Genomic DNA, 57,671 nt, shown 5'->3' on the forward strand with positions numbered 1-57,671 from the left:
GTTGCGCATTGGCTTGAGACGCAAGATAGGACACTGCGCCGCATTACGCTTATCACCACGCAGCTCGACCGTACTCAAGGTTGGAATAGCCTCAATGCGCTCGAAAAGACATTGGACAGTCCGGTTTACCTTCTCAATGCCTCGCTAAAGCAGCGCTTTGATCTGCAAGTCACCCCATCGTTTGTTCAAGCAAAGGGGCTCGCGTTTGAAATAGAAGAAATTCCAGCAAAGGAGCTTGTTCATGAAAAAGCTCAATAATACGTATCGTCTGTTGCGGACTCTCGTTGTCATGTTTGTCCTGGGCGCATCTATTTCTGCTAAAGCCGAACTGACCTGCCCAGACGCGGGTTTATTGTCCGGTAAGTTGCTGACGGATGTTTGCTGGTCATGCATTTTTCCTATCCGGGTTGCAGGTCTTCCACTTGGCTCTGGCAGTGTCCCAAGCGGCGCATCAAACAAGTCGTTTTGCTTATGTGAAGACAACTTAGGTGTGCCAAGGCCAGGTATTGTTACCAGCATGTGGGAGCCAGCGCGTCTGATTGAACTGGTCAGAACGCCGGGTTGTTCGCCTTCACTGGGAGGGATTCGCTTACCGTTAGGTGATAGGCGATTGCAAGGTGGTCATGGTGAAGGTGAATACGATACCGGTGATCTTGCTTTCTATCATTACCATTATTACGCCTTTCCGCTTTTGGTCATGCTCGATTTGTTCATGGATGGCAATTGCAATGCCGATGGTTACATGGATTTTGACTTGATGTATTTGTCGGAATTGGACCCAACATGGCTGAACGATGAACTGGCCTTTTTTACTCAGCCTGAAGCTGCTGCTGTTGCTAATCCATTGGCTATCTCTGCTTGTACCGCTGACGCTGCTTCATCAACGCTTGGTAAACCCATCGATCAGTTGTTTTGGTGTGCTGGCAGTTGGGGCCATCTCTATCCGTTATCTGGCCACACCTTAGCCTTTGGTTCATTAGCAGAAAACACCAGCCATTTAGCGGCGCGTGCAATCGCGGCTCAACACAGGCGTGGTCTTGCAAGACGAACAATGGGGAGCAGTGCGCTATGCCGACCTGTTATCGAACCCATGCTGCCGAAATCCCAATACAAGATGAGTATGTTCTTCCCTGTACCGGAAACTGAAAGTGCGCATGTCATCGGTGAAAGCACCATGAAATGGGGAGAGTGGCGAACGATCCCCGGTGCCGGTGAAGATGCGCTCTACATTTTGTGGCGCTGGCAAGACTGCTGTAACTCGGGAGGTTAACCATGAAACCAACACTTTTTACCCGAGTTTTAGCGGGTATTTTATCAATCACTATGGCGTGCCTGCCCTTACATGGTGTGGCCGCTGATGTGCAGCGCCAATCCGGCTTAAGCGGACAACAAGAAGGTAAGCAATTGCTGCAAAACTGGACGATGCCCGCACTCAATGGCAATACATTGTCGGTGCCGAATGGCAGTGGTAATGAGTCCATTAACTTGCAAGAGCTTTTCCCTGGTATGGATCAGGGCTCATTGGATGTCTTAACGGGCGTTTATGGCTCTGATGCCAGCATGAATCAATTGGGGACACAGCGCCAAGAGAGCATGGCATCCGAAAGTGGCGCTACGGGTGAAGCATTTCGTTCGCTACAGGAAATCAAAGACAGGTCTCGGCCAGATATGGTCAATGATCCGCTTTGGGCATTAACTGATGCGGTTCAAACTGACCCAAATCTATTAACGCAAAGCTTCCCCGGCTGTGAGTCTCAAGGTGAAGGCAGCCCAAACTACCAGCAATGTGACAGGCTCAATACAGCGGTTAACAGCTGCACGATTACTCACGATTACACGGCAGGCATTATTGAGCATGTTTCAGGACCAATGAACCTTCGCTCTTGTGGTGAGGGATGTCTTGAAGTTTGGATTGGACGAATTGGCGACAACTACTGGAGTGGCCGTTGTAAAGTGTTTGAACAGGCCATCACACTCAAAGTCGTGAACCCCGATGCGATTACCTCAGCCGTTCTTGAATACGCCAAATGGGATGACTACATGCAAGTGTGGCTTGGTGATCAGAAAGTCTGGTCTGGGCCGAACAATAACTTTCCACCAGAAACGGCTGGCCGCTGCGAGCTCAGTACAAGTTGGGAGCGCAATCCTAATACTGACTTAACCTCTAAGCTAAAAGCGGTAGAGCCCGGTTTAGAAGTGCCAGTAAAAATTCGCGTATCGGTAACGGGTAGTGGTGAGGGGTATGCACGTATCAAGGTGCGCTTTGATCCAACCAAGGTGGTGATGAATGATAGTTGGTCGCCACAATCCTGTATCGAACAAGCAGCGGATATCCCGACTAAGTTTTCAGACTACAGCATTCAATGCACGGATCAGCCGTCTTCAACCAACGGATGTACGGTGGTCAATGGTGTTTCAGTTTGTGAATCCTACTTTGCTCCAAGCCCTGTGGCTGGCATATCGCCTTTGTGTCGGCGTGTACAAGTCAGTGTGGATGATGAAAGCTATAAGGGGATTGAAAATCAGGCCTGCCAAGTGCTTGAAGCGAATCCTTCCTGTGGATTCATGTCGTCAGAATGTGCCGAAACCAATGATAAAGGTGAATGCATTCGTTTTACCGATACCTATGACTGTGGATTGCAAACCAGCGATCCAAAGTGCGTGGTATCCAATCTTATGCCGAGTAGTTTTGAGGCATGTGAGCCTACTCAGACGATTACGCCATTTACTGAAACCAAGCATGTACCGGATTACCAGGTGTGCGAGAAGATCAGCACGCTTACTCAGTGTCAGTTAGAACGACGTGTATCCGCTGAAACCCATCAACAAAGCTGGTCCATTGAGCGCGGTTGCTTTAGCTCTGAAACGCTCAGCTTTGTTCCACAGCACAGCAGTACCATGCAAACTGGAAACGCGACGCTGAGAGTGTTTGATAATCAAAATACTGAGATAAAAATCACCGAGTCGCCGTCCAAGGCAAATGGCTGGAAAACGACACTCTCATTGACGGGCAACAAGGAGACGGTCACAGAGACGAAACCGTCCATTAAATACCCTGAAATGACCTGTCCAAAAGGAACCTTGGTTGGCTCATTGTGCAAGGTCGTTAATGGGTCGATTATTTCGTGGCATGAACCGCAGGAAGTCACGCGTTCCAGATGTGAGTCCGGCTGGAACAAAGTCGATTTCGATACTTGCAGCCGAGAAGTTCAGAAGTGTTTGGCTCCTGCGAAACTGAGTGCTTCCTTGACCTTCTCTGGCAAATACTTAGAGCAAGACGTTGTTCATCAATCAAGTGATCCGGGCATAGACCAATGCTTGATGCAAACGGATCAGTTCACTGCGGTGCAGTGGCAGTGTTTGGATACGGGCATAAAACGAATCGACGGGTTAACAGTTGGTAGTGGCGAGTTGGCCAATCTTGGAAGCCTTTATCCGACGGTTGTTTCGTCTCCTGCTCATTTAACCAGTCGTGGCAGCTCTGATGGACTGGGGCTCTCATGCTGGAGGGCAAAAGCGACCTACAATGCTTCGACTGCTCATCCAGAATTCAACATGGGCAGCTCAGATAGCTGGGTAGATGCCAATGGTAATACACAAACCATCGTCAATAACGGACAAAACACGACCACCAATACGTGTGCCGCGCTGGAGCAAAACCCGGCCTGCCAGTATGTCAGAACCGAATGCACTGAAGGCGGGGCTGGTCATGAAGGCTTCTGTTATATCCAAAGTTTGGTGTATGACTGTGGACAAAGCGTTGAAGTGCAAAATGCACGAATGGAAACTCAATACAACTGTGAGGGGCCAGTTCGCTGTATGGGCACAGATTGTTTAGAGCCAGAGTCAATCAAGCAGGCTAACTTTGCAGAGGCCGCCGCGATGCTTAATGCGGCGCAGTTTATGACCAATGATATGTCATGCACGGGAGCTGATGGCCAAGATAACGTCGAGTGTACGGTCTTTAAAGGTAATGCTGGCCAGTGCAAAAAAGCCGTTGGCGGTATAGTGGATTGCTGTGAAAAGCCAAGTGGCGTGTCGTTATCGGATTACATCACAATGATTGTGGCGGTCAACAAGCTTGATACGGCAGTCATGGCCATGAATCCGTCGTCGGCAATCTATGGTTCCTGGAATACGCTTAGGGAGCCAATCACGAGTACTTGGAGTGCGGTCAAAGAGCCCTTTGTGTCTGCTTGGGACTCTCTTATGGGGGCTGGGCCATCAACGGCTGCTGGCGCGGGAGCGGAGCAAGCTGCGACTGGCTTCATGCAGGTGTTGACCAACAAAACGGCTGAATGGGTAGGTACGACCTTTGGTTCGGGGGCGCAATCGGCACTGTTTAGTAACGTTGGTGGCGCAGTTGGAGCCGATGGTGTCGTTTCGGGTGGTAACTTTGCGCTGGGTGGCGCTGCGGGCGCGGTTCTGAGTACGGTTATGACGGCCTACATGATTTACTCAGTCACCATGATCCTCATTCAGCTTATCTGGAAATGTGAGCAGAGTGAGTTTGAGATGAACGCTAAGCGGGTATTGAAGAGTTGCCACTATGTGGGCTCTTACTGCAAGTCTAAGTTCTTAGGTGCCTGTGTTGAGAAACGGCAATCATATTGCTGCTTTACTTCGCCGCTTTCACGGATCATTCAAGAGCAAGTGCGTCCGCAATTGGGCCTTGGCTGGGGCAGTGCGAAATCTCCAAACTGTGAAGGATTGACCGCGAGTCAGTTAAACCAGGTGGATTGGAGCCAAGTCAATCTGGATGAATGGATAGGTATCTTATCGATAACAGGCAACCTACCCGAAGTACCGTCACTGGATCTGGAAAGACTCACAGGCTCAGGAAGTACGCTAAACGTTGATGGAAATCGTCAGAGTGCCGCAGACAGAGCCCTTGAACGGCTAAACGGAATGGATGCCCAGAAACTGCGTCAGGAGGCGACGGAGGAAATTTCGGGGAATAACTAGAAGAAAAAATCTTTGTCAGCTCCAGTATATTTTGGAGCTGACATCGCGCTAGATGTTGCATTATATTTAGTAAAGAGAACGTTTTTGAGGACGGTTTATGGCTTTGCAAGTTTTGAACTGAGTAGTTTAGCTAATGACTTTTTAAATGTGCGTTAAATCGGTAATAAACTGTGCTGCATATTGAAGATATTCCTGTTGTGGAGTTCGAATTACATCCCATCTTTTAGCATAGTTAAGGGGCCTGTCGCGTTGTTTAGCGTATGTAAGAACAAGCCGACGCTTGGCACGGGATACACCAACAAAGAAAGCACACAGATTAGAATCTTGATCCCCAAAAAATATTTCGTTCTCAACGGCCAAAATTATCGTTGAGTCGAACTCCAATCCTTTGCTCTTATGGATAGTCAGAATACGCACAGCCTGATCATCAGAGAAACGAGTCAAGGCTTGAGGCAAGTCGGGGGTAAGTTCAAGCAATTCTTCAATGCGCGCTTTGGTATCTCCCACAACTTCACCTAATCTGGCATGTGACTCATAGTCAGGCGAGAGAGCAACAAGAGTCTCCATTCCTATTTTCTTCAAAAATCTACACACAGAATCCCACCATCCCGAAAACGGTTCATCCAACAACTCGGCCATGGCGATGATTTTTCGCTGTTCCTTGAAGAAGCTTTGGAAATTTTGCCTGACGCTAGACTGCACCTCGTCATCGGCAAAGGGAATCAATTGATTCATCAGCCGAATCCAGGCTTTGGGCTCTCGCTGGCCATAGAGACAGGACAAATAGTCAACAACGAGCCTTGCGGCAGGTTCGACAGTAATATCCTGCATCTCCTGCTCATTCCGGTACGGTATTCCCCTAACTTCCAATGCCACCATCAGGTGATTGGCGTAAAGATCTAGTTGTTTGGACACTAATACGGCGATTTCGGATAACGGAACCTGTTCATTTCTTATCCACCCGGCAATCAAATCGGCCAAGTACTCAGCTTCACCCTGGGCATTCTCGAATTGCCACGCGAAGACCTCTCCCTCTTCACCAGCAAGTTGGTGATCTGGCATGACGGAAGCCGGATCGAGCACGCGAATTATCTCGTTCTGCATCCGAAGCAGGCGTGGTTTTGAACGAAAGTTTCGGTACATGTTTAATGGGACCGCTGAAAAATCCCTAGCGAACGTTTGGAAAATTCCGTCCAATGCACCTGCCCATCCCATGATTTTCTGCTTGGTATCACCGACAGCAGTGAGACGAATGCTCGTACCTTGGAAGGCTACCTTCACGAGTTCATACTGCTGATCCGTGCAGTCCTGGAATTCATCCAAGAAAACATCGCTGTAAGTTTGGCGTATGGCATTTCTTGCGACAGTGGAGGCCTTAAGAATTTGAATTGCTAGCGGTACAAGATCATGAAATGTAATTTGCCTTTTTGTGACTTTTCTTTCGCCAATCGAATAATCCAGATCAAGAGCATCATTACCAGTAAGCACTACTCGGAAGCGATCAATAATACGCTTTGCAAACGCATGAAATGTGTAGCTATCAAAACGGGAAGCCAATTCTTGTCCACAGCGTTGCTGGATTCGCTCCTTCAAGTTTTTGCTGGCGTCAACTTTGAAAGAGATAGCGAGTATTCTCTTCGGATAACGGCAGGTTCCGGTTCGTAGGAGGAAGTCAGCTCTTTGTGCAAGCATTTCCGTCTTGCCCGCGCCCGGCCCCGCCGTCAGTGCAAGACAGCGCGCTTGTTCCTTCGCAGCCCGCAGTGCATTGGGTTCAAGAGTTAGCCCATCCGAAGGCAGCCATGCATCTACAGCAATCACTCGGGCAGTTCCGCAAGCTTGGCGATCACGGCATCAGTGAGTCGTCCAAATGATTCAGGCATGTTCGCCAGCAAATCCTCGTCGCTTAGTTGAGCGAGAGCTTCGATATGAGCAGCGGGCTTGCTGCCCAGTTTAAAAAGCTTGTGATACGTAGAGAAAAGATTTAACTCGTCATAGCTATATTGGGATGGGTCATGATGGCTCTTGCCTAACACGGCTTTAATTGTTGAGTCATCCGGAACTTCCTGCTGAACACCGTAAGCATCTGGGAAAGCAAGGAGCATTGAAAAATCTAAATCCATTGGAAATGAGAAAAACACACCACGCATTTCCAGCTCTGCAAATACACTCTTAGTGCCGTTTTCAAAGAAGTGGTGGGTACGAACAGGTACTTTGTCATCATTCCAATCTGATAAAGAAAAAGTATTTGGCAGAACTTTTTCAGGTTGATATAAGCCAAGTTGGTTATTTACATACTTTATTCTTCCCCAGCCCGCTTGATATCTGCCCACATCTAAATCGAGAAGGGTCAAAAATGGGATTTGCAGTGCTGATAACAGGCGCCAAAAATGATTGACATGCCTACCTCCAAGCGGAGCAATCGTAACCGCTGATTCATCAACTGGCGCACCCTTTGCTTGGAAAAGGCGCGGTAGTACAATTTCTTCGCTATCCCCTTCACCCAACACAACCAAACGTGAGAAGTAAATCTCAGGGAATGCCTGGACAGCCTCGCGTACAAACTTGTGCGCTTCATCGGTTTTAGCGGGTAATTGGATTTTCGTAATTCTTGATTGCCGGGTTTCGGTAAGTCGAAGATATCGAATATGTTCCGGATCGACACGTCGTAACATTGACGGAGCATGCGTAGCGATTAGGGCCTGAGCATCCTCGTTGCTCGTCATGGAGTTCAGAGCGCTGACAATCCGCCCCAGATAGTGAGGCGAGAGGCTGTTCTCTGGTTCCTCAAGGGCAATCAAAGTAAAGACTGGCGGACGCAATTTTTCTGGGTCAAAAGAGCCGTCCTCACCGGCAAGGACAGCACGCCCAATTGCTTGAGATGAAAGAACCAATGACAGATAGAGCATCGACTTCTGGCCGTCACTGAGTCTGGAAAAATCGACAAGATGTTCATCATGTCCAGGCGAGAATGATACGGACAAATGACGAAGCAACGCCTCGATCTCAGATGCCACAAAAGTAATCTTGGGATCTGTAAAGTAGCTGCCTTTATGAAGGGTGCCCCAAGTTTTCTTCAGGTGGGCACTAAAAGCATTGACCGATGGATTAGCAGCCAAACTCTCACTAATCTGGTCGGTGAACCCTTTGACTTCCTCCCGTTCATTTTCCCAGTTCACTGCCCGTAGCAAGCGGCCAAGCAGCGCGTTCGTTCCATATGCTATGTGGTCAGTCGGATCTCTTCTTGCGGGCAGATAGTGGACTTGTATGTGATTTCGTTCAGACCTTGGAACCGTTTGAGGATTTAGAGGCGAACCATCCGGGCCAGCTTCAAGCACATACACAAAAGTCTCATCAATATCCCCATCCAGGCCCATAGTGGCACTTAGGCGATATCGTACCCTAGGAATTCCGTCAGGGTCATCAAGGCGCATGTGACTGAAATGGGGAGCAACGGTCGAGTTATCTTCTTCATCCTCCAACTCGGGGAACACGAAGTCCGCCTCAATCCATAACTGCCTTTCTTCGGGCGCTTCTTGTTCATCGTGCGGGACATGGAAGTCTGAGCGCTGAATACGGCGTAATGATGGATCAAATGCAAACAGTCGGCACAAAGCCTGGAGTGCAGCAGTCTTGCCTGACCCGTTGGGGCCAATCAGATAGGTAATATTTTCCAGTGTCAGTTCTGTTGGTTCAGCACCAAAACTCTGAAAATTTGAAACCCGAATACTGTGCAGTTTCATCCTTTTTTCCTAATACATATGGCCCGAAAAATTAAATCTTCCCGTTCCATGGGTGATTTTTACAGAACAAGAATTCCCTACACTCGAGCCCGTGCACGTTCTCTAGCCTTAAGCTCTATGCGTTGTGATATTTGGCTATACAGCTGGGCTTCCTCATTCTCTCGATCAGTGACAGTCACAACCAAGGCATAGTCTTCTTGTTCGAAACTCAACGCCTCACCCCAATCTCTATCTTGTCGAGTAATTACAACAAACCACTTTTCAGAAGGCTTCGGCTGTTTAATCCGCCAAGTTGAAGATTGAACTGTACCTTTACCTCTTAATTCAGCACTTATGTCCCTATTACTTGTAGCATCATCATTTCTGGTTTTAGTTTCATCCTGAGTACTGTGATTGAAATGCCTTTGAACAGACTCAAGCGACTGATCTTTGACTAACCTAAAAGACATTTTAGTGGCCACATAGTCTATCCTAGTTGTCCTGACCGCTGGACAATAAGACAGAGTAACTCTAATTTCTCTGGAAGCACGCTGAGACCTTAAAAAATCATCGGGAAGCGGCAGTTCGAAAAAGTGATGCGAGTTGTTTTCAATTTTCTCTTCAGCCATTAAGACAACGGCATTTTGTGAAGATCTAAAAAGCTCCCCCTCATCAACAGCACCATAACCAGCTATATCTCTAAACGCATCTCGTCCATTTGCGCTCCTATAAGATTTCTTCATATCTTCAGGAAAGCTGCTTTCAATCTCCGACAGCATATTCGCATGATTAACCAGTAGTGCTCTGAGCAAATTAGCAGAAGCCTTCGGGTAGTTATTCAATAAACGACCTGCAAGATGGGTAATGTAAGGTGCCGCAAAACTTGTTCCGCTAATTTCGCTAAACAATGTGTTCCCAACGAATCGACTATTACAGGTCAGTACCCCCATGCCTCGCATAACTGCATTGAGTTCGTTGCCTGTTCTTATTGGAGAAGCCAAGTTTCCACCCATAGCTACCAGCTCGGGTTTAATTGCACCTTTAATAGTGGGACCGTGACGTGTAAATGGGGATGGTTGATTTTCTGTGGCTGGAGCCAATTGCCCAATTTCAGGATACCGTTGAGCATCGAAAGTCGCATTATGTCGAGCCAAGCTTCCCACCGTTAGAACGTTTAGTGCCGGAGCTGGATCTATGATAATACTTTCGTCAGCTAGAAGGTATTCTGGAAACTCGTCTCTCCAGCTATGTCTTGGCACATCTGGATCGATAGAGCCTGAGAAGTTCCCAGCAGAAACGACAAATAAGATATTGAAGTCCCTAGCCAATTTATCCAAGACATACGCAATTCCTCGAATATGACGATTATCGTAAGGTGCATTGGAATTCCCTAACGACAAATTGAAAATCCGACATTGGTGTTCTTCGACAAAATAGGTTACAGCTTCAATGAGAGTTTTTTCGATAGAACTGGAGTCAAATTCTGCATTCTCATCAAGAATTCTACCATTGAAAATCCAAAGTTCAGGGTGCCAATAATTTGTTGAGTTACACGCTTCCAAGTCACCATACAGAGCTACACCAGCAACAGCAGTGCCATGACCATTCAAATCCATGCCGTCTGTATCACCAATAAAGTCTGCACTTTCCGCAATTGCGGGTGCCAACAGGGGGTGGTTAGTATTTACTCCGCTATCAAGGACGCAAACTCTTGCAGCTTGATGAGTAGGGGATTGTATTCCTTCAGGAATTCTATTGATGTCACAATTTAGTTGGCTATAGCGAATACCGCTCTTGGGGGGGAGATCAACAAGTCTGACATCAGAGTGATTCAGCAGTAGATTAGCCTGACTAGAGTTAACCTCCAAACGGTACATTACTAAGCTATCAAGGTTAACTTTATCTGTTCGCCGTATTCCGTTATGAGCTAGCCAACGCTCAAATGCATCACAAGTGCTTAATCTCTCTGGGTGATGAGCAACAGCTACAGGCCAAAGCTCTACATCTAAGAGAAACTTCTCTGACCTTGGTAAGCCATGCCTTCTTAGAGCCCAACTTTTCCGGTCATCACTTGTCCAGTTATCGATTCCCTCTATGGCCTCGAGAATCTGCTTGTACGTCAATTCTGTCTCGTCCAAACCTAAGCGTTGCAGGTGATCTTCAAACACAGTCATTCCGGTTTCATCAACAAAAACAACACACAGATGATTGTCTTCTTGGCTTACAAACTCGATACCATGTTTGTTTAGATGGGTAATATCGAGAAGTCCTGTATAACGAATTTTCAGTACAAAATTACCCGGACGTGACGTTTGCTGACTTTGTGCGAATCTGATTGATTCAGTTAAGTCTCTAGATAATTTTTGACCATGCCCCCGAAGATCACCTCGTGGATGTTTTGGGATATTGACTTTCCTTGTTCTACGTTCATTTTCAAGCAGTTCTCTTTCAATCTTAAGATGTTCATAATTAGCCATTCCTAGTCCCTTTTTTAACTTTCTCGAGAAGCTGCTTGCTTCAAGTCCTTAACGGTCAAAAATTCCTGACTACGTAGGATCATCCTTTTTACTGCTCTACGAACAATACGTTCAATATCAGCGCCACTCTTTGTAGAAAATATCCCGAGGATAGATTTATCATCTAACTCAAATTGGCGACGTACACCACGCAATTTGAGTGAAAGAATTTGTTGTATTTGCAGCTCATCAGGTAATGGGAAGTCAATTTTTTCATCGAAGCGTCGCCAGATAGCACTGTCTAAAATGTGCTCATGGTTTGTAGCTGCTAAAATTAGACTCTTCCCTTGATAAGCGTCCATCATCTGAAGCACTGCGTTAACGACGCGGCGTAACTCACCATGTTCACCTGAGTCAGAACGTTCTTTGCCTATGGCGTCAAATTCATCAAATAAAACCACCATAGAATGTTCAGAAACAAAATCAAAAACTTTGCGAAGATTCGCGGCTGTTTCACCCAAAAAAGAAGATACCAACGCATCGAGACGAACAATTGCAAGAGGTAAATCAAGCTCAAAAGCAATGACCTCAGCTGCTAAGGTTTTCCCGCAACCTGGAGGACCATGAAAAATAATTTTTCCAGAAGGCTTCATTCCAAAACTTCTCAGTACATCGACACGGCGGTGTTCCTCAAGAAGTTCCTCGATGGGTGCGATACTAGATTCAGGTAAAACCATTTCTTCTATTGGTCGCTGAGCTTGTCGAACATCTAAAAGTGGTAGTCCTCGCTCTTTATCTACAGGAGGAGTAGGCAAAGCGTTACGTCCATTTTGTTTAAGCGGTCTTAAATGCTCACCATACAATATCTGCTCAAGATCATTTGCAAGAAGGTGATGTTGCTTTTGACGCTCATCTTGAATAACAGCTTCTGAAGCAAGCCGAAAGGCCTCGGAATCACCAATGGTTCCAGCCCTAATCAACTGTCTCAGTATTTTACCGTTAGCCACTATTATTCCCCTTTGCAATGTTCATTTATAATCGAATTACTCAGTCGTTTATCGTATTAAATACTAATTATTTCATCATATTAATAACGATTTAAAATAATCAGACGTAACTACTTAGTATTATCTGAGGCTATGATGGTGCTTAGCCCATTCGATTTTGCATAATCCAAAATTAGTATTTCTATCATAGACGCTTGAGAGCGATGTTCTTTTTCCGCTGCTGCTTTTAGCAACAGCTTGATTTCTTTAGATGTTCGTATTGACAAAGTCTCTTCTTTGGAACGCGACACTGTGCTTCTCCATGATAAATAAGCAATACAATGTACTGCATTATGCGTACATTGTATACTGTTTATTGAACTCATTACCGATAGCATGGATAGCGATATAGTGCCCCTTCGAGAGGGGCTGGTTGATGGGAGCCTAGTTGGCTAGTTGGCGGGGTTATCTGTTTCCTCTTCAGTGATATCGTCATCGGTTGAAGGCACCGCTTGCTCAACTTCTGCTTCTTTACCCTTAGCTTGGGCTGATTTTCGTGCTCGAATTTCGATATCAATAATGCGTCGTGCAAGTTTGATAATGCGCTGTTGCCATGCGTAGTTGCCATCAACGCGTTGCTTGTTGCTAAGCACGCTAGATAACCAGAGTGTGTCCATTGAGATCATCAACGCATCGAGTTTGCGCACTAAGCCAACAAACTGGCCAACCTGAGGCGAGCTGATTTTGGCGTTGAAGGTAATCGGGTCGGTGTAGTCAGGTACTTCATCGATGCCGTTGGACTCCATCAGTTTGTCCAAACGAGCTTGTTCTTTGTCTACCGCTTTAGCGCAATCCACGATCAACTGGCTAATGATCTGTTCCACTTCATCAATTTCGTTCTCATCGCCAATGATGCGTAGGATGACATCGATTCCGTAGAGCGCACTGACCGTGCGCCTAAAAACACGGTCAACGACACGTTGCGCCTGTAAGCTGTTAATTGTGAATGATTGTTCAAAGATGGGTTTTGAGTAATTGGGTTTTGCTTGGGCCATAAGTTTGCTCCTGATATGACAATAATCAGTCCCTAGACTAATCCTCTGTGAGGTAATGGCCTTTCAGCTAGGTGGAAGAATTGAGCATCTTTCTAACTATCCTGTCTGGATAAGACGGTTACACTGACTATCAAATATTGCTGATCTGTTTCAGTGATATCTGCGCCTGAGAGCATGAGCTCAAAGGAAGCCCGCCGCTGAGTTTTCTCAGTGGTACTAAGAGGTAGCTAGCCTCCTTAAACAAATAGCCTGCATGTTTTTACATGCTCAACCATGCGTTCCTTACGGTTCGCCTTTTCACCACCCAGCTGGGGGAGTTTTCCCCAGTTGGGGGTGACTCCTTCAAAACCAACATAAGGAGTCACCAATGGAATATATCTTCGGATTTATTATCCAAATCGCAGGCATTATGTTGCTTGCAAAACTGAGCTGGTCGCTTTTGCGATTGCTTGCTCGTCAAAGCGTGCGCCCGTTTCGATTTGTACTTACTCAAATCAAGCGATTGCTCACACCAACACCAAAACGTCGTCCAATGGCAGTGCCTAAAGCTCCTGGTATGCCCCGTTTGACATCTGCGTTTTACAAAGAGCCACATCAGTACGACATGGCTTTACTCGAAATACCAACCTATCTGCGTCGTCAGTCTTCTTTGCCCAGCCGGGTAGAAGCGACTGTGTGCACAGAGTTCAACTAAGACGAGGAGAACATCATGAAAAACCAAGTAACACTCATAGGCTACGTTGGCTCTGAGCCAGAGACGCGAGCCTATCCATCAGGTGATTTGGTGACCAGCATTTCGCTGGCCACTTCTGAGAAATGGCGCGACCGTCAATCCAATGAGCTCAAAGAGCATACGGAATGGCATCGGGTCGTTTTTCGAGATCGTGGTGGATTTAAGTTAGGGCTCAGGGCAAAAGATTTAATCCAAAAAGGAGCAAAGCTTTTTGTTCAAGGGCCTCAGCGCACGCGCTCATGGGAGAAAGATGGCATTAAACATCGATTGACCGAAGTGGACGCGGACGAGTTTCTGCTTCTTGATAGTGTGAACAAAGCATCTGAGCCATCACCGGCGGATGATGCGGGCTCCCAAACTAATTGGGCACAAACTTATCCTGAACCAGATTTTTAACCGAGCGAAAACGCTTTAACCCAGCCGGGAGTACTTTCCCGTCAGGGGCAGACTCCCACTTTGATTGTCGGAGTCCACAATGGAAAAACCAAAGCTAATCCAACGCTTTGCTGAGCGCTTTAGTGTCGATCCAAACAAGTTGTTCGATACCCTAAAAGCAACAGCATTCAAGCAACGTGACGGTAGTGCACCGACCAATGAGCAGATGATGGCGCTCTTGGTGGTTGCAGATCAGTACGGCTTGAACCCTTTCACCAAAGAGATTTTTGCGTTCCCTGATAAGCAAGCTGGAATTATTCCAGTGGTAGGTGTCGATGGATGGTCTCGCATCATCAATCAACACGACCAGTTTGATGGCATGGAGTTTAAGACTTCAGAAAACAAAGTCTCACTGGATGGCGCGAAAGAATGCCCTGAATGGATGGAATGCATTATCTACCGGCGCGACCGTTCGCACCCAGTCAAAATCACTGAGTATCTGGATGAAGTCTATCGACCACCTTTTGAAGGTAACGGCAAAAATGGCCCTTACCGGGTAGATGGTCCATGGCAGACGCACACTAAGCGAATGCTAAGGCATAAATCCATGATCCAGTGTTCCCGCATTGCGTTTGGCTTTGTGGGAATTTTCGATCAAGACGAAGCGGAGCGAATTATCGAAGGCCAAGCAACACACGTTGTTGAGCCATCTGTGATTCCACCCGAGCAAGTTGATGATCGAACCCGAGGGCTTGTTTACAAGCTTATCGAGCGGGCGGAAGCTTCAAACGCTTGGAATAGTGCATTGGAATATGCCAATGAACATTTTCAAGGTGTTGAGCTGACGTTTGCGAAACAAGAAATCTTTAATGCACAGCAACAAGCAGCCAAAGCGCTCACACAGCCTTTAGCTTCTTAGCGCCACGCATTCATTTTACTAACCCTGGCGGGATTATTCTCCCATCAGGGGGAAGGTCTCGTCTTTTTTGGAGATCTTCCATGACTAAATCAGCCTCACTTTTTCGCTTGGTATTGGTTGTTGCCCTTGTCTTAGGTTCGATTCAAGCCGGTAAAGCGGCAATTGATTCGGTTCAAGCAAGTGTTGTTCAGCACCAAACAGCGTTAGCACAAGCAGCAAAGTAACCACTTAACCCTGAAGGGGAGTTCTCTCCTTCGGGGGAGTCTCCCCCTCAAAGGAGGCAATATGAAGGTTATCGACCTATCACAACGTACTCCTGCATGGCACCAGTGGCGCATTGCAGGGGTTACGGCATCTGAAGCCCCAATTATTATGGGGCGTTCACCCTACAAAACACCTTGGCGATTATGGGCAGAAAAAACTGGATTCGTATTACCGGAAGACCTGTCGAATAATCCAAATGTGCTTCGCGGTATAAGGTTGGAGCCTCAAGCAAGGCGAGCATTTGAGAATGCGCATAATGACTTTCTTCTGCCGTTATGTGCAGAAGCCGATCATAACGCAATCTTTCGAGCCAGCTTTGATGGCATCAACGATGCGGGCGAACCCGTTGAACTGAAATGTCCTTGCCAGTCAGTTTTTGAGGATGTGCAAGCTCACCGAGAACAAAGCGAGGCGTACCAGTTGTATTGGGTACAAGTACAGCATCAAATACTGGTCGCCAATAGCACGCGTGGTTGGTTGGTATTCTATTTTGAGGATCAACTGATTGAGTTTGAAATACAACGAGACGCGGCGTTCTTAACTGAGTTGCAAGAAACGGCGCTTCAGTTTTGGGAGTTAGTTCAAACTAAAAAAGAACCGCCAAAATGCCCTGAGCAAGATTGTTTTGTTCCCAAGGGTGAAGCCCAATACCGTTGGACATCGCTGTCTCGACAGTATTGCTCAGCACACGCCGAAGTGGTCCGACTGGAAAACCACATTAAATCTTTGAAAGAGGAAATGCGAGATGCTCAGTCGAAATTGGTCGCTATGATGGGTAACTACGCTCATGCCGACTATGCTGGGGTCAAACTCAGCCGCTACATGATGGCAGGTGCGGTGGACTATAAGCAATTGGCCACCGATAAATTAGGCGAGCTGGATGAACAGGTTTTAGCCGCTTACCGAAAAGCGCCACAAGAGCGGTTGCGCATCAGCACCAATAAGCCAGATCAGCCCGTTGAAACACCAATCAAAATCAGCCTTGAGCAAGAGAACTTGGTTCTGCCAGGTGACTCGCCGAGCTCATTTTATTTTTAACGTTCACTTGGAGCCGATTTCGGCTCCTTTCTCATGCGCTTACATCGAGTGCATCAGAAAGCAGTTTCACTCGTAGCCAATGCTGGGTACGAATGATAGAGCGAGCTGAACTCTTATATACACAGCCATACCACAATCAACACTCCACCCGACGGGGACTTCATTCCCTGTTGGGGCATGGGGCCTCGTCAAAACTGATGAGGTTTACCATGACTGAACAATCCCCATTTTTGGTTCAAGTGAATCAAGCGTTTAATGTCCCGGCTCCTGATGCTTTCGTTCTGGAAGGATTTGGTGCCGACACTACCCATCCAAACATTCCCGTTCGCAAGGACGAGTATGTTTTTAGAAAAGAAGACTTACGTGACGTATTGGCGTTCTTGTCTAACCCAGACGGTGACGGTTTATATATTACTGGCCCCACTGGATGCGGTAAGACCTCGCTAATTTGCCAAGTTGCTTCTCGATTGAATTGGCCTGTTCAGCAAATTACTGCGCACGGTCGATTGGAGTTGTCCGATCTTATCGGTCACCACACGCTGGTTAATGGCAACATGACCTTTGTGTATGGACCGCTGGCACTGGCTGTAAAGCATGGCCATTTGCTGATCATTAATGAAATGGATCTTGCTGAGCCTGCTGAACTGGCTGGACTCAATGACATTTTGGAAGGTGCCCCGTTGGTCATCGCACAAAATGGCGGTGAGATCATCATGCCACATAACAAGTTTCGTTTTATCGCAACCGGCAACAGTGCGGGCAGCGGTGACCAGACGGGCTTGTATCAAGGTGTGCTTCAACAGAATTTGGCTTTTCTTGATCGCTTTAGAATCATCGAAGCGACCTATGCAGAGCCTTCTGTAGAGGAAGCCATTCTGGAGAACGTTGCGCCGGGCTTACCAGAAGTCTTCCGCCAAAAAATGGTGAAAGTGGCTGGTGACATTCGCCGTCTTTTTATTGGGGGCGCGGATGGCGGTGCTGAGCTTAGTATCACCATGTCCACTCGGACCTTGGTGCGCTGGGCAAAGCTAACACTTGCTTTTAAAGGCGCTCCTAACGCAGTGGAGTATGCACTGGTTCGGTCTTTGACGGCTCGTGCTGAGTTGGAGCAACGTGAAGCCATTCACCGTATTGCCGCTGATGTCTTCGGTGACCACTGGGAGGATTGATGATGGAAAAGTGCTTTGCTCTTTACCGTTACAGTCATTCTGATGGGACAGCCAAAGAATGGGCCATTTACGTTGGATCAGATACCCAGGAGGTTGAAGTTCGGTTTGGAAAAGCCGGTCAATTGTCGCAGCAGCGATTGATTGACTCGACTGATCCTAAGGCTGAAGCAGACCGACGAATCAATGAGAAAATCAACAAGGGTTATCTATTTGTTGGACAAGTCGGCATTGATCATCAAGGGCGGCCATTTGAACTCTCAAATGCGCTAGATAGCGTCGCGTGCGCCAATAACGTCAGTTGGGAGTTTCGTACTCGCAAGGACGTCAATGGCCAAATCTCGCTGGCGCAAAAAGCGTTGTTCGATATGGCAAAGCTGCTTGAAGCCTATGGCTTGGCTGTTTTTGATGATAACCAGGTCAGGATTGGAGAATGGTCATTAGGGTTTTGCAAAAGCGCATTACCTAGTACCAATCAAATCAGCATTGTGTCGGGTGAAGGCGCTGGCATTGTTAACACTGATGATGGCCCGTGGCCATTGTTGCTGTTACTGGCCTTTAAGCGTCAATTACCACCTCTGTGTTCGCTCACAGTAGCGAGTCCTGAAGGGATAGAAGTATCCGACCAACTGAAGTTGGAAAAAGATGTATTGCGGTTGCTAGGCAGTGATTTAGAGCGGGTTCGCCCGATAGCTGAAGCACTGGACTTAATGCCTGTGAAAATCGATCTCAACCAATCGTCGCCTGATTCGCAAAATTACTATTTCTGATAGTGATGTTGCCATTAGCGCGTCAACGACTACCACCCAAACGGGGGCCATTGCTCCTGTTGGGAGTGGTGCGTCCCCATCTCGCATGAGGATGCACTATGAGTATTCAAACCCTCGACAAACTTTTGATTTGTCACATCGACTGTTCCATCTGGAGCGGTAGAAAAAAACTAAGGCCTGAAGATTTCAGACTAGCCAATGGCAGCCAACTTCCACCGAAGGATGTTGCCAGTTTAGGGAGTAAAAAAATTTGCGACCCTGAGGCATTGGCGAACTTTGAAAGGCTTAAGAAAGAAGCGCAGCGCTTGTGTGAGCAAGTCGGTGTGCGGTTTTTAGGTGGCTATGCCGTCCCTGAGGACCGAATTGATCAGATTGTTCCAGAGCTTGACCGGATCGGTCAGGAGTTTGCGCAGTGCAAGCAGTTGTTCTTGGACAACTATGATCAGGTGACGTTTGACTGGGTTGCAAAGCACCCGGAATTTGCAGATGCAATCCGGCGTGCGCTGTCACCCATTGAAGATGTGGAACAACGGCTTCAGTTCGATTATGCCATCTATCGAATGCAACCGGTTGAACAAGCTGGTGGCTTAGATGACAAGGTCAATGGCATGGGACACACCCTCTTTAGGGAGGTGGCTCGTGATGCCAATGAACTGTTTGAGCGTTCTGTTGCAGGTAAGAATCAAATCAGCCAGCGAGCCCTTAATCCTCTGAAGCGGTTAAGAGACAAGTTGGATGGTTTGTCATTCCTGGATCATCGAGTCCAGCCGATGGTCGAAGCGATGGACAATTTATTTGTTCGTCTGCCGAAGACCGGCCCTGTGACAGACAATCTCTATCACGAACTGATGGCGACCATTTTAATTTTGTCTGATCCAGACAAGATGAGAATGCACGGTGAAGGTCAATTGGATATCAGACAACTGATGCCCAAACCTGAACCTAAACCCGCACAGCCAGTATCTGCTCAGCCAGATAACTTACGTGCAATACCACAACCAACCGTCAGACCAAACCTTGGTTCGACTGTACCAAACTCATTTTATTTTTAACGTCCTTGAGGGCATGTTGCCCTGAAGGGCGCATGTCCTCTGAACTATGTAAGAGGAAATTATGCAATCAACCATCCATAACCCCAGCCAACTGAAGCAGTTTGAAGCACATTTTCGTGGTGTGACTGATGCGGTTGAAAGTGAATCGATACCAGAAGTGGCGTGTTGTCGAACGTTAGTACAACGGTCGTACTCAACACATAGTGTCGTGATCCCAAAGAACCCTGTGCTGATCGCAGATGCGGGCGCACAAGGAGCTTGGGTAACGGCCATGGTGTTTGTTCCAAACATGGCATTGCAGCAAACCGCTTTTGAGCGGGCCTGGCTGCAATATCAACACGAGGTGTCTACTCAGTTACAAGATCAGTACGGTCTGACATTGGATGACATCCTGAGTTTAGACCAGCTTAAAACGTCATTTGAGCAGCACGAGAGTCCAGCTCAATTGGTGGCTTGGTTAGGTCAAAAATACGACCTGGATAAGCTAAAAGCACAGGTTTAAACATCCATATTCCCAGCGGGGAAACGCTCCCGCTGAGGGAGTATTCCCCCTAATGATTAGGAGACTCCCATGAATCATCCATTAAAAAATGCACTGCCAATCGTTGCCGCCGCTTATGGCGAAAAGTTTGGTGTGAAGGTGCTTATTCAAGGACAAGATGCGTTTACCGATGGTGAGCGGATTGTGATCCCAACAGCAAACCCAGACGACCCACACTATCAACAGATAGCTTGGGGTTATCTGGCTCATGAAGCGGCGCATATTCGGCATACCAATTTTGACATGGTGCAGAAGGCGTCGTCCAAACCGATCCGTAAGGCACTTCTCAATATCATTGAGGACGTTCGCATTGAAAACGAATTGGCAAAGGATTACCCCGGAACCCGGCGCAGTATTTCGCAAGTGATTAAGTACATGGTAGACACTCAGCAAATGTGTGTACCTGAACAGCTTGAGCCTGCATCTAACTTGCAAGCCTGGTTGTTGTTTCGCTTGAGATGCCACTATCTGGGGCAGAAAGCGCTGACGCCATTATACCAAGCGGTTGATGAAAGAGTGAGACAACTCTTTCCTGCCGCAGCAATGAGCCGGTTAAGCGCCATGCTGACGGCAGTGCCTAGCCTGGCAACTACAGGTGAAGTGCTGAAACTTGTCGATGCCATCGTTGCCATGTTGGAAGAAGAATCTCGTCCACCACAGGATGAGTCTGATGCTGATGGCGGTGATGACATTGGACAGGATGCGAGTAATGACAGCAATAACAGTAGTGATAGTCAAACCCCAGAAACAGACTCGTCTGCAACGGGGGATGTTGCTGAAACAGGTGATTCAGATCAAGCTGACAATTTGCGACAAGCCCTAGAGGCCAGTGCCGCTCAGTTTGAACCCGATACCTTTGCACAAGTGGCAGAAGTGTTGTCGGAACAAGCTGAAGGACATCAGGGCGTCACTCCACTCAGTTTACCCCAAGCAGAGCAAGCTATGTTGGGTGACGAGGCCATCTTGACCTTGTCGGCGTCTGAGTCCGCTCAAATTCGAGCCCGACTTAGAGGTATGGTTCAGTCCAGTCAGGACAATCGGAATCATGCCAAGAGGCACGGTCTTCGAGTTGCAACCCATCGTCTTGCCGCTTCACAAGCAGGTGAGTCGAGATTGTTTATTCAAAGGCAACCTCGCATTGCGCCTAATGCTGCGGTGCACTTGCTGGTCGATATATCGGGTTCAATGGGTAAACCCATTGGAGAAGGTAATCGAAAGTACTTTCATGTTGCCAATGAAGCCGCTTTGGCTTTGGCCATGGCATTGGAAGGCATACCGGGTGTTGTACCTGCGGTCAGTTATTTTCCTGGTATTCATCAGGAAGTTTCTATCGCGTTATTGCCCAAGCAATCGGTTCGACATCGGGCCGCCTGTTTTGACCAAAAACCACGAGGTTGTACGCCTATGGCGCAAGCGATGTGGTTTGCGGCAAACAGTTTGTTAGCGCAAAAACAGAAGCGAAAGCTAATGATAGTGCTAACGGATGGTGACCCAGATGATTGGACTGCCACGCATGACATTGTTGACCGGTGCAGAAGCAGTGGCTTTGAGCTGCTGGGAATAGGGATTCAAACACGCAGTGTTGAGAAATTCTTTCCTCAAAGCATTGTGATTAATGACGTCAAAGATCTAAAGCGTGAGTTATTCGAAGTAACACAACAACTGTTAATTCAGTAACCACATCAATTTTACCACCCTGCGGGGACGATTCCGTCTCCGTCAGGGCATGGGTTCGTCTCCGCTTTTTTTTGGAGACTCCTATGAAAAACAGAAAGTTCTTAGCTGGCGAAGAAGCCGGTACTTACATCGTTCCTGAGCAAGTGACTGAAGCGGATATTTTAGATATGGCGCTTAAGCTTGCCCGTGGTCGATTGAGTAAAGGTCGAAAAATTGAACAGCCATCGTCGGCGTTCTCATACCTGCAAACACTGATGCACGAGTATGAGCACGAGGTTTTTGGTGTGCTGTTTCTTGATACAAAGCATCGCGTCATTCGATTTGAAGAGCTGTTCAAAGGCACTTTAGATGCGGCGAGCGTGTATCCAAGGGAAGTAACAAAGCGTGCGCTAGAGCTTAATGCGGCAGCAGTGATACTGGTTCATAACCATCCATCGGGTGACCCTGACCCCAGTGAAGCTGATAAACGCATCACTCATCGACTCCGTGACGCCTTGTCACTTGTTGATATTCGAACGCTTGACCATGTTGTGGTCGCATCCGAGGGCTGCGTTTCGCTTGCCGAACGCGGTTATCTTTAATGAATGGGCGCATTGCCCATTCTCCTACATCACAAAAGCAGTCCCATCAACACACGTCATCACAGCTCGAATTTCTATTTGAGTTTGATGATGCCCCAGTCACTTGGTCTGACACGGAAATCTGGCAGTTACGCGAAGGCATTCTATTGGATGCGATCCGAGTATTGCTGGACGGTCGTGTCAGCACTCGGTTGCGCAAGGATGTGTTGTCGTGGATTCAAAATGACGAATTAGCGCCATTTTGCTTTCGTGTTTGCGCAATGGCTGCGGTTGTCGATCCTGATGTGCTTCGTGATTCCATCATGTGGCTATTAAGACGACATGGTATCCAGCTTGACTAACGTTCCTGCATTAACCAAACGGCTCAATGCAGGACCCAAGCTGACTTTTACCACCAGTGGTAGGAGTCGGCTTTTAACTTAAGGAGGTTATATGGCGTTACCTTTACAAATTGACACAGTAAGGCCATATCTCAATGGCCAATGGCTTCAAGTCTTGGCGGCATTGGTGCCAGAACTTGATGCCGCTATTGCTCGAAAAGGCCGTCATGTGGCTTGCCCTGTTCATGGCGGTCGTGATGGCTTTAGGCTGTTCAAAGATGCTGAATATACCGGTGGTGGCGTTTGTAATACCTGCGGTATCTTTCATGATGGCTTTGAACTGTTGTCTTGGATTAATGGATGGAACTTTGCTCAGTCTATTGAAGCAATCGGCCAAGTTCTAGGTATTCAACCCGGACAAGTACCAACTCGGGCAGTACCGAGTAACGCGGTTGACTGGAAGACTAAAAAGCAGGACGAGGACAAAGCGATTATCCATCGCTTGAATCAAACCTGGGGAGAAACGTTATCCCTTGTAGATACTCGTGCGCAACCGGTTTGGAACTACTTGCATCGTCGTGGCATTGTTGCGCGGCTTCGTCCTGAATGGGATTCGGTGCTGAGGTTTCATCCTAACTTGCCTTACCATGATGAAGATGGCCTGTTTATCGATAGCTACCCAGCGCTGCTAGGTAAAATCGTTACTCGACAAGGGCGTTCGGCTACGTTTCATCGGATCTACCTAAGTGAAGATGGATTCAAAGCGCCGGTTGAAAAGCCTAAAAAGATGATGCCGATACCCAGTGACAGAACAATCACTGGTGGTGCCATTCCTATAGGTGAGCCTGGTGAGGTATTAGGTGTGTCTGAAGGTATCGAAACAGCTTTAGCGGTTACCAGAGCTACGGGGCAAACATGTTGGTCGGTTGTGAACGCAACCCTACTGGCTAGGTTTGAACCGCCAAGTAATGTGAAAATGCTGTACATCTGGGCAGATCACGATCTCTCTGAGACCGGCCTGAATGCAGCGAATGAACTCAAGAAAAAAGCCTGGCAAAAAGGCATTCTGACACAAGTCCTGATCCCCCCGATACCAACGTCACTCGGCGTGAAAAGTTGGGATTGGAATGATGTGCTGAATGTTTACGGTGCCATGGGCTTTCCGAAAGTTCATATCTGATCCAAGGGGCTTCGGTCCCTTTTTTTGCGCCTTGCATATTTGAAAAAACATGGAGAATGAAAAATAGATAACCAATAGGAGAAACAAACATGATGGTATTAACCCTGTTAACAAAGCAGATTGATGGTGAGTTTACGGTTTACTGGAAGACCGGCCTTCGAAGAGGAGGTGAACTAAAGGTCGATTTAGGTGAGCAATACGACAAGCTAGCTGAGCAGCAAAAGCCAATTGCAGCTGAGCTCTATGCGATTCATCACCTACTGTCAGTGAAAGAGGTGATGGGGAGTAACCGAAGCGGTAATGGGCTTCAAATCCGGGTCAGTAAAGGAGCTATCAAAAAGTTACAGAAACAACGCTCAACTCAGCATTCACTTTACAGCCTGACTAGGTTTTTACTCACTCGATACCAGGAAGCACAGATCTCGGTAGAGAAGCAGGACGATTGGCTCTCACATTCCTTCGAAGAATACAGCGTCGATAATGCTACAGTGAGAGAAATCGATGAGGTCATCAACGTTCCGAACATTGGACCTGTCGTGGTGACTCGTCATGCACTGGAACGGTTTGTGGAACGGCTTTCTAATGGAGAGCCCAAGCATCCTTGGAAGGCTTTGTGCACAAAGCTACTTTGCTCGGGGCTAACTAAAGCCCTGTTACCAGAAAGCGTCGCAATCCAAAAAGCCAAAAAATATGCACAAGAGGCCGAGTTCTGGCAGCATCTTGGTAGCAAAATGCACTTTGTTATGATTCCGAGTGACTCAATGAAGACGTTGGTTACGGTTTTTGCAGTAAAGTGAGTTAATGTAGTATTCGCATTTATGAATATTACTTATGTGAAAATTGCAGTCAATTCCATTTGCAAACCTTAATGGCCGCTTTAAAATCCAAAGCGGTCAATACTCCCTGCCAATGTTAAATGAGTTAACTCTTTTTCACCTGCTCAATCATCTTAGCTGAATATGCTATTAAAGCGTATTTTGTTGCGACAATACTGTTTGATTCCGCCCTTTGTTCTTTGCCTCATAAAGCGCGCTATCTGCTTGATGGATAAACATTTCCATAACTATTTCGATAGTATTGGCACTCCTTTTATTTACCGGCAAGGCTGATATCCCTAAACTTATCGTCCATTTTACAATTTCTCCTGCATCACTAGTCACGTATACATCCTCGACGTGCTTTCGAATCCTCTCTGCAAGATTTTTCGCATCAGTTATATTGGTATCAGGTAAGATAATTGCGAACTCTTCTCCTCCAAGCCTAGCAACAAGGTCAGTAGCTCTTGACTGGTTTACACATAAATCTGCAAGCGCGCAAATAACGCGATCTCCTGTAGGGTGACCAAAAGTATCATTGATGCGTTTAAAATGGTCTATATCGAGTAAGATTAGAGCGCATTCAACGCTCGAGCGAGCACTCCGAGTTGTCTCTGATTTAAGTTGGTTATCAAAGTGACGCCGGTTTGCAACACCAGTTAACGGATCTGTTTGGGAGGACTTCTCTAAAGCGAGTTGAAGGTTGTAACGATGATAATAACTCCATGAAAAAACAAGCATAATTAATAAAGCTGAAACGCTCGATTGCACTGAGATCTGGAAATAAACGTTTTGTATCAGCTCATCTAGCACGCCATGGTTTTCGGATAGAACAACAAAGGAAAAAGCAACAGTAAGAAATAAAATCTGAATGTAGATTGAGAAGCCGATGAGAACAAAAAAGATAAAAAAGGGATAGAGTGCAACATTACTCACTGTTGTCACTAATTCTTCGCCAGAATGCTCTATTATTTTTATGCCGAGATACGCAGAAAAAACTAGGGTTATTAAAATTGTTGCCGTAGATAATTTCAAACTGCTTGATTTTAAGATAATCCAAGCAGGTATCACTAATAGAAGAAAGTAAAGTCTCAGCTGAAACAACTCACTTCTTATTTCAGGATGTGATTTGTAGTCAAAAATACCTTCGGCAAGCCCCAAAGGAATGAGTGTCAGTAAAATCGCAGCTGTATATAACCGATAGTCGTTAAATTTTTTGTTTAAATAATCACTACTAAGTTCAAGCTTGCTCAACTGTATTATGGCGGTCAAAGTACTCTCATTTTTATGAAACATCATTTATATCCATACTTCAGTGAGGGGGGCGTTCGTGATAAGTGTGTTCATTTTGATTTAACAGATTTTACTAGCCTGTGCTAACAGTTTAGCCTATATAGTTGAGATAGGTATGGGGATGTGCCTGAATTTGGCTGTGCCTGAATTTGGCGAGGAGTGAAGTTACCCATTATTAGTATGGGTAACTTACTAAGTAACTATAGCCAGCGACAGGTCTGACTACCAGAAAGCTCATGTTTCGACACCATTACGTAAAGGGGAGCTGTTTTCCTTCTCCTACTTGGGTAATCCCCAATGATGCCAAAAATCCAAATAGTAACGAACAAACCAGCAGTGACAAGGTAAACCAAAACATAACAACCTTTCTGCTAGCCCCCATGGCAATTGCGAATGCTCCAGCGGCATGGATACCAATCAAAAATGGCCCCAAAAAAGCCAAGCCTGGAACACCAAATTTTTCCATAATTACATGTTTACGATCCATTATGTCGGGGGCAGCTTGCTCAGTTTCGGGTTTATTTCGCCAACGCTTCATAAATAACTTAACTTTTTCACTGGCATAAATTATGGGTAACAGCGAAAGCAAATTTCCGAAAAAGCCTGCAAGTGCAGACGGAAACCATGGTAACCCAGCAATAACACCCAATGGGACGGCAATCCAAACTTCGAGCACCGGAATTGCCGCCCCCACAAAGACACTGATATAGAGTAATAAGTCATTCATTTAGATTGCCCTTGCTGCTTTTTTTGTGAAGAACAAAACATATAAGCTTGGCACAACGATAAAGGATGCAATGGTGCCTGAAATAAGGCCGCCCATTATCACAACGTTAAACGAGCGCCATAGCGGATCATTGGCGATAAGCAAAGGAAGCAGCCCTAAAATAGTGGTTATTTGTGTCAACATAATAGGGCGAAACCGTTGCATTAAAGCTGATTTGAGTGATTCAAGTTCAGATTTTCCTGCGTCTTTCTCGATATCAATTTGTTCGATAATTAGCATCGCATTCGACACAATAATGCCTATCAGGGCGAATATCGCTAAATTCGCCATAAAATCGAAAGGCAGCCTGAAAATGATCAGTGCTAAAAGTAACCCAATGGCACAGAAGGGTATACTTAGTACAATGATCGCCACCTTACGAAACGAGTTGTACTTGTGGATGAATAAAATGATCATCATAAGTACACAAAGTGGTAGGAAAGCAAAAATAGCTTCTGCGGTGACCTCGCTCTCCTCAATCTCTCCGCCAAACTCGATTTGCACTTTGCCGGTATTGCGAACCTGCTCCAACGTTTCTGCTATGTTGGAAACCAACTCTTTAGAGGTCATCGCCGGATTAAGCGCTGTCACCGTCAGAGTTGGCCGCAAGTTTCTTTTCTTCACAATCGACGGATGAAACTCTGTGTCAGCGCGAGCAATTTCTGATAAATAAACGGTTTTATCAGAAGATTGTGAGAAAATCTGAATATTATTTAACTGCGACAGTGACGCGTTATCTGTTGGCATTGCCAGCATAATAGGCAGCAAGAACTCTCCTTCCCGAAGCTCAGATGTACTCTCTCCGAGAGTATTTTTCCTAAGAGCGGAAAAAATGTCTCCTCGTGTGACTCCGGCATAGCTTGCTGCGGCTTGGTCTACATTTACCACCAAGCTGGGGATAGGTTGTTCCCAGTCCTGCTTGATGTTAATGGTTCCATCTACTTTGCTAAGCGCCTCTTGAATCGTTGCAGCAGCCTGTAATAAATTACTATGGTTGTTGCCGATGATTCTAATGGCTGCTTCGCCTGGAGGCGTGGAGCCCATGAAAAACGGGTTAATCCCGAGCTTGGCATAGGGGAAAACAGGAGGCATCTCAGCCCTAAGTTGGCTTACAAAAGCCGCAACATTGGTTTCTTTACTAAGATTGATAACAAAGTAAGCGGTATGCGGAGCCGGATCTGGCGGATTCAGGCCTAGGATAAAGCGTGGCCCCCCTTCACTAACATACGCAGTAGCGCCTGTAATCTGCGGAAAACGTTGTTCCTCTGCAAGCCATCGCGTCATTTCTTGTGCAACTTCAGCTGTGCGGTTTGCAGGCGTACCTGCTGGGAGCTCAAGGGATATTTGCATTTGTGAGCGTTCCGACGGTGGAAAGAATGCCTCTGGAATAGTCGCAGATAAAAATAACGATAGGATCAGGCTTGCTGTCGCACCTGCTAAAAATGCTTTTGGCCAGCTAATGACTTTGTCCCAAAAGCGAGACATGATCATCATTAAGCGCGAGAGCTCACTTTGCTCAGAAGTGTTTTTACCTTTTCTTATAGACCACTGCGCCAAAATCGGCACCAGCATAATGGCAACAAACCAGGAAATGATCAGCATGACGCCAATAACGATGGTTAGCGTCTGCATATAAATCGCAGTGATATTATCGGTGAACATAGGTGGGGCGAATGCCAGGATAACCGTTAGGCTAGCAATCAGCATTGGCGTACCCAGTGTCTTTCCGGCGTGTAAGGCTGCTGATTTACCAGACTCACCTTGATTAATACGTTTTGAGATATCCTCAACAATCACCATCGGGTTATCAACCAAGATCCCAAGTGCAATGATAAACGAGGCGATACTCACCTCATTAAGCTCAACACCAAGCACTCGTAAAACGACTAATGTCATAATCCCTGTAATGGGCACGGCTAATCCCACCAGTGAACCAGCGCGTAAACCCAAGGCGATAACAGTGACTACAGTCACGACTAGGATCGTCTCCAAAAGAGTTGAAATCATTTTAGATATGACTTGATTAACAACTTCACCTTGGTCGGTGATGATTTTCAATTGAAAGCCAGCAGGTAAATCATGTTCCCATTTTGCTATTTGTGTACGAAGGCGATCATTGAAATCGACCATATTTACGCCGGGCGTCATATAGCCAGCAAGAACAATCGCCTGTCCCCCGTTTAAATAGGCGGCGGTATTAAGCGGTTGTGCTGTCGTCCTTATCACATCAGCTAGCGTGTCAAGTGGTAACTGACTGCCATCTTGCAGCACAATAGGTATCGCTTTAATATCTTCAATAGAGTTATAGCTCCCTCTGACATAAATACGACTCTCTTGGTCGCTAAAATTCACTCTGGCAATATCATCAAACGTATTGTTTTTATGTAATTGCAGGTAGATATCATTAGGCTTTATCGAAAATTTCGACGCAGCAAACGGTTTAAGATTGATGTTCACTTGCTCCTCAGTAACGCCATGCAAGGTGACTTTATCCATACCTGGGATATCGTAAAGAAAATCCCGCAACTCACTGGCTTTATTTCTAAGTTGTTCAAACGTGTGATTGGGGGCACTGAGTGCAACAGTCATTACGGCAACAGCATCATAACTATCGTTAACAAAAGGCCCAGATACACCCTCGGGAAGTGAGTTCTGCACATCCTGCATTTTCGCTCTGACTCTAAGCCATGATTGCGCGTAGTCTGGTGTTCCGTCCTTAATTTCCAAAGAGATATGGATCTCTCCAGCACGAATAGACGTGGTGATATTTTTAGTTTCTTCCAGTTCACGCAAAGCACGTTCAACCGGGCGCGCCAATAGCGATTCCGTTTGATAAATATCTAAACCAGGGTGATAAGCGGTAATCACAGTGACATTTATCGGGAGTGTGGGCTCCTCTTGTGACGGGTAATTCGGGTATAACGCCAACCCTATGCTCGTAAGCATAAAAAACAGAAAGAGCACTAAACGGCTGTTAGCAAGTGAGAAGTTGGTAATGGACATTAACGCGTCTCCCCTAAAACACGAACCTGTTGCCCATCACTGATAAAGGCTGCTCCGGCTGCTACGTATCTCTCTCCGAGTTCCAACTCAGCATTAATAATGTAGCCTGACGGTTGAATATCGACAATTTGTACAGGTTTTTTACTAACGGTATTGGACTCACCGTTAAAGGAGTAGAGGAAAGCGCTGTTACTTGTTGCTTCAATATAAACTGCGCCGTGAGGAACCAAGAGAACGTTTTCACTATTTTTCAGACGATAGTTCACTGCAACCACGAGACCTGGCGGTAAAAAATTTCCCTCTGGCACTTGTATACGCAGTTTAACAGGCAAGCTCAAGCCATTACTTGCGCGCTCTGCAATATGAGACAACTCAGCCTCAAAAGACGCCCCTTGATGACTAATACTGATAATCTGTTCATTTGTAGAACGTAGAGCATTTGCCAAAGGTACGGGGATTGATGATTCAACAATAAGTTGCGCTGAACTGTCGAAAGTAAATATGACCTGATTCTGAGCCACCTCTTCAAAGGGTTCCACTTGTCTGGTAGAGACAACACCATCATAGGGGGCTTTTATTACTGCTTGAGAAAGTTCTCTTTCTGTGAGTCTGACTCGGCTTTGTGCTTCACGCACAGAGGCTTGAGCTGTTAAGAAAAGTGTTCTTGCCGCCTCTAAATCTTGCTGGGAAACTGCGTTATTTGATTTGAGATGATTAAGCCGTTCATAGTTTGCTTGGTGTTCTTCAAGCGCGATCTGCGCTTTTGAGGCTTCAGAGCGGGCGTTATCAACTGCTAGTTGATAAGGCTCCAAATCCAGTGTTGCCATGATATCGCCCGCTTTTAACCGGCTACCAATATCCACCTGCACCTTTTGCACTTTGCCAGGAACGCCAAACGAGAGCTGCGCTCTGCTCTCTGTTTGTGTTATTCCAGAAAAGCGAGATTCTTGGTAATGCGCGTTTGCACCCACTTCGTTGAGTGTTACCACTCGAATGTTCTGTTCAGTGGGCTCAGGTATACTTTCACTGCTACAACCCTGTAATAAGACAAGTAGGCAAACTAATGCATATTTACTAAATTTCCTTAATAATATAACTGATCGTTCGAGTATATAAAATGGCGAACTCATAACAAACCCTCTTGAGGTATGGCTTAAATATTAATTACTTTTTTGGTGTAAGAAGGGTCTGAACAAGCTGACGTAAAAGTTCACGCGAATACTCGATATCCGCAGTCGCTATCTGGCAGGACAAACCATCAATGTAGGCAAAGATATAGTGTGTTATTTGCTCGGGTGTGAGCAAATAACTTGTCTCATCTTTATCCTGTAATTTCTTGATCATGGTACAACAGGTGTCAAAGAGCTCTTGACCTGAATCCTGTACCGCTTTCTTAATTTCTGGGTTTCTGGATGACTCTGCGAGGATCTCCAGATACATAATAGTTCCTATTTTATCGCCTGTGAGATAGGCCTCTTGCTCCAAAGCATCCATGAAATCACTAGCGCTCTCAATTCTTCTCAAAGCATCGAGATCTCTGGAAGAATAGCGCTTGGCGATTTCCAGAATGAGTTCATTTTTTGAGGCGAAGTATTGATAGAGACTTGCCTGGCTGACTTTTGCAACACGAGAAATCTCCGCCATGCCAGCGCCATGAAAGCCTTTTTTAACAAAGCATTGCACAGCACCATCAAGAATAGCCTCGATTTTAGCCTCTCGAGCTGCATAATTCACTGGACGACCTAAATTAGACATAAAAGTACCACTTACTTTAGTGAGTGGTCAATCATATAAATGACGGTGATTCTTGTCAACTGATATCGTTTGTCTTAGAAGCCAACTTTTCAAAGTATTACCAACCTTGTTATTTTTCTAAAACGTGAAAAGGCCTCACAAGTATCTCAATTGAACGAGCAACTGGAAAACTATATGGCCAAAGTATATTTGAATGAACCAATGCAATTGGTTGGATACTGATGATCTGACAGGTTAGCCCGATAAATTTTCACATTTTTATTGAAATCCTGAGCTCTTGAGGTTTTTCTTTTAAGCATCATGTTCACAGCGAAAACAAAGCGGACATTAGCAAGAACATTTTAGAACGGATGACATTTCCTCTTTTCGCTCAAAGCGGTCCAAGTATAAATTTGGCTCGTTAACGCTAGTTGTTGCTACTAGTCATAACAGCTAGTCAGAAACACACACAATTCCTTCATCTATCTGTCCAATCGCTCTAACGGGGATCTTTAGCATGTTAGCTCTATGAAATTTTCTGGAGCTGACAATGAGAACGCCTTTGTTACCTTGGTTCATCCTATGGGTGACCATCCCAATCATTATTTTCTTTCTTTTAATCCTGCCCGCCCATGCCAGTGATGGGCCATTCTATCAACGTGGTCAGGAAGGCTGGTTTTGGTATCAGGTCATTCCTGAACCTGAACAGCCTGATGAGCTGATAGAGCCGGAATCTGGTGTCGTGGAGTCCAGTCAGAGCGAACTAAAGCCCTTCAGTGCCGCATGGTTCCGAGAGCATATGCAATCGTTTATGGACAAGGCAATTGATGAACCAACGACTGAAAACGTCAGAGCCTATCTGTATCTTCAGCGCGTTATGATGGATAAAGGCTCACTATTTGCTGATGTTAGTCAGCAGGTGGTCATGGGCGATCCTGTTTTGGATGAAATCAGTCGCAGACCCTTGGCGACCTATGCTGCCAATCGGATGGATCGAGAAGCTGGCGCTCAACGTGATGTAGCTTTAGGTGAAGTAGCGAAGCGGGCTGGTTTGTTCTTTTTCTATCGTTCGGATTGCCCTTATTGCCATGCTCAAGCGCCTATCATCGAATCTATGGCCTTGAACTATGGGTTCGAGGTGTTTGCTATTGCTGTCGATGGCTTGCCTTTACCCGGTGGAGAGTTTCCCAATTACAAAGTCGATTCAGGACAAGCACAATCCTTGTCCGTTACGACTGTCCCTGCCGTGTTCTTAGTTGACCCGCCTAACGTTATTACTCCGATTGGACAAGGAGCAATGAGCCTTGATGAGCTCAATAATCGAATCATTCTCGCAGCCCATCAAGCCGGTTGGATTGACGATCAAACTTACTATGCCACCAGACCTGTTCAACCCGGCGTGTCACTCGCGATGTCAGCCCAAGAGCTTAACGAAAAGATATTACAGGACCCTGAGTTCCTTGTTCGCTATCTGCGTGTACAAGGAGGGTTATAACAATGAAAAAAGTATTTCGAGTATCGCTAATCGCCTGTGCGATTGGTTTTTCATCTATGAGCCAAGCAAGCTTGCAACAGGAGATGAACCAGTTGTTTGGTTCAATGACCAACACCACTGCGCCTGGTGTATTCGAGAGTCAGCGGCGTGGCGTTATATCTGGAGGAAGCGTTGTTGTTCGTAACAGGATCATGAACGAGAACCTCGTCTCTATGGTGCCACCGTCATTCCAAGCCGGTTGTGGCGGCATTGATATGTTCGCGGGAAGTTTGTCATTTGTTAACGCGGATCAGTTTGTTCAATTACTTCGCTCTGTTGCTGCAAACGCCAAGGGGTATGCATTCCAATTGGCGCTCAGTGCTATGTGTGAGAAATGCTCCCAGCACATGGAGACACTGCAAAAGAAAATCCAGCAGTTGAACGAGTATTTTGGTAATTCCTGTCAAATGGCTCAGGGAGTCGTGAACGATACCCTGGCTGCTTTTGGTAAAAAGGGGCAAACAGAAGCCAGCATGTTGAGCTCACTTAAAGGGGCTGGGGACATTTTTACCAGTTGGAGTGAGTCCAATGGTAAGAACCCATATGAGAACGCTTCGAGTGTCGCGGCATCTGATGTAAACAGAACGATTAAAGGTAACTTGGTTTGGCGAGCACTGAAACGTCATTCGGCATCAAGCTGGTTTGCATCGGGGGATGACCGTTTTCTTGAAGCAGTTATGTCGGTGACGGGTTCGATCATCGTTGGTGATCTAGCTAATGCCGCTGATGGCCAAGGTAAAGCCCCGAAACTGACCAGACTGAATGGCAATACAGTGACTATTGAGCATCTAATTCACGGCGGTAACGTCGCTATGTACCGATGTGACACAGTGACACAAGACGGCTGTCTGAATCCGACAATCACTAACGTGACCCTGACGGGGTTATCAACCCAAGTAGAAAATTTACTTCTTGGTACAGGTTCCAGTAACGGCATTATTTTTAAGTTTGCTCGAAATACAGGAGCTGCTAGCACCACCGAAAAGGCTTTTATGACATCGGCTCCTGCGAGCATTGGCGGCATGATTCGAACACTTTCTGCATTAAATGAAGGGGCTGCTAGGTCGTTTGCTTCACGAGCGGCGCCATTTATTGCTGTTGAGATGGCCCGAGCATTGGTTGAAGACATGCTCAATGCAGCTAGAAGCACCTCTGGTGTAGAAGATCATGCCTATGCGAAGTTGTTAACTGAAGACCTTGAACGTGCACGTCGCCAAATCAATGAGGAATACGCCGCGTTACAGCGAAGATACGGTTCAGAGCAAGAATTGCTGGCGCATTTTAATCAGGTGATTCAGACCATTCGCAAGCAGCGTTATTACACCGTTAAATCTACGGCACTGGGGGAATAGATAATGTGGGAAATCTATTCCATCGGGGATTCGGCTTTTTTAGAGCAGGTCTTGAACGCTGTCGCGATGATCACTGGTACAGGCGACTTTACTTCAATGGTTCGCATTGGCTTACTCATTGGAGTATTGATGGTCTCTGTTCAGGCCTTAATACAAGGTGGTCGTGGGATTAACTTTCAACACGTTTTAGTCTCATGGCTAGTCTTTGCAACCATGTTTGGACCCAGTACCCGCGTGAGCATTGAGGATGCGTACACGGGACAAGTTCGAGTGGTTGATAATGTGCCCATCGGTGTTGCTGCCGCAGGCAGTACGATTTCGACTGTTGGCTTTCAAATCACGCGATTGTTTGAAACCGCCTTCTCAACTCCCGCCATGACGGAATACGGCTTTGCATCCAGTTTACAGTCACTGATTAAAGTGAGAAAACAGGTGATGGATCGCTCTGGTTTGGGTGATGCAAATCGTGTCGCCGGTTCGGACATCGAGCAATCGTGGCTTAACTACATCAAAGAGTGCACCTTGATTGGTATCGACATTGGACAAAAGAACCTCGATCAGGTGCTGAGTGACCCCAACCCGATGACTGCGATTAGGTTTGATTCGCGCATTTATGGCACGCGCATCATGCTCAGTGGTAGCAGTAGCGATTTGGACTGCACCGATGCTTATAGTCAGCTGAAACTCATGACAGAATCAACCTTCATTCCAAGGCTTAAACAGGTTCTGTCAGCCTCATTGGGGACTTCGTCTGCAACGGACACTGATGACGTGATCCGAAATGCACTGAATAACCTTGGTTTAGCTTCGGTTAACACCCAAGAGTACATGACCGCGTCAGTGCTTTTGCCTATTTATGAGCAAAGCGTGACAGGCAAGTATATGGATGATCAAGCTTTCACCGCAGCCGTGATGGTTAACCAAGCGATTGAGCAGCGCAATACACAATGGGCGGCGGAGCAGACCCTGTTCCAAAGTATCGTACGTCCGATGATGACGTTTTTTGAGGGGTTCATTTACGCCATCACCCCATTGATGGCCTTTGTGATTGCCCTTGGCCAAATCGGGATGCGAATGGCCGGGAAGTACTTGTTAATCCTGCTTTGGATTCAACTTTGGATGCCTGTCATGGCCATTATTAACCTATATATCCATTTAACTGTTGCTGGGAAAATGTCGGCTCTTGATGCCTTTGCAGGTACAGAAGTGCCATCTTTTGCTGGGATGATGCAGATGGATTCAGTGCTGCAAACCTGGATAGCTACTGGCGGCATGTTGGCGTCGAGTGTTCCGGCGATTTCGCTCATGCTCGTGTATGGCTCAGCAATAACCGCTACCCACTTGGCTGGACGTCTTCAAAACGGTGATGCAATTGATGAAAAGATGGCAAGTCCAGATGTCGCGAAAAATGCCCCGGTGATGCAATCACAGTCAATGTTCCAAAATTCAGCCCTCACTGGTTCTGCTATGACCGGCGCGTCAAACCTACTTAGCAGTTTCTCTGTCGGAAATGCGGTGGGTTCAATGGTCGGCTCTGCAAAAGAATCCATGACTCAGGCAACTCAAGCCTTTAGCCGTCAAGTTGGCAACACCATGAGCCGAACTTTTGGTGAAAAGCTAAGTTACGACAACCTTTCTTCGGTTGGACGTCAGATTGGTTCTTCTAATTCCGCATCTAGCGCCGTTGTTAATCAGGTCACTGATGACCTGCAAACACGGTATGGTTTCGGTGACGATAAAAAAGACGCTGTACGTGGCTTGGTATCGGGCGTGTTATCTGGCGGACTAAGGGTTGGTGGCGATGGAACCATTACTAATCCCGGTGAGAAAGAAGTTGCCGATAAGGGTTTTCTTGGGAGGCTTCTTGGAACGGGAGGCAATGATTCTCCACAAGGTAATTTGCCTGGAGTTGATAAGCCAGATTCATCTCGTGTACCAAAACTATCAAGGGTACGAGCTGGGTTGGATCTAGGTGGTAACTTTAGTGGCCAAGTTGAGTCGTCAGAAGGCAGTTCTCGGTCTACGACCGCAAATACGCTCACTGGGGAGATGCAAAGCTTGGCATCGAGTGATTCACGACGTGCTGAGTTTCGCGATGCGATGGTTAAGGACCTTTCAGATTCAAGACGCTCTGGCGTTGAGATGTCGTTGTCTAATCAAGACTATCAGTCACTTCAGAGTTCAGCACAAGACGTTATCACGGCATCAAACCGCTTTAGTGAGCTTGATCAGGCCAGCTACAGTCTATCAGGACAAAGGAACACGGATGGTGCGACGTTAACTCGATTAGCAGCGGATAATCCTGAAGTCATGGATTATTTAGGTCGCTATATGAACCAGCATGTTGAAGCAGGTAACCGATTACGTGAAAACCTTCCAATGTATCAGCGCTTGCTACCTGATGATAATCAGGCGTATGTGGCCGCAGCTATGGAGTCTTTAACCTATAGCAACTCCTCGACGCCCGCTGAACGAGACAATGACTATCAAGCAGCAATGACTGTTATGGCCATGGCTACCGGAGCCGATTTACGATCTATTCAGCCACGCTCTAATGAAGGCTTGTCATCAACTGCACCTACTTTTGGTGGCACTCAAAGCCAAGTGGAATCGGGTGTATTGGGCGGCTACGAGGATGCTGCAACTGTTCAAACTCAGTTCAACGCAGCTCAATCAGCTTACCAAACTAATTTGTCTGGTGTTGATGGACAACTAAATGCGCATCAACAACAAGCCCAACAGGCCGTAGTTTCTGACACAAGTACCTATCAATCTGGACTAAACAGTGAAGCTGGCTCTCAGTGGCGATCTCGCATTATGGCTGATGATAGCGGAGTTTCTGGTGCTGAAATGTTCTTCAACAGCGCCAGTGCTATTGGTGACTTCAGTGGCAAGCATACTGATGCAGCACTGCATACCTTGAATCACTTTGGCGAAGACTATGAGAGTTACAAGGAGCAAGCACTTGAAGACCCTAGCTCACGAGGTTTCTTGCACAATGCAACGGTGGCCAGTAAATCAACCTGGGATGGCTTAAAAGCAGCCGTTGACGCCGGAACCTCTTTGGAAAACCCATTGACGGCGTTTAATGATGCATACAGTGGATCGAGTTCGCAGTATGCCTCCGAAGTAAACTGGGGTACTAAGTCTGAAGCCATGTTGGCTGGGGCATTCGGTGCGGCAGTTAACAATCGATATGGTGAGTTCTTAGAACAGTATGCCGATGATTTTAAACAGGAAGCATACAGCGAAGGGCAGAGAATGGGATTGACCCCGATTCAAAGTCAAGTGTTCGCTCAAGCTTTCAATGAAGGTTTGGCGGGGCGCGTTTTCAACTCTGAAGACTCATCGAGTTGGTCGCCTGAAATGCTTGGTCTAAGGGAGCAAATGCTAAATGAGTATCGTCAAAAAGATGAGAGCGGTGCTTACATCCCCGACAGTGTGTCCGAAGAAGATAAAGCATTTGTGGATAAGCAGATTGCAGTGATCTCAAATGCATCCCTCGCTGGAGATTATGCTCAGAACAACTTGATCGATATTAGGGCCTATAACCAGGCTTCAGGAAGGAACTAAAAACAGAAGGTAGCCAGCTTGTGATGGGCTGGCTATTTTTTTGGCTTTTTGGGATACCTTGGATAAAAGCCATCAAAAAACGAATGGAGCTTATACCAATACCATTTTTCTTCAATGCTCAAAGTTCTACCCGAATCTTTAACTTGGCTACTCAAGAATCTAATTCCAGTACAAATAGCTAAGAAAAAGAGTCCCAAACCAACAATTGTCCAACTCGCTTGCCAATATGCGATTGCTACAAGCATAGTGATTATGGCTATAAGTCCGATGGGATTACAGGTCGCTTTGAATCCCAAGTAGCTGAAAAAAACGACGGTGCAGAACAGAAATGGCAAAGCCGCTAACTTGGCAGATGCCGTTAATATTTCTGATGGAAAGAAATGAGCCGCTGCCAAAGTCGCCAGAAAAAGCCCCAGTGATATAAACCAGCAGCGTGCTGGTAAAGATTTAAGTAAGTTTGTCATCTTCTTAGTACTCTCAAAGTGCACAGACGGTGCACAATCAAATCATGCATCAGCATGTTAGTTCTCAAAAAGTGCTCTAGTGGTTTGCTCGGCCATAATCTCACACACAGGGCATTTAAGCTGAATGCGCTGTTGTGATACCGTCAAATACAGACTGCCGCATCGACACCGGTGTAAGGATGCAAGCTGTGATCTTAAATCACGAGCTAGAACCCAACCTTCATTGATGGTCAGTTTTTTCCAGGGGATCTCAGCTGGAAGATCTGCTTCTTCTCTTGCAACCAAATACGCATCGTAAGCCTTCATCAAAGCATCGATATTTAATTGCTTGTAGACATTATCACCACCAATATTGACATAAAGCGCCATAAGCAGGGAGCCTTCAACTAATGCTCTTCTGCTTTTGACGATGGCATCAGATTCTGGCAATTGACCAGGACAAGGTGACTTGCCAGTCACTTCTTTATGGAGCCTTCTGATAATGTGGATTGGCAAACCTGTATCGAGCGCGATAATGGTTGTTCGAAATCCGTATTTAATAAGCAGCGAGGCTCGGGTAAATAGCTCACTTTTGGACAGGTTATCAATCATGCATCCCCCTTGTTGTTTAGGGTTGATAATAAATAAGCGATTCTTGGGATACCTGTGCCTTTGCTCTTCACCATCTCAATCAGTTGGCTTTGGTTACCCCTTGGTTGAAACAGCATGAATGATGAGGTCGCCACTCGTTGCAGGTCATCAACACCAGCATTAATCAAAGCATCAACCACGTCGCGTGTAAGTCCAAAGCGCAAGACGGCCTCTTGCGGATCAATTCGCGCTAATTCTCGTGCTGCGTGTAGGTACGCCAAATTTAATTGATAGAAGTCTTGTTGATTGGTTGTCATTGACGGACCTCCAGTTCATGTAAAATATTGCGATAGATAGAAAGCACTCTTTGCCCATACCAGCGTGCACGCTCTTCGTTCCAACTGTGATAGCGGCCTATGCCAAGCTCTAAATCATTTGGTGAAGACTTGATTGCTTCGGCCAAAATACTTGAGCCGACCGTAAGGTTGGTGATGGGGTCTAGCAGTTCCGCTGCTGAGCTCACCCGATGCCCATGCCAATGCAAATTGATTTGCATAAGGCCAATATCGAGCTGATATTTTTCAGTCTCTTGCAGTGCTTGGTTTAACAGTTTCTCTGCTTCTGTCTTAGATTTGGCGTAGGTTGCGTTTGAACCATTGCGAATTGCGTATGGCCATGGACTGGTCATGTTGAGACCACGATGTGAGGCCGACTCAGCCAAGGCAACGGCGTAGAGCATGACTGGATCAATACCAACGCTTTGTGCTGCTTTTTCCCACTGATAGCCCGGAAACGCATAGACTGAAGTGCTTGCGGACATGGCTATCACTAGGGCAATGGTTTTTGATTTAATCGTTTTCATTTTTGTCCTCTAATTGATTTCCGAGAAGCGCCTGAATGGCTTTCGGGCTTATTCTTTTCAAAGGCACTGCGCTAAAGTCGGTGATGCCTCTTGTATAAACTTGTGCTGCTTTTGACCAGTCGCCCACGGCAACCGGCGCTTGCATATCAAATCCTTTTTGCTGGTTCTGATGGTCTGCAATACCTTGTAATAGCCTTGGGTATTCACCCACTTCGTCCCGCAACAAGTAAGCCTGGTAGCGTGTTAAAAACTCTTTTTGTTTAAAGGGGTATTCCCTGTCATCTACCTTGCAGAGTTCAACCCATCCCCCCATGTCTGAAATAACGCGGTGAATAAGCGCATCGTCAAACATCACGGATGTCCAAGCGCCAACCTGACGAACAGCCTTGTCAACTTTGTTCCAAGCAACCATGGCTCTTGAACCCGAGTTGCCATCGATATGCTTGATGACGTCAGCGGGCTTTGGAAAAAATTGCCCAGTATCCGGTGATTGAATATGCCGAGTCAGACCGATTCGCACTTCTTCAATGCTATAAGCACGAAGGGCTTCAAATGCGATGGATAGCAATTGTGGTGATACGCTTTTGCCATACATGGCCCAAGCAGCTCCCCAAACTTCAGCAAACTCGCGTTTATCAACCTCCTGCACTTGAACGAACCTCCCGAATACCTGGTCCGGCCCAGCTTTCAGCAATGCGGCGATTGCTTTCTTCAATGTTCAACTGGTGATTGCTGCCCTTTAGGCTCGTCGATGATTGCTGTACTTCATCAATGCGAACGTACTCGTCTTCCCATTGCCGGTTTAAAAGCCAGTTATGTGGCATAGGGGTCTTAGTCCGATCTTGATACTGCAATCGGTTGTCTCGTTGCTCTTTCCAGCGTGTTAGCACTTCCAAGGCGAGTTCATGGTCTTCATTGAGGCCCATGCGTAGCCATTCTTCTTTGGCTTTCGCTTTTTTTTCTTTGCGTATTTGTACATCCCAGAAGTCTTCAAACTGTATGTGGCCAACAGTTTTAACTGTTGGTTTATTGCTTCTCTCAGAGTCATCCGACCGTTGAGAGTCCCTTACCGGGTTGCCATCAGGCATAAACAATGATGAAAATTCTTCTGGAAGCCGAGCTTGAAAACCGGCAAGAGATTTCAAAAGCGATGCCATACCAACGAAGTCGGCAGGTACATCTTTTAGCAACCGAAAGGCGGCCTTACCTTGGTTCGGGTTTTCGATTGGGTTGTGCTTCAGAAAGCTCCGAATCAAAGTCCAACCGGATTCCTCGCAACGAATGAGGAACTGATCTTGTTCTAACTCATTTAGAGCCTTGGCAACCTGTTGCTCATCCCAGTTCAAGTCAGAAGCAACGTAACCAATCGGCAATCGAAAGCAGCCAAGCAAATTACAATGTGGGCATGTAAGCAAATACAGTCCTAGCAACTTCGCTGAGTCACTCCAGGACAAAACGTTTTGCTTTAGCCAAAAGCGGGTATAGACCTTGCCATAATCACGCATGGAGGAACTCGCTTTTGTGTTTACGTAAAATGCTGACCATTATTTGCCCTTAATCCTACTGGTTACTGGCTTTCAGCTCGCTTGGGCATTCGGGATAGATGTCCGGTCTTAACTGGGATCGGGTTACCTGTCCTTGCGTAGCTTGTTCGATGGGTAAAACGAATTCAGCGGGCACACGCCCTGATTTATTCAACCAAAACCAGACGTTTTGCTGTTTTGAGTTGATGGCTCGTGCTAATGCTGATTGCCCGCCGACCAAGTCAATGGCACGGCGGAGATGTTTTTGTGTCGTGTTGAACACTTCCATACCGTCTCCTGTTACAATAATAACTGTTACAAGATTGAATGTTACAGTTTAAACTGTAGATAAGTCAACAGTTAAAATTGTTGAAAGACTACAGTTTTATTTGTAGAATGCGGGCTTATGAAAACTTTATCCGAACGACTAAACCATGCCTTGCAGCTTACTGGGGTGACTCAGTCTGAGTTGGCTCGTCGCATTGGTATCAAACAGCAGTCGATCAGCCAGATTTGCTCTGGTAAATCGGCTAGGTCTCGTTACACCATGCAGATCGCGGAGGCGCTTCGCGTGAATGCTCATTGGCTCGCCACAGGTGATGGCGAGATTGGCTTGGGGGTCGGTAATGTAGAAGTCGGGCCTGATATTAAGGGAAGAATTCCTCTCATTAACTGGGTTCAGGCCGGTGATTGGACTGAAATAGCGGAGGGATTTGCCCATGAAGATGCTGAGGAGTGGCGTGAAGTCACTGGGAAAGCACATGAGGGTTGTTTCGCACTTCGCGTAAAAGGCGACAGTATGGAAAATCCAAGCGGAAAAAAATCCATACCTGAGGGGGCAGTGATCGTTGTTGATCCTGAGTTACCTTACTCTTCAGGTTCATTGGTTGTTGCGCGTTTGGATGATTCGAAAGAAGCAACCTTTAAGCAGTTAGTTATTGATGGTGAACAGAAGTACCTAAAACCTTTGAACCCGCAATACCCTGCAATACCGATCAACGGCAACTGCACCATCATCGGTGTAGTACGACAAGCTATCATCGATTTCTGGTAGCGAAGGAATTTGTGGTTTAGCCACAGTTGTTCATGAGCTGAAGAAGCAACGATTGCAAACAGCTACAACTGAGCATTGGCGCACGCTGAGAGTAAATGGTAACCGATTAGATAACCATTGATTGTTTATAAAGTCAAGATCAGCGAAAATAGCGGCCAATTACGATTAACACGACGGGTTTGACAAGCGAAGAACTGAAAAGAGAGTACTTCCAAAAGTGTGTACAAATCCGTGTACAAACTAAAAGAATTTATACATGGCAAACCAAGATTTTCTTAATGAAATCAATAAGCGAAGGACCTTTGCTATCATCTCTCACCCTGATGCTGGTAAAACAACCATTACCGAAAAAGTCTTGTTGCATGGGCAAAAACTGCAAAAGGCCGGTACCGTAAAAGGTAAAAAGTCGGGCCAACATGCAAAATCTGACTGGATGGAGATGGAAAAAGAACGGGGTATCTCGGTAACGACCTCGGTGATGCAATTTCCTTATCGTGAAGCCTTGGTGAATTTGTTAGACACGCCAGGACACGAAGATTTCTCGGAAGATACCTACCGTACTTTAACCGCGGTAGATTCATGCTTGATGGTTATCGATGGCGCCAAAGGGGTAGAAGATCGCACCATAAAATTAATGGAAGTAACACGCTTGCGTGATACGCCGATCATTACTTTTATGAACAAGCTTGACCGTGACATTCGCGATCCGGTGGAGTTGTTAGACGAAGTAGAAAACGTCTTAAACATTATGTGTGCTCCTATCACTTGGCCGATAGGTTCGGGCAAGAATTTTAAGGGGGTGTATAACCTCCTAAAAGACGAAGTGGTTCTGTATAAGTCGGGGCAAGGCCACAAGATTCAGGATAAAGATGTCATTCAAGGTCTAGATAACCCTGAACTTGACCAGCGGATTGGTAACTACGCTGATGACTTGCGGCTGGAAATTGAGCTGGTTAAAGGTGCGTCCAACGCATTTGATAAAGAACTCTTTTTAGCTGGTGAATTAACGCCTGTTTATTTTGGTACGGCGTTGGGTAACTTTGGCGTGGATCACATGCTCGACGGTTTGGTGGAGTGGGCACCTAGTCCACTAGCTCGTGATACCGATACTGGCGTTGAGGTGAGTGCAAGTCAGCCAGGTTTTTCGGGCTTTGTCTTTAAAATTCAAGCGAATATGGATCCGAAGCATCGCGATCGTGTGGCTTTTATGCGGATTGTGTCTGGTAAGTATGAAAAAGGCATGAAGATGCACCAAGTACGCCTCGGTAAAGATGTGCGTATCGCCGATGCATTAACCTTTTTGGCGGGCGATCGTGAACAAGTAGAAGAGGCCTATCCAGGCGATATTATTGGCTTGCATAACCATGGCACGATTCAAATTGGGGATACCTTTACCGGCGGCGAAAAATTTAAGTTCAGTGGCATTCCGAACTTTGCGCCAGAGCTATTCCGTCGTATTCGTTTAAAAGATCCGCTTAAGCAAAAGCAGCTTTTAAAAGGCTTGGTACAGCTTTCTGAAGAAGGTGCTGTGCAAGTATTTCGACCGCTGATTAACAATGACTTAATTGTTGGTGCGGTAGGGGTGCTGCAGTTTGATGTGGTGGTACACCGGCTAAAATCAGAATATAACGTTGATGCTGTGTACGAAAACATTAACGTCGCCACGGCGCGGTGGGTGCACTCAGCTGATGCACGCAAGTTAGATGAATTTCGCCGCAAGGCTGAAGCAAACTTGGCTCTAGATGGCGGTGACAATCTTACTTATATAGCGCCTACTATGGTGAACTTGAGTTTGGCCACAGAGCGCTATCCTGATATCACCTTCAGCCATACCCGCGAGCATTAAATTGCTAGGGTGAGTAAGCACCGTAAGGAGTCGAGATGGCCAAGCTTAGATTTTGTGACAGCCATTGCCATCTCGATTTCGCTGAGTTTGCGGCCGATCGAAAGGAGGTCGTAGCACGTGCCTCAGCCGCCGGAGTAGAGGCAATCATAGTGCCAGGGGTGGCACGCCAAGCAGCGGCTGATGTGTGGTTACAGCAATGCCAAGGTGTCACCATTTATCGGGGCGTTGGGCTACATCCTTATTTTATTGCTCAACATCAATTAGCCGATCTAGCTTGGGTTGAGCAACAACTGCAACAACATCCAGCATGGGTGATCGGTGAAGTTGGCTTAGATAAAACTTGCGCTAATTATCCCGAGCAACAACAACTCTTTATCGGACAGCTAGAACTAGCTGCTCAGTATCAGCGCCCCCTGTTAATTCATCATCGTCAAAGCCAAGCGGACTTGCTTCAACTCATCAAACCGTTAGCTTCTCAATTACCAGCGCAACCCGGTATTCTGCATGCTTTTAGTGGTAGTCTTCAGCAAGCCGAACAGTGGCTGGCGCTAGGCTTTAAACTAGGGGTCGGTGGGGTGATAAGTTATCCCCGAGCACAGAAAACCAGAGCGACTGTGGCTGCCTTACCGTTAGATAGTTTGGTGTTAGAAACAGATGCGCCTAGCATGCCGTTACAAGGGTTTCAGGGCCAACGTAACGAGCCAGCGCAGATTGCACGGGTTTTAACCGAGCTACAGGGGTTGCGTACTGAGTCTGTGGCAGAGCTAGCTGCGGCTACGTGGGATAACAGCATGGCTATCGTTGCTAATTTAGGTTAAGCAACGCTATGGGGTTGCCGGTGTGGTAACGGTGCGGCGCCAACGATTGAAGGTGGTTGCTAACAAAACTCCAGCTAGAATGGCAAAGGCCAGTAAAAACTGACCATAAAAGCTTAAATATGAGTGGGTATTTAACGGTTGCTCTAATAATAACGCTTCATCGATAACCAGAGTTAGATAGCCATAAATAGTGTCACCATCTGAGATCTCTTCAACCAAGATGAAAGCTTGTTGCAAGGCATCACTATCAGCTTGAAAATGAGATTGAGTAAGCTCTTCGCCATATCTGTTTTGAACACTAGCAGCCGCGATAAAAGGTTGTTGCTGTAATTGGTTCACTAGTGCGTCAAGATGCTCAGGTTGGTCGTTAGCTAGCCACTGCTGCGCAGAAAAAGCCGCTTGGCGTGCTGTCGTTTGCATTAATTGGTGGCTGTGGCTTTGAAACTCTTGCAGGCTGGTGGTGTGCATGGTGCCCCAGAACTGCTCAATGAGAATGACTAATAGCACAGCTAGCCCCAATCGGCGCAAGCGGCGATAGACAAGTTGGAAACTGCTGATAACATGGCTAGGTAACTTTGACATGGTGCAAATATACGTTGTCTCACTGATTTGGTGCAAGCAAAGTTGATGCTTTTCTTGTACTCCAGCAGCTAACTGAAAAGGACAAGATGTTCATGATTGATTTGCATAAACCCGGATTAGTGTTGTTTGACATGGACTCAACGCTAATTACCATCGAATGCATCGACGAGATCGCTGAACTAGCAGGTTATCGACATCAGGTAGAGCAGATCACCGCTGCGGCAATGCGTGGTGAGTTAGATTTTGCCGCCAGTTTAAGACAACGAATGCAGTTATTAAAAGGAGTTGCACAAGCTGATTTTCAGCAATTATTTGAGCCGATTCCTTGGAGCCAAGGAGCCGTTGAGTTACTCACTTGGTTTCGGCAACTCGGCTGGAAAACCGCAGTAGTATCTGGCGGTTTTACCTGGTTTGCTGAGCAATTACAGCAGCAGGCGCCGTTAGATATCGTGATTGCTAATCAATTAATTTGGGATGGTGATAGACTGACCGGTGACGTTGCAGAGCCCATTATAGATGCGCAAGCGAAAGCCGCCGCAGTCACGCAGTTGGCACAGCAGTTTGGTATCGCTATGGAGCAAACCATCGCGGTAGGAGACGGCTCTAACGACAGTCTTATGTTGCAGCAAGCGGCCCTTGGCATAGCCTATTGTGCTAAGCCGGCATTGCAAGCCGTCGCTGATGTGGTCATTAACGAGCCCAATCTTAGCGCGATAAAAGCTCACTTAACGCAGTAGAGCACAAGCAACTTATAAGCTTATTAAAGAATAACCCAAGGATAGTTATGGCAAAGGCAAAAACGGCATATGTTTGTAATGATTGTGGTGCCGATTATGTACGTTGGCTAGGTCAATGTACTGAATGCAAAGCGTGGAATACCATCACCGAAGTACGTATAGGGACGGCTAAAACGGCCGCGGTTGAGCGTCGCGGTTACGCTGGTGCAACGCTCGCTAAAGTACAGACATTGAACGAAGTCGATCTTGAAGAGCTGCCGCGCTTTAGTAGCACCTTTAAAGAATTCGATCGGGTTCTTGGTGGTGGCATTGTGCCAGGCTCGGCCATTTTGATTGGGGGGTCGCCAGGTGCAGGTAAGAGTACATTGTTACTGCAAACCATGTGTCAATTGGCAGAGGTGATGCCAACCTTGTATGTAACTGGAGAAGAATCGTTACAACAGGTCGCGTTGCGCGCCCAGCGTTTAAATCTACCCACCGATAAACTGCGCATGTTAGCGGAAACATCCGTTGAAACCATTTGTGATTTAGCCGACAAAGAACAACCCCGAGTGATGGTCATTGACTCTATTCAGGTGATGCACTTGGCTGACATTCAGTCTGCTCCTGGGAGTGTATCCCAAGTACGTGAGTGTGCCGCCTATCTTACTCGCTATGCCAAGCTCAAAGGGGTAGCCATATTGATGGTCGGGCATGTGACTAAAGATGGTTCTTTAGCTGGTCCCAAAGTATTAGAACACTGTATTGATTGCTCTATTTTGCTAGAAGGTAGCGCAGATTCTCGCTTTCGTACCTTGCGTGGACATAAAAATCGCTTTGGCCCAGCCAATGAATTAGGGGTATTTGCCATGACCGGGCAAGGCCTGAAAGAAGTGACTAATCCGTCTGCGATATTTTTGCAGCGCGCTGAAGAGCATGGCAGTGGTTCAGCTGTGATGGTGATTTGGGAGGGTACTCGTCCGCTATTGGTGGAACTGCAAGCGCTAGTTGATGCAACTCAGTTGGCAAACCCACGCCGCGTCGCAGTGGGCATGGAAACTACTCGTTTAGCCATGTTGTTGGCCGTATTACACCGTCACGGTGGTTTACACATGTCCGATCAAGATGTGTTCGTCAACGTGGTTGGTGGTGTTCGAGTCACCGAGACAGGTGCTGATTTGGCGCTACTATTAGCGATTGTATCTAGTTTTCGTGAGCAGCCGCTGCCGCGTGATGTGATTATTTTTGGTGAGGTGGGTCTATCGGGCGAAATCAGACCCGTGCAAAATGGCTTGGCGCGTTTGAATGAAGCTGCCAAACATGGTTTTACCAAGGCTATTGTTCCTTATGGTAACCGTCCTAAAGAGGCGATTGCTGGGATGCAGGTCACCGCGGTGAAAACCTTGCAAGAGGCATTGGATACCTTGTGATTGCACGACTCACGTTAGTCAGTATCGTCATCGGTTGGCTTAGCTTAACCACGGTGCAGGCTAAGCCAGTAACTGTGGTTTCGCTTAACCCATGTTTTGATACTTGGTTACCGCAGTGGTTACCAAATGACTGGGAAATAATTCCAACCACGGCACATGGCAATCGATTGGAACAGGTTCTACTGGCACAGCCAGACTATGTGGTTTATGGCACTTTTACTCATGCTCGCTTAGTTAACCAGTTAGCTAGGCATACGCAGATGGTGTTGGTGGAACAGCCGCAAACGTGGGCGCAGTGGCAGCGAACCGTAGCAGAAGCAGCAACAGTGATGGCTATTGCAGAGCGGGGTCAAGCCTGGTTAGAGCAGCAGCAAGACCAACTTAGCCAACTTCCCAACATGGAACAATCGGTACTCGTGTTGATGCCCAATCAGTACGCTTGGGGGGGCGCTAGTTGGTTGGCGCAACTTTTTGCTAAACAACAGATCCGATGGATAAGCCTGCATCAAGACCTGGTGTTATATCAGCTTAATCTCGAACAATTACTAAAATTAAATCCAGAGCTTATTGTACTCGAAGGCTTTGCTAAGCCTTACGCTCGGGCAAATGATTGGTTGTGGCATAGTGCTCTAACCCCTTGGTTGCAGCAACGGCAGGTTCGTAGCATTCCTACCGCGGTGTCTGGATGCCCTGCAACGCGGGCAGTTGATTATTTGCAAGCCGTCGTAGGTGAGCCATGAGGGTAAAACTATGGTTAGTGCTATGCCTTGCCAGCTTACTCATTGGCTTAGGCTATTTAGGCAGTGGTGTTGATGGTTGGCGGTTACTCCCAGAAAACGCACTAGAGTCAGCTATTTTATTTGAGATAAGACTCCCGCGCCTAGTGCTTGCTGGATTAAACGGCATGGCGTTAGGGATGGCTGGCGCAGTGCTGCAATTACAATTAAAAAACCCATTAGCAGAACCGGGTATAACAGGTATCGCTGGTGGAGCAGGTTTAGCTACTGTGGTGGCACTTTATTGGGGTGGATTAACACCGATAGCTTGGAGTTTGCCCTTAGTGGGAATGTTAGGTGGCGCTCTTAGCTTAATATTGTTGTGGCTGTTAAGTCGTGGCCAAATGTTTGGCTTGCGGCTGATTTTGGCAGGCGTAGCTCTAGCTTCGTTAACGGGTGCACTTATGGCTGTGGTGCTTAATTTGGCGCCAAATCCGTTTGCGTTTCAAGAATGGGCTTTGTGGTTGATGGGGTCAGTAGCAAATCGCGGTTGGTCGCATGTGTGGTTGATGGCGCCGAGTTTAGTCCTTGCGTTGTTGTTATTGCTAAGTCAGCGGCGCTTTCTCAGCGCCCAAATTTTTGATGATGCCACCATCGCAACTTTGGGTTTTCAGTTAGGCTGGAACCGTTTTTTAATTTTCGCTGCGGTTACTTTACTGGTATCGGCATCGGTGGTTACCGCTGGTATTATTGGCTTTGTTGGTTTGTTAGCCCCCCATGCAGCTCGTTTGCTAGGGCAACATCAACCACTACCCATGATCTTGCTGAGTGCTTTGTTAGGGGCGTGGTTGTTGATGCTAATGGACTGGCTAGTGCGGCTTATACCTACGCCAGTTGAGTTACAGCTGGGCGTGGTAGTGTCGTTAATTGGAGCTCCATGGCTACTGATATTATTGTACCGACAACATTCAGCAAAGTACTAAAATACATCTTGATAAGGTTGGCTAAAGTAGCATGCTAGAAGTCTCAGGTTTAAGTTTAGAAAGCAGGGTCACTAACGTTAATCTGCGCTTATCGGCAGGGCAAATGGTGGGGGTGATTGGTGCTAATGGCGCCGGTAAATCAACCTTACTGAAATTACTGGCTGGTTTGCTCACGCCAAGTTCTGGTGGGAGTGTATGGCAGCAATTAGACTTGCATCACATCAATCCTAGCCAGCGGCGTCAGCAACTTGCCTACATTGCTCAGCAAACCCTTGTTAATGAAGCTGTGACAGTTGCCTATGCTCTGCAAGTGAGCCAAGTTAATCTGGCCCAAACCAAGTCTCAGTTACGTCATTACCGACAGCAAACGAGTGCAGAGTTTGGTTTAACCGAGCTGTTACAACGCCCAGTAACTGATTTATCTGGCGGCGAACTGAAGCGAGTTCAATTGGCCTGTGGTCTGATTGGGCAGCAGCCTTTAATTCTAGCTGATGAACCCATTGCTAGCTTAGATCTAAGGCATCAACTAGAAACCCTCATGCTACTTAAGCAGCGCGCGGACAATGGTGCTTTGGTGTTAGTGGCACTTCATGATCTGGCGTTAGCGGCGCGCTTTTGTCAACAATTGGTGTTGCTGCATCAGGGCCAGCTGTTGGCGGTTGGTGAGCCAGCTGAGGTGTTGTCGAAGTCACTATTGCAACAGGCTTATCAGGTTGAAGTTGAGTGGGTTTGCCATCAACACGGGGTAGCCATGCTACCCCGACTGTTAACTGATTAATGTTCGGCCGCCCACTGGTCGATAATACGCCAAGGTTTGGTAGGGGATAAAGTGGTGCTGGCGGTACTCGAGCTGGTTGGGTTGGTGGCACAGGTACCGGTTTCAATATGTTGATTAACCGCCCGTAGCATTGGGTCGTTGGCATGCCCCCAATCGCCGGTGAGGCTATCCGGTGCGCTACAATCTGCGGCGATACCATTAAAGTAACGACCTTCGCCGAGCGCATTCACAATCTCAAAATTGACCACGAAGGTTCGCTTATCACAAATCCGTTGCGGTATTTGGCCAACGGGTTTGCCGCAGGTTCTGGCTCCTATCACCACCACCTCGACAAACGGCTCCAAGGCATTGATGATCAGCTCTGAAGAAGAACAGCTTTGCGCCGTAGTTAGTACATACACACGTTCTAAATCAAGCTGTTGAACGCCATCATACATTTGAAAGAGTTCGGTAAAATTTTGCTCACTATTGTCTGCGTTAAATAGGTAATCGCCAAACACTTCACCAAGGACGTTGTTGCCGGCAGCCTGCGTGGCGGCCTGATTAGCATATCTGGTTAAGCCTCCGCCGTTATAGCGAACGTCTATGACGAGTTCATCAACCCCTTGTAACTCATTGTATGCTTGATTTAGATCGTCACCAGTGCGGTTGATAAAGGTATTAAGCACATAGTAGCCCACCGTTTTGTCGCCGACGCTGTAACTGCTGGTAGCTAAGACGGTGTTCGTTTCTACCTCGGTTTTAGTCAGCACATCGGTATAGGTATCACCAGCGACAGTACGCCACGTTAGGGTTGCAGCTACCCCATCGTCATCATCACCGAGCGCTTCTTGATAGCGTCCTTGGGCAAGTAATAACTGCACTGACTCACCATTAATGTGAGTGATTTCGTCGGAACGTTTGATTCCAGCCAGAGCCGCCGGCGAATCTTGATAGACATAATTGACAAATACCCGAGCGGTGGTGGTAACTCGTGTAGCAAAGCCAAAACCAATGTAGGCGGCGTTCACGTAGCGGTCTTGATATTGCTGTTCAGTGGTAATGAATGAGTAACGATCCTCGCTGACGGTAATGGCATCTAAGAGTTCGTAAATATCAGCGTAGTTATCAGGATCGATAGAATCAGCGAGCTCGGCATTCCAAAAATACTGCTCGTACATGTAATCGAGAAATTGTTGCTTCTCATCACTAACCGAACACTGCCCAACAATCGCAGTGGCGTCATCGTTGTTGCTATCACTGCCGCCACAGCCGCTGAGACTAAGAGTGGTGATAGCTGCCAATACCCAAAATCGTGTCATGTTGTGATCCTAACCTTGCTTGTTCTAGCTATTATGGTGGTTGTTTCAACAATTATCATCGCCACAGTTGTTTGCCTAGTGACGCCTGCTATGAAATTTGGCACACTGCTGGCTGTTCATCAAGTAAGAGATGTATATATGACCGCAGTAATGATTGATTTGGCCGGCCCAGAGCTCAGCGCAGAAGAGCGTGATATCTTGGGACATCCCGCTGTTGGCGGGGTTATCTATTTTACGCGAAACTTTGTAGAACAAGATCAACTACAAGAGTTAATCAGACAAACTCGTGCAGCGGCTCGTAATCCACTGATTCTAGCGGTTGATCATGAAGGTGGTCGAGTACAAAGGTTTCGCCAAGGTTTTTCTGCGATTCCACCGATGGCGGATATTTTGCGCAGTAACTCAAGTCAAGTTCAGGCCTTAGCTCATGCTCAAGAACTGGCTTGGCTAATGGCCTCCGAAGTACTAGCGATGGACATAGATATCAGTTTTGCTCCGGTATTAGATGTTAACGGAATAAGTCAGGTGATTGGTGATCGGGCTTTTGCAGCCCATGCGGATGCCATCGTTCCTATCGCCAGAGCCTTCATTAAAGGCATGCATCAAGCAGGCATGAAGGCTACCGGTAAGCACTTTCCTGGCCACGGTTCAGTATTGGCCGACTCGCATATTGATATTCCAGTTGATGAGCGTAGTTGGGAAGAAATAAAAGCAACCGATCTACCGCCATTCATTGAATTAGCCAATTGTTTAGATGCAATAATGCCAGCTCATGTTATTTACCCTGCAGTAGATGATAAACCCGCTGGGTTCTCCCAATATTGGTTACAGGATATTCTGCGGGCACAACTGCAGTTTAGTGGGGTGATCTTCAGCGATGATTTAGCCATGGCTGGCGCCACTGTTGCTGGGACTATGGCCGAACGAGCCCATGCTGCTCTAGATGCTGGTTGCGACATGGTGTTAGCCTGTAATGATCGAGCTGGTGCTATTAGCGTAATCGAGGCGGTAGAGCCGCTGTTGGAGCAACGCTCAAGACAAGCGACTCGTTGTTACGAATTGCTTGCCAAAGCTGCGGCGATGCCAATGAAAACTCTGCAAAATCACCCACGCTGGCATGCTGCTCAAAAAATTCTAGCCCATTATCGCAACGACCAATAGTTAAGCAGCAACCAAGCCGTAAAGGTAGAATGTTGGCAAGTGAACAAGCGTTATCCGAGCGGCGCTGTTAACTTGCCAAGTAGCAAGCAAGTTACTCGTAGGGGAGTGGATCTACCTGATGATTGGCGGCAAAAGCTTCGAGACGTTCAACACAAGCACCGCACTTACCACAAGCTTTATCGCGACCGTTGTAGCAAGTCCAAGTCTGGCTGTAATCTAAGCTCATACTAATACCATCGGCTAAAATAGCGGCTTTGTCTTGATGTAAATAAGGAACCTCGATACGAATTGGTTCATAGTTAGCAATCAAACTAACCTCATTCATTTTTTCTACGAACTCAGGACGACAATCAGGGTAAATAAAATGATCACCCGAATGAGCGCCGTAATAAACAGCTTCGGCTTCTAATGAGACAGCGTAACCAATCGCTAGCGATAGCAAAATCATATTGCGATTAGGCACCACGGTTGATTTCATACTTTGTGCTTCGTAGTGTCCTTCAGGAATAGCGATATCCGAGGTGAGTGAGCTGCCTGCCAAGAGTTGATTGATTGCGGTAATATCAACAACCTTATGATTAACATTTAATTGTTGGCAGACCTGGGCTGCTACTTCAAGTTCTTTGACGTGACGCTGACCGTAATTGAAGGATAAGGCATACACCTCATGACCATGCGCTAGCGCATGATGTAATACCGTGAACGAATCCATCCCGCCAGAATAGATCACCACAACTTTTGCCATCAATAGATCCCTTTTTGGTTGGTTTGCGATACAATTTATCGCTGCGGTTGGTTAACTAGATAGACCCCGTAGCCACTCTTTAGTAAAGAGTAATGGTCGTTTTGCGTAGGGCCTATTGTAGCGTAATTTTTGGAGAATCCCATTAACAACATCTATCCGATCAACGAGATCTTTCAAACCATTCAAGGTGAAGGTGTGTTCACCGGGGTACCGGCTATCTTTATTCGCCTACAAGGCTGTCCGGTTGGTTGTCCTTGGTGTGATACCCAACATACCTGGTACCAGCATCAAGAGCGGCAAGTCGCCCTGTCTGAGGTTGTAGAAAAAGCAGCTCCGAGCGATACCTGGGCGGGTGTTACGGCGGCTTCCATCGTGGCTGAATTGCAGCAGCGCGGCTATCAAGCTAAGCATGTGGTGATTACCGGCGGTGAACCTGCTATGTATGATCTACGTGAATTAGCGGCCGCACTTGAACACAATGGGTATCAACTTCAGATAGAAACAAGTGGTACTTTTGCTATTCAAACCTCTGCTGATACCTGGGTTACCGTGTCACCTAAATTAAATATGCCGGGCGGCTATTTAGTTCGCCCCGACTGTATGCAAAGAGCGAACGAGATCAAATATCCGGTTGCTATGCAAAAGCATATTGATGAGTTTGATAAACTCCTACAAGTTTGTCCACCGGCTGCTACTGCTGTCATCGCATTACAGCCAATCAGCCAGCGCCCGCGCGCCACTCAGTTGGCAATGCAAGTTTGTATTGAACGCAATTGGCGTTTATCAGTGCAAATGCACAAGTATCTTAATATTGAGTAAGCCTTAACCGCTACGAACTCTCGTTCCTGCAAACCTGCTTTTATACTCAGCATTCTTTTCACATGTAAGCGTGCATTACCAAGTCGTAATGTCACGCTCAGGAGAATGCTATGTACCATGTTATCTGTTCTAGAAAACCTGTTCGCCAGTTCAATAAACGTTTAGTCCGTGGTCAGGGCATGACCGAGTACATCATTATCGTGGCACTTATTGCGGTTGCTGCTATTGGTGTGTACTCGCTGTTAGGTGAAACTGTTCGTAGCCAAGTTGCGGGTATTGCCGCCGAGGTTTCTGGACAAAGTTCTAACGATGCTATTAATCATGCTCGTAGCAAGGCTCGCGAATCGAAAACCCTAGCACAAACCAAAGTAACACTAGGGTCTTATGATGAAACGACAGGTACTGGGGCTAACTAATGTTAGCTTCTCGTGCTCGTCAACAAGGCCATGTTAGCGTGTTCATCATCCCGGTCCTAGCGGCAATATTATTATTGCTGCTAGGAGCTATTTCACAATCGGTGAAGTTGCAGCAACGATGGCATGTGCAAACGGCTGCTGACAACATGGCCATGAGTGCAGCTGTTCTTATGGCGCGTGAAATGAATTTGCAAGCCTTGATTAATCGGGCTCGTATCTCAAATCAACTATTGGCCGCACAGCTACTAGGGTTTCGTAGTTGGTTCGCAATGACTTCTAAAGTTGTCAATAAGATAGCCACGGTATTGAGATTTGTTCCTGCTCTAACACAACCGATGCATGCACTGATTCGAGTCATTAGGCAAGTTGATCAAGCTGTTGAACAGATGGTCAAACTTGGATTAATAGCACAACAATCGCTCGACAACGTCTATACGCTAACGCAAGTCGCGATTCGTGCCAGTTTTGGTCTGCTTATCCCAAGTACTTTAACTAAGATTGCCCAGCATCATGGGTTAAGTGAACAGGCCTGGCAATTACTAGGCGGAAGTGGACTCACTGATTTTCATCCAGCTTGGGCTATTTATTTACGTCCTACATCATCCAATTCGGATGATGGCAGATTAGAACAAATCATGCGAGCTAGTACCGATCCCTTCACTGAGTTTCGCTCCTACCTTTGGGCTGATATACCACTGATTAAAGTCCCTAAAAAAGGAGGGGCTGAGTTGCGAGTTGATAGCCGCGGTAAGTGGCATTGGCAGGCTTTAGACACAGTAACTTTAGAGGTTAAAGGAGTAGCAAACTACTCGTTGGGATGGGGGGCTGCCACCAAAGGCAATCGTATTACTCACATCGGTAAAGAAGATTTCGGACATAGCGGCGGCAAGGGTGCCAAGCGGCGAGGAGATGTGCATAAGAAGGCCCTTAGGACACAGCGAAAACTAGGTAACTCTGTGGGGCCGCTTCGTTATATTGACCGTAGAGATTTTGCTCCGTCGGAATGGCCAGCAGTAATAGTTAGGTTTGCTGGTGCAGTTGCTAAAGCGGGAGTCAGTTTTTCTCGGCCCAGCTCGTTGTTCCCGAGAGAAGACCGTATTCAAGAGCAAGCCAATCTGTTCAATCCTCTATGGCAAGCTGAATTACAATCCTTGACGCCACAAAACAAACTTATATTGAGCCAGGTGAATCATGTTGATGCGCAGAGCAATAGCCAAAACTAATCCCAAGGCTCTTAGGTTGTTGCAATGTCCTAGGCAGTTGGCTGGGCAAGCCTTATTTGAAAGTATGGGGTTGCTGCTGGTTGCGGCAATCATTCTTGGCAGTAGTTTGCCGCTTATCCATAGCGCCTTAAAGGATAAGCATGAAAGTGCCATGTACAGCCGTAATCAACTTTGGCAACACCAACCACAAGAGGTTGTTAATACCACGCGCAACTACCCCTTTGCAGAACGCTTGGGGAGTACTGTTGGCGTTCTGAAACAGTTAACGGCGCTTGAACTTGAGGTAAATAATCTGCGTTACTTTGATGATAGTGCGACTTCTTCGAACTTGACCTCGGCCAGCATGGATGCTGGTAATAATTCGCCCAGAACATTACCCATGGCCCTTCTAAGTGATGGTTGGAGTGTCAAAGCTACGGATGGTTTAGTTTCTGAACCACGGCGTCTAACTTTGGGGCATTATCTTGATGAGCTAGGCTTTACTACAGTTCTTAATTGGTCCGCCAAATTTCTATTGATCATGAAAGAGTTCAAATCAGACTCGCTTAAATTAGGTCATGTTGAGCCTGATGCGACTCCGTACGAGTTGGCTTGCAAGGAGAGTAGAAGAGGATGTTAACACTTACCTTACTTGCAACTGCATTTCCATTGGCACAATGGTTGCCTGAAGTCCTGACTAAAACTGCGGCCATGACGATTTGGGTGCTGCACGCACCACTGACTATTAATGCACTCGAGCAACAGATGGGCTGTGTTGATAGTGAAACCTTGGTGCAATCGGTATATACCATGCGTACTTGTCGATCTGGGCAGCAATATTTCACGATTTTTACTGACATCGCTAAACCTGATGAATTGTACTTAATGTTGGCTGAGCAGAAGGTTCAGCCATCGCCTTTGCCGCAATCGCTGTCAGGGCTTGCGAAAGTTGCTGATGCAGATATCGAGGACAATGGTCAGCGCGTGGTAAGCATCCAAGTGAATCGTTCGCGCGAACAATTAGTACGATATTTTCAGCTGCGTATGGCTCACCGAGAACCAACCGTAGAGGTGATGAACGATCACTATCTGTTGCTGAGTTTGAAGCATCCGCAAGAGCAAATAGTTCTAGCCAAAGAGGGTACAGACACCCTCGTTGTTAGCATGTCTGAAAATCACCATGATTAGTCTGCAACGCGGTCAGGCTATGGTCGAGAGCCTGTTATTGGCCATGGCACTGTTGTTAATTTTGATAGTTCCAGTAACTGAACAAGGGCAGACTCTACTTGATTTTTTGGGGCATATTGTGGCTAGCACCGCGGCTCTATTTGAATGGATTTGGGATGATTTTTTATTGCAACCGGGAGTGTCGTAAAAATGGCAAAAATCGCGCTTGGCTGGCGTGCCAAGTTAGCCGTTATGGCAATCGTAAGTGTGCTCTTAGCCTTAGCTAGTTACCAATTGGTAGAGCGCTATATTGCGGAGCAAAATCAGGTGGTTCAACAACAAGAACAGGAAGATCTGGTAGAGATTCTAGTGAGTTCTATCGACCTAGAAATTGGCTCAACCTTAGATCCTATGTCCATGGTTATTCGCAGCTATCCATCGGCCTATGTGCAGGAAGATTGGTTGCGCCCCAAAGATGCTGGATTAATTGCAGGGCTTACGACCACCAAATTTATTGAGCGTGGAGAGCCGTTAACTCCTTATGCTATCGCTCCAGATTATTCGGGCTATTTTTCGGATACTTTGGCTGCCGGGTATTATGCGATAACTGTGGGAATTTCGCCGGAACAATTGCACAGCGGGCTGTTAACT

At 46.7% G+C, this 57,671-nt stretch carries 57 protein-coding genes (2 of these 57 only partly in view); 36 read left to right on the forward strand and 21 right to left on the reverse strand.

Features of this window, described 5'->3' with window-relative positions; genetic code table 11:
- The 3 genes in view from KGF88_RS01265 to traN are tightly spaced (at most 2 nt apart) and all read left to right on the forward strand, a layout consistent with a single transcriptional unit that may run on beyond the window.
- Positions 1-258 carry the 3' end of a TrbC family F-type conjugative pilus assembly protein gene (locus KGF88_RS01265; protein ID WP_289108732.1) on the forward strand. It extends 870 nt beyond the left edge of the window, so only the last 258 of its 1,128 coding nucleotides appear in the window; its start codon lies beyond the left edge, outside the window; it ends in the stop codon at positions 256-258.
- Positions 242-1,270, forward strand: coding sequence for a TraU family protein (locus tag KGF88_RS01270; RefSeq protein WP_015066572.1), 1,029 nt, complete (start codon positions 242-244; stop codon positions 1,268-1,270). Before KGF88_RS01265 ends, KGF88_RS01270 begins: the two co-directional genes overlap by 17 nt.
- A 2-nt stretch (positions 1,271-1,272) precedes the next feature.
- Entirely contained in the window at positions 1,273-4,965 is a 3,693-nt protein-coding gene (traN, locus tag KGF88_RS01275; protein WP_015066573.1) for a conjugal transfer protein TraN, read from the forward strand.
- A 141-nt stretch (positions 4,966-5,106) separates the two neighbouring features.
- On the opposite strand, the gene KGF88_RS01280 is transcribed toward traN, so the two are convergent.
- The 6 genes from KGF88_RS01280 to KGF88_RS01305 form a co-directional block, all read right to left on the reverse strand.
- Positions 5,107-6,783 carry a UvrD-helicase domain-containing protein gene (locus KGF88_RS01280; RefSeq protein WP_015066574.1) on the reverse strand — a complete coding sequence of 559 codons (1,677 nt, stop codon included), beginning with the start codon at positions 6,781-6,783 and terminating at the stop codon, positions 5,107-5,109.
- Positions 6,780-8,705 (reverse strand): ATP-dependent nuclease, encoded by a 1,926-nt coding sequence (locus KGF88_RS01285; RefSeq protein WP_015066575.1) that lies wholly within the window; start codon positions 8,703-8,705, stop codon positions 6,780-6,782. Before KGF88_RS01285 ends, KGF88_RS01280 begins: the two co-directional genes overlap by 4 nt.
- A 77-nt stretch (positions 8,706-8,782) precedes the next feature.
- Positions 8,783-11,161: a S8 family peptidase gene (locus KGF88_RS01290; RefSeq protein ID WP_015066576.1), complete on the reverse strand. Its 2,379-nt coding sequence runs from the start codon at positions 11,159-11,161 to the stop codon at positions 8,783-8,785.
- A 14-nt stretch (positions 11,162-11,175) separates the two neighbouring features.
- Positions 11,176-12,147 (reverse strand): AAA family ATPase, encoded by a 972-nt coding sequence (locus KGF88_RS01295; RefSeq protein WP_020744900.1) that lies wholly within the window; start codon positions 12,145-12,147, stop codon positions 11,176-11,178.
- 110 nt (positions 12,148-12,257) lie between these two features.
- Positions 12,258-12,437, reverse strand: a complete 180-nt coding sequence (locus KGF88_RS01300) for a hypothetical protein (RefSeq protein ID WP_015066578.1) — start codon at positions 12,435-12,437, stop codon at positions 12,258-12,260.
- A 141-nt stretch (positions 12,438-12,578) separates the two neighbouring features.
- A complete protein-coding gene (locus KGF88_RS01305; RefSeq protein ID WP_153826338.1) occupies positions 12,579-13,181 on the reverse strand; it encodes a hypothetical protein in 603 nt (200 codons plus the stop codon).
- Between the two features lie 367 nt (positions 13,182-13,548).
- Here KGF88_RS01305 and KGF88_RS01310 point away from each other — a divergent pair, with 367 nt between their 5' ends.
- The 14 genes from KGF88_RS01310 (at position 13,549) to KGF88_RS01375 (ending at position 24,594) form a co-directional block, all read left to right on the forward strand.
- Complete coding sequence (locus tag KGF88_RS01310) at positions 13,549-13,875, forward strand: hypothetical protein (RefSeq protein WP_000455722.1); 327 nt, start codon at positions 13,549-13,551, stop codon at positions 13,873-13,875.
- Positions 13,876-13,890: 15 nt separating this feature from the next.
- Positions 13,891-14,310, forward strand: a complete 420-nt coding sequence (locus tag KGF88_RS01315; protein WP_000795986.1) for a single-stranded DNA-binding protein — start codon at positions 13,891-13,893, stop codon at positions 14,308-14,310.
- A gap of 79 nt (positions 14,311-14,389) precedes the next feature.
- Positions 14,390-15,208 carry a phage recombination protein Bet gene (gene bet, locus KGF88_RS01320; protein ID WP_000414662.1) on the forward strand — a complete coding sequence of 273 codons (819 nt, stop codon included), beginning with the start codon at positions 14,390-14,392 and terminating at the stop codon, positions 15,206-15,208.
- Between the two features lie 80 nt (positions 15,209-15,288).
- Complete coding sequence (locus KGF88_RS01325; protein WP_015066581.1) at positions 15,289-15,432, forward strand: hypothetical protein; 144 nt, start codon at positions 15,289-15,291, stop codon at positions 15,430-15,432.
- 61 nt (positions 15,433-15,493) lie between these two features.
- Complete coding sequence (locus KGF88_RS01330) at positions 15,494-16,510, forward strand: YqaJ viral recombinase family protein (RefSeq protein WP_015066582.1); 1,017 nt, start codon at positions 15,494-15,496, stop codon at positions 16,508-16,510.
- 209 nt (positions 16,511-16,719) lie between these two features.
- On the forward strand, positions 16,720-17,679 hold the full coding sequence (locus KGF88_RS01335; RefSeq protein ID WP_001959209.1) for an AAA family ATPase: 960 nt from the start codon (positions 16,720-16,722) through the stop codon (positions 17,677-17,679).
- 2 nt (positions 17,680-17,681) lie between these two features.
- The gene (locus KGF88_RS01340) at positions 17,682-18,446 is read left to right on the forward strand and encodes a hypothetical protein (RefSeq protein ID WP_425365161.1); all 765 of its coding nucleotides are present in this window, start codon (positions 17,682-17,684) and stop codon (positions 18,444-18,446) included.
- Positions 18,447-18,544: 98 nt separating this feature from the next.
- Positions 18,545-19,498, forward strand: a complete 954-nt coding sequence (locus KGF88_RS01345; protein ID WP_063529584.1) for a DUF3150 domain-containing protein — start codon at positions 18,545-18,547, stop codon at positions 19,496-19,498.
- Between the two features lie 61 nt (positions 19,499-19,559).
- Positions 19,560-20,000 carry a hypothetical protein gene (locus KGF88_RS01350; protein ID WP_153826339.1) on the forward strand — a complete coding sequence of 147 codons (441 nt, stop codon included), beginning with the start codon at positions 19,560-19,562 and terminating at the stop codon, positions 19,998-20,000.
- Positions 20,001-20,069: 69 nt separating this feature from the next.
- Entirely contained in the window at positions 20,070-21,716 is a 1,647-nt protein-coding gene (locus KGF88_RS01355) for a VWA domain-containing protein (RefSeq protein WP_063529583.1), read from the forward strand.
- Positions 21,717-21,799: 83 nt separating this feature from the next.
- Positions 21,800-22,297 (forward strand): RadC family protein, encoded by a 498-nt coding sequence (gene radC / locus KGF88_RS01360; protein WP_063527847.1) that lies wholly within the window; start codon positions 21,800-21,802, stop codon positions 22,295-22,297.
- Positions 22,297-22,638 carry a hypothetical protein gene (locus KGF88_RS01365; RefSeq protein ID WP_032482365.1) on the forward strand — a complete coding sequence of 114 codons (342 nt, stop codon included), beginning with the start codon at positions 22,297-22,299 and terminating at the stop codon, positions 22,636-22,638. Before radC ends, KGF88_RS01365 begins: the two co-directional genes overlap by 1 nt.
- 91 nt (positions 22,639-22,729) lie before the next feature.
- The gene (locus tag KGF88_RS01370) at positions 22,730-23,797 is read left to right on the forward strand and encodes a DUF7146 domain-containing protein (protein ID WP_028867963.1); all 1,068 of its coding nucleotides are present in this window, start codon (positions 22,730-22,732) and stop codon (positions 23,795-23,797) included.
- A gap of 89 nt (positions 23,798-23,886) precedes the next feature.
- Positions 23,887-24,594, forward strand: coding sequence for a hypothetical protein (locus KGF88_RS01375; RefSeq protein ID WP_028867964.1), 708 nt, complete (start codon positions 23,887-23,889; stop codon positions 24,592-24,594).
- A 168-nt stretch (positions 24,595-24,762) separates the two neighbouring features.
- On the opposite strand, the gene KGF88_RS01380 is transcribed toward KGF88_RS01375, so the two are convergent.
- The 5 genes from KGF88_RS01380 to KGF88_RS01400 all read right to left on the reverse strand — a co-directional run bounded on the left by KGF88_RS01380 (position 24,763) and on the right by KGF88_RS01400 (position 31,429).
- Entirely contained in the window at positions 24,763-25,911 is a 1,149-nt protein-coding gene (locus KGF88_RS01380) for a GGDEF domain-containing protein (protein WP_028867965.1), read from the reverse strand.
- Positions 25,912-26,155: 244 nt separating this feature from the next.
- Complete coding sequence (locus KGF88_RS01385; RefSeq protein WP_028867966.1) at positions 26,156-26,632, reverse strand: small multi-drug export protein; 477 nt, start codon at positions 26,630-26,632, stop codon at positions 26,156-26,158.
- Positions 26,633-29,674, reverse strand: a complete 3,042-nt coding sequence (locus KGF88_RS01390; RefSeq protein WP_028867967.1) for an efflux RND transporter permease subunit — start codon at positions 29,672-29,674, stop codon at positions 26,633-26,635.
- Positions 29,674-30,804 (reverse strand): efflux RND transporter periplasmic adaptor subunit, encoded by a 1,131-nt coding sequence (locus KGF88_RS01395; protein ID WP_028867968.1) that lies wholly within the window; start codon positions 30,802-30,804, stop codon positions 29,674-29,676. The genes KGF88_RS01390 and KGF88_RS01395 overlap by 1 nt, the downstream gene beginning before the upstream one ends.
- Positions 30,805-30,838: 34 nt before the next feature.
- Positions 30,839-31,429, reverse strand: a complete 591-nt coding sequence (locus tag KGF88_RS01400) for a TetR/AcrR family transcriptional regulator (protein WP_048608497.1) — start codon at positions 31,427-31,429, stop codon at positions 30,839-30,841.
- A gap of 529 nt (positions 31,430-31,958) precedes the next feature.
- On the opposite strand from KGF88_RS01400, the gene KGF88_RS01405 reads away from it, so the two are divergent.
- From KGF88_RS01405 to KGF88_RS01415, 3 genes are read left to right on the forward strand one after another with little or no spacing between them, the layout of a single operon-like run.
- A complete protein-coding gene (locus KGF88_RS01405) occupies positions 31,959-32,903 on the forward strand; it encodes a thioredoxin family protein (protein ID WP_153826340.1) in 945 nt (314 codons plus the stop codon).
- A 2-nt stretch (positions 32,904-32,905) separates the two neighbouring features.
- Positions 32,906-34,294 (forward strand): conjugal transfer protein TraH, encoded by a 1,389-nt coding sequence (locus KGF88_RS01410; RefSeq protein WP_063528980.1) that lies wholly within the window; start codon positions 32,906-32,908, stop codon positions 34,292-34,294.
- 3 nt (positions 34,295-34,297) lie between these two features.
- Positions 34,298-37,867, forward strand: a complete 3,570-nt coding sequence (locus tag KGF88_RS01415; protein WP_138558322.1) for a conjugal transfer protein TraG N-terminal domain-containing protein — start codon at positions 34,298-34,300, stop codon at positions 37,865-37,867.
- Between the two features lie 32 nt (positions 37,868-37,899).
- Here the strand turns inward: KGF88_RS01415 and eexS are convergent, their stop codons facing one another.
- The 7 genes from eexS to KGF88_RS01450 are packed head-to-tail and all read right to left on the reverse strand — an operon-like array spanning position 37,900 to position 41,575.
- Positions 37,900-38,331, reverse strand: coding sequence for an entry exclusion protein EexS (eexS, locus tag KGF88_RS01420; protein ID WP_063527794.1), 432 nt, complete (start codon positions 38,329-38,331; stop codon positions 37,900-37,902).
- 57 nt (positions 38,332-38,388) lie between these two features.
- Positions 38,389-38,922, reverse strand: coding sequence for a FlhC family transcriptional regulator (locus KGF88_RS01425; RefSeq protein ID WP_000566753.1), 534 nt, complete (start codon positions 38,920-38,922; stop codon positions 38,389-38,391).
- Complete coding sequence (locus KGF88_RS01430) at positions 38,919-39,218, reverse strand: flagellar transcriptional regulator FlhD (RefSeq protein ID WP_000210563.1); 300 nt, start codon at positions 39,216-39,218, stop codon at positions 38,919-38,921. The genes KGF88_RS01425 and KGF88_RS01430 overlap by 4 nt, the downstream gene beginning before the upstream one ends.
- Complete coding sequence (locus KGF88_RS01435; protein WP_004249402.1) at positions 39,215-39,763, reverse strand: lytic transglycosylase domain-containing protein; 549 nt, start codon at positions 39,761-39,763, stop codon at positions 39,215-39,217. Before KGF88_RS01435 ends, KGF88_RS01430 begins: the two co-directional genes overlap by 4 nt.
- The gene (locus KGF88_RS01440; protein ID WP_032081042.1) at positions 39,750-40,412 is read right to left on the reverse strand and encodes a DUF6475 domain-containing protein; all 663 of its coding nucleotides are present in this window, start codon (positions 40,410-40,412) and stop codon (positions 39,750-39,752) included. Before KGF88_RS01440 ends, KGF88_RS01435 begins: the two co-directional genes overlap by 14 nt.
- Entirely contained in the window at positions 40,399-41,268 is an 870-nt protein-coding gene (locus KGF88_RS01445; protein WP_063528188.1) for a hypothetical protein, read from the reverse strand. The genes KGF88_RS01440 and KGF88_RS01445 overlap by 14 nt, the downstream gene beginning before the upstream one ends.
- A 55-nt stretch (positions 41,269-41,323) precedes the next feature.
- Positions 41,324-41,575 carry a helix-turn-helix domain-containing protein gene (locus KGF88_RS01450; protein ID WP_000451746.1) on the reverse strand — a complete coding sequence of 84 codons (252 nt, stop codon included), beginning with the start codon at positions 41,573-41,575 and terminating at the stop codon, positions 41,324-41,326.
- Positions 41,576-41,692: 117 nt separating this feature from the next.
- Between KGF88_RS01450 and KGF88_RS01455 the strand changes: the two genes are divergently transcribed.
- From KGF88_RS01455 to KGF88_RS01465, 3 genes are all read left to right on the forward strand, one after another.
- Complete coding sequence (locus KGF88_RS01455) at positions 41,693-42,340, forward strand: LexA family protein (RefSeq protein ID WP_000854920.1); 648 nt, start codon at positions 41,693-41,695, stop codon at positions 42,338-42,340.
- Between the two features lie 256 nt (positions 42,341-42,596).
- The gene (gene prfC, locus KGF88_RS01460) at positions 42,597-44,186 is read left to right on the forward strand and encodes a peptide chain release factor 3 (protein WP_110076565.1); all 1,590 of its coding nucleotides are present in this window, start codon (positions 42,597-42,599) and stop codon (positions 44,184-44,186) included.
- A 35-nt stretch (positions 44,187-44,221) separates the two neighbouring features.
- On the forward strand, positions 44,222-45,004 hold the full coding sequence (locus tag KGF88_RS01465) for a TatD family hydrolase (protein ID WP_153826341.1): 783 nt from the start codon (positions 44,222-44,224) through the stop codon (positions 45,002-45,004).
- A 6-nt stretch (positions 45,005-45,010) separates the two neighbouring features.
- Here the strand turns inward: KGF88_RS01465 and KGF88_RS01470 are convergent, their stop codons facing one another.
- A complete protein-coding gene (locus tag KGF88_RS01470; RefSeq protein ID WP_153826342.1) occupies positions 45,011-45,586 on the reverse strand; it encodes an AhpA/YtjB family protein in 576 nt (191 codons plus the stop codon).
- A 92-nt stretch (positions 45,587-45,678) separates the two neighbouring features.
- On the opposite strand from KGF88_RS01470, the gene serB reads away from it, so the two are divergent.
- Genes serB through KGF88_RS01495 form a run of 5 tightly spaced genes read left to right on the forward strand, consistent with a single transcriptional unit; the run spans position 45,679 to position 50,209 of the window.
- Positions 45,679-46,323 (forward strand): phosphoserine phosphatase SerB, encoded by a 645-nt coding sequence (gene serB / locus KGF88_RS01475; RefSeq protein WP_153826343.1) that lies wholly within the window; start codon positions 45,679-45,681, stop codon positions 46,321-46,323.
- A gap of 47 nt (positions 46,324-46,370) precedes the next feature.
- Positions 46,371-47,732, forward strand: a complete 1,362-nt coding sequence (gene radA / locus KGF88_RS01480) for a DNA repair protein RadA (protein WP_153826344.1) — start codon at positions 46,371-46,373, stop codon at positions 47,730-47,732.
- On the forward strand, positions 47,729-48,472 hold the full coding sequence (locus KGF88_RS01485) for an ABC transporter substrate-binding protein (RefSeq protein ID WP_153826345.1): 744 nt from the start codon (positions 47,729-47,731) through the stop codon (positions 48,470-48,472). Before radA ends, KGF88_RS01485 begins: the two co-directional genes overlap by 4 nt.
- Complete coding sequence (locus KGF88_RS01490; RefSeq protein WP_153826346.1) at positions 48,469-49,431, forward strand: FecCD family ABC transporter permease; 963 nt, start codon at positions 48,469-48,471, stop codon at positions 49,429-49,431. Before KGF88_RS01485 ends, KGF88_RS01490 begins: the two co-directional genes overlap by 4 nt.
- 31 nt (positions 49,432-49,462) lie before the next feature.
- Positions 49,463-50,209 (forward strand): ABC transporter ATP-binding protein, encoded by a 747-nt coding sequence (locus KGF88_RS01495; protein WP_153826347.1) that lies wholly within the window; start codon positions 49,463-49,465, stop codon positions 50,207-50,209.
- Here the strand turns inward: KGF88_RS01495 and KGF88_RS01500 are convergent.
- Positions 50,206-51,510: a S41 family peptidase gene (locus KGF88_RS01500; protein ID WP_153826348.1), complete on the reverse strand. Its 1,305-nt coding sequence runs from the start codon at positions 51,508-51,510 to the stop codon at positions 50,206-50,208. The two genes, KGF88_RS01495 and KGF88_RS01500, sit on opposite strands and share 4 nt — an antisense overlap.
- Before the next feature lie 138 nt (positions 51,511-51,648).
- Here KGF88_RS01500 and nagZ point away from each other — a divergent pair, with 138 nt between their 5' ends.
- Positions 51,649-52,671, forward strand: a complete 1,023-nt coding sequence (gene nagZ, locus KGF88_RS01505; RefSeq protein ID WP_153826349.1) for a beta-N-acetylhexosaminidase — start codon at positions 51,649-51,651, stop codon at positions 52,669-52,671.
- Between the two features lie 91 nt (positions 52,672-52,762).
- Here the strand turns inward: nagZ and queC are convergent, their stop codons facing one another.
- Positions 52,763-53,419 carry a 7-cyano-7-deazaguanine synthase QueC gene (queC, locus tag KGF88_RS01510; protein ID WP_153826350.1) on the reverse strand — a complete coding sequence of 219 codons (657 nt, stop codon included), beginning with the start codon at positions 53,417-53,419 and terminating at the stop codon, positions 52,763-52,765.
- Between the two features lie 126 nt (positions 53,420-53,545).
- Between queC and queE the strand changes: the two genes are divergently transcribed.
- From queE to cpaB, 7 genes are all read left to right on the forward strand, one after another.
- Positions 53,546-54,235, forward strand: a complete 690-nt coding sequence (queE, locus tag KGF88_RS01515) for a 7-carboxy-7-deazaguanine synthase QueE (protein WP_153826351.1) — start codon at positions 53,546-53,548, stop codon at positions 54,233-54,235.
- A 110-nt stretch (positions 54,236-54,345) separates the two neighbouring features.
- On the forward strand, positions 54,346-54,651 hold the full coding sequence (locus tag KGF88_RS01520; RefSeq protein WP_110076576.1) for a Flp family type IVb pilin: 306 nt from the start codon (positions 54,346-54,348) through the stop codon (positions 54,649-54,651).
- On the forward strand, positions 54,651-55,874 hold the full coding sequence (locus KGF88_RS01525; protein ID WP_153826352.1) for a hypothetical protein: 1,224 nt from the start codon (positions 54,651-54,653) through the stop codon (positions 55,872-55,874). Before KGF88_RS01520 ends, KGF88_RS01525 begins: the two co-directional genes overlap by 1 nt.
- The gene (locus KGF88_RS01530) at positions 55,849-56,493 is read left to right on the forward strand and encodes a hypothetical protein (RefSeq protein WP_153826353.1); all 645 of its coding nucleotides are present in this window, start codon (positions 55,849-55,851) and stop codon (positions 56,491-56,493) included. The genes KGF88_RS01525 and KGF88_RS01530 overlap by 26 nt, the downstream gene beginning before the upstream one ends.
- Entirely contained in the window at positions 56,487-57,041 is a 555-nt protein-coding gene (locus KGF88_RS01535) for a hypothetical protein (protein WP_153826354.1), read from the forward strand. The genes KGF88_RS01530 and KGF88_RS01535 overlap by 7 nt, the downstream gene beginning before the upstream one ends.
- Entirely contained in the window at positions 57,034-57,228 is a 195-nt protein-coding gene (locus KGF88_RS01540; RefSeq protein ID WP_153826355.1) for a hypothetical protein, read from the forward strand. The genes KGF88_RS01535 and KGF88_RS01540 overlap by 8 nt, the downstream gene beginning before the upstream one ends.
- A gap of 2 nt (positions 57,229-57,230) precedes the next feature.
- Positions 57,231-57,671, forward strand: partial view of a Flp pilus assembly protein CpaB gene (cpaB, locus tag KGF88_RS01545; RefSeq protein ID WP_110076581.1) — the 5' portion only. Its footprint extends 330 nt past the window's final position; the window shows 441 of its 771 coding nt (coding positions 1-441); the start codon lies at positions 57,231-57,233; the stop codon falls past the right edge of the window.

Origin of the sequence: Idiomarina loihiensis (genome assembly GCF_024584785.1) — a bacterium.
GTDB classification, from domain to species: Bacteria; Pseudomonadota; Gammaproteobacteria; order Enterobacterales; family Alteromonadaceae; genus Pseudidiomarina; species Pseudidiomarina fusca.

What these genes read in the sequence shown, in the direction of transcription:
- KGF88_RS01270 (WP_015066572.1), top strand. Translation starts at nt 242, where the DNA reads ATGAAAAAGCTCAATAATACGTATCGTCTGTTGCGGACTCTCGTTGTC.
- traN (WP_015066573.1), top strand. Translation starts at nt 1,273, where the DNA reads ATGAAACCAACACTTTTTACCCGAGTTTTAGCGGGTATTTTATCAATC.
- KGF88_RS01285 (WP_015066575.1), bottom strand. Translation starts at nt 8,705, where the DNA reads ATGAAACTGCACAGTATTCGGGTTTCAAATTTTCAGAGTTTTGGTGCT.
- KGF88_RS01290 (WP_015066576.1), bottom strand. Translation starts at nt 11,161, where the DNA reads ATGGCTAATTATGAACATCTTAAGATTGAAAGAGAACTGCTTGAAAAT.
- KGF88_RS01305 (WP_153826338.1), bottom strand. Translation starts at nt 13,181, where the DNA reads ATGGCCCAAGCAAAACCCAATTACTCAAAACCCATCTTTGAACAATCA.
- KGF88_RS01310 (WP_000455722.1), top strand. Translation starts at nt 13,549, where the DNA reads ATGGAATATATCTTCGGATTTATTATCCAAATCGCAGGCATTATGTTG.
- KGF88_RS01315 (WP_000795986.1), top strand. Translation starts at nt 13,891, where the DNA reads ATGAAAAACCAAGTAACACTCATAGGCTACGTTGGCTCTGAGCCAGAG.
- bet (WP_000414662.1), top strand. Translation starts at nt 14,390, where the DNA reads ATGGAAAAACCAAAGCTAATCCAACGCTTTGCTGAGCGCTTTAGTGTC.
- KGF88_RS01325 (WP_015066581.1), top strand. Translation starts at nt 15,289, where the DNA reads ATGACTAAATCAGCCTCACTTTTTCGCTTGGTATTGGTTGTTGCCCTT.
- KGF88_RS01330 (WP_015066582.1), top strand. Translation starts at nt 15,494, where the DNA reads ATGAAGGTTATCGACCTATCACAACGTACTCCTGCATGGCACCAGTGG.
- KGF88_RS01335 (WP_001959209.1), top strand. Translation starts at nt 16,720, where the DNA reads ATGACTGAACAATCCCCATTTTTGGTTCAAGTGAATCAAGCGTTTAAT.
- KGF88_RS01340 (WP_425365161.1), top strand. Translation starts at nt 17,682, where the DNA reads ATGGAAAAGTGCTTTGCTCTTTACCGTTACAGTCATTCTGATGGGACA.
- KGF88_RS01345 (WP_063529584.1), top strand. Translation starts at nt 18,545, where the DNA reads ATGAGTATTCAAACCCTCGACAAACTTTTGATTTGTCACATCGACTGT.
- KGF88_RS01350 (WP_153826339.1), top strand. Translation starts at nt 19,560, where the DNA reads ATGCAATCAACCATCCATAACCCCAGCCAACTGAAGCAGTTTGAAGCA.
- KGF88_RS01355 (WP_063529583.1), top strand. Translation starts at nt 20,070, where the DNA reads ATGAATCATCCATTAAAAAATGCACTGCCAATCGTTGCCGCCGCTTAT.
- radC (WP_063527847.1), top strand. Translation starts at nt 21,800, where the DNA reads ATGAAAAACAGAAAGTTCTTAGCTGGCGAAGAAGCCGGTACTTACATC.
- KGF88_RS01365 (WP_032482365.1), top strand. Translation starts at nt 22,297, where the DNA reads ATGAATGGGCGCATTGCCCATTCTCCTACATCACAAAAGCAGTCCCAT.
- KGF88_RS01370 (WP_028867963.1), top strand. Translation starts at nt 22,730, where the DNA reads ATGGCGTTACCTTTACAAATTGACACAGTAAGGCCATATCTCAATGGC.
- KGF88_RS01375 (WP_028867964.1), top strand. Translation starts at nt 23,887, where the DNA reads ATGATGGTATTAACCCTGTTAACAAAGCAGATTGATGGTGAGTTTACG.
- KGF88_RS01380 (WP_028867965.1), bottom strand. Translation starts at nt 25,911, where the DNA reads ATGATGTTTCATAAAAATGAGAGTACTTTGACCGCCATAATACAGTTG.
- KGF88_RS01385 (WP_028867966.1), bottom strand. Translation starts at nt 26,632, where the DNA reads ATGAATGACTTATTACTCTATATCAGTGTCTTTGTGGGGGCGGCAATT.
- KGF88_RS01390 (WP_028867967.1), bottom strand. Translation starts at nt 29,674, where the DNA reads ATGTCCATTACCAACTTCTCACTTGCTAACAGCCGTTTAGTGCTCTTT.
- KGF88_RS01395 (WP_028867968.1), bottom strand. Translation starts at nt 30,804, where the DNA reads ATGAGTTCGCCATTTTATATACTCGAACGATCAGTTATATTATTAAGG.
- KGF88_RS01400 (WP_048608497.1), bottom strand. Translation starts at nt 31,429, where the DNA reads ATGTCTAATTTAGGTCGTCCAGTGAATTATGCAGCTCGAGAGGCTAAA.
- KGF88_RS01405 (WP_153826340.1), top strand. Translation starts at nt 31,959, where the DNA reads ATGAGAACGCCTTTGTTACCTTGGTTCATCCTATGGGTGACCATCCCA.
- KGF88_RS01410 (WP_063528980.1), top strand. Translation starts at nt 32,906, where the DNA reads ATGAAAAAAGTATTTCGAGTATCGCTAATCGCCTGTGCGATTGGTTTT.
- KGF88_RS01415 (WP_138558322.1), top strand. Translation starts at nt 34,298, where the DNA reads ATGTGGGAAATCTATTCCATCGGGGATTCGGCTTTTTTAGAGCAGGTC.
- eexS (WP_063527794.1), bottom strand. Translation starts at nt 38,331, where the DNA reads ATGACAAACTTACTTAAATCTTTACCAGCACGCTGCTGGTTTATATCA.
- KGF88_RS01425 (WP_000566753.1), bottom strand. Translation starts at nt 38,922, where the DNA reads ATGATTGATAACCTGTCCAAAAGTGAGCTATTTACCCGAGCCTCGCTG.
- KGF88_RS01430 (WP_000210563.1), bottom strand. Translation starts at nt 39,218, where the DNA reads ATGACAACCAATCAACAAGACTTCTATCAATTAAATTTGGCGTACCTA.
- KGF88_RS01435 (WP_004249402.1), bottom strand. Translation starts at nt 39,763, where the DNA reads ATGAAAACGATTAAATCAAAAACCATTGCCCTAGTGATAGCCATGTCC.
- KGF88_RS01445 (WP_063528188.1), bottom strand. Translation starts at nt 41,268, where the DNA reads ATGCGTGATTATGGCAAGGTCTATACCCGCTTTTGGCTAAAGCAAAAC.
- KGF88_RS01450 (WP_000451746.1), bottom strand. Translation starts at nt 41,575, where the DNA reads ATGGAAGTGTTCAACACGACACAAAAACATCTCCGCCGTGCCATTGAC.
- KGF88_RS01455 (WP_000854920.1), top strand. Translation starts at nt 41,693, where the DNA reads ATGAAAACTTTATCCGAACGACTAAACCATGCCTTGCAGCTTACTGGG.
- prfC (WP_110076565.1), top strand. Translation starts at nt 42,597, where the DNA reads ATGGCAAACCAAGATTTTCTTAATGAAATCAATAAGCGAAGGACCTTT.
- KGF88_RS01465 (WP_153826341.1), top strand. Translation starts at nt 44,222, where the DNA reads ATGGCCAAGCTTAGATTTTGTGACAGCCATTGCCATCTCGATTTCGCT.
- KGF88_RS01470 (WP_153826342.1), bottom strand. Translation starts at nt 45,586, where the DNA reads ATGTCAAAGTTACCTAGCCATGTTATCAGCAGTTTCCAACTTGTCTAT.
- serB (WP_153826343.1), top strand. Translation starts at nt 45,679, where the DNA reads ATGATTGATTTGCATAAACCCGGATTAGTGTTGTTTGACATGGACTCA.
- radA (WP_153826344.1), top strand. Translation starts at nt 46,371, where the DNA reads ATGGCAAAGGCAAAAACGGCATATGTTTGTAATGATTGTGGTGCCGAT.
- KGF88_RS01490 (WP_153826346.1), top strand. Translation starts at nt 48,469, where the DNA reads ATGAGGGTAAAACTATGGTTAGTGCTATGCCTTGCCAGCTTACTCATT.
- KGF88_RS01495 (WP_153826347.1), top strand. Translation starts at nt 49,463, where the DNA reads ATGCTAGAAGTCTCAGGTTTAAGTTTAGAAAGCAGGGTCACTAACGTT.
- KGF88_RS01500 (WP_153826348.1), bottom strand. Translation starts at nt 51,510, where the DNA reads ATGACACGATTTTGGGTATTGGCAGCTATCACCACTCTTAGTCTCAGC.
- nagZ (WP_153826349.1), top strand. Translation starts at nt 51,649, where the DNA reads ATGACCGCAGTAATGATTGATTTGGCCGGCCCAGAGCTCAGCGCAGAA.
- KGF88_RS01520 (WP_110076576.1), top strand. Translation starts at nt 54,346, where the DNA reads ATGTACCATGTTATCTGTTCTAGAAAACCTGTTCGCCAGTTCAATAAA.
- KGF88_RS01525 (WP_153826352.1), top strand. Translation starts at nt 54,651, where the DNA reads ATGTTAGCTTCTCGTGCTCGTCAACAAGGCCATGTTAGCGTGTTCATC.
- KGF88_RS01530 (WP_153826353.1), top strand. Translation starts at nt 55,849, where the DNA reads ATGCGCAGAGCAATAGCCAAAACTAATCCCAAGGCTCTTAGGTTGTTG.
- KGF88_RS01535 (WP_153826354.1), top strand. Translation starts at nt 56,487, where the DNA reads ATGTTAACACTTACCTTACTTGCAACTGCATTTCCATTGGCACAATGG.
- KGF88_RS01540 (WP_153826355.1), top strand. Translation starts at nt 57,034, where the DNA reads ATGATTAGTCTGCAACGCGGTCAGGCTATGGTCGAGAGCCTGTTATTG.